We start from the raw sequence: 57671 nt of genomic DNA, 5'->3' as shown, positions 1-57671 counted from the left end.
AAAAGGAATTGGAAAGATTAAAAAATAAACCAGATCAGGTAAAGGGAATTGTGACGAAAAGTAAGTCAATGAAACAAATTTATGATTCAGCCACTCGTATTGCCAATATTGATGCTACTGTTTTAATTCTGGGTGAAACAGGAGTCGGAAAAGATGTACTTGCACATTATATTTATACAAACAGTAATCGTTCACAAAAAGGGGATTTTATCAAAATAAATTGCGGGGCTATTCCTCCTGATTTATTGGAATCTGAATTGTTTGGGTATGAAGGTGGAGCATTTACAGGGGCCAGTCGTGATGGTAAACCAGGAATGTTTGAATTAGCCCATAAAGGCATTTTATTTTTAGATGAGATTGGAGAACTTCCACTATCTCTCCAGGTCAAGCTCCTTCGAGTATTGCAGGAAGGAGAAATCCAGCGAGTTGGCGGAACCAAGCCTAAAAAAATTGATGTACGAATTTTTGCAGCAACGAATAAGGATTTGCAGAAGATGGTGGAAGACAGCGATTTTCGTGAGGACTTATATTATCGTTTAAATGTCATCCCACTTGAAATTCCACCTCTCCGAAACAGACGGGAAGATATCCTGCCGCTTATTCAGCAGTTTTTAGATGAAGTAAATAATAAATACCAGTTGAATAAGGAGTTTGATTATGATCTGCAGGACTTCTTTTTATCTTATGAATGGCCGGGTAATATTCGGGAACTTTTTAATTTAATCGAACGGCTTGCTGTAACTTCACGTGAGGATATCATTAACATTGATAGCCTGCCTGAGGAATATCTGACAACGAATAAACTGACAGCCAATGTTATTGTTCCCTTAAAAGAAGCTGTAGAAATGGCAGAAAAGAAGGTTATTGCACTGGCAGCAGAAAAGTATACGAATACATACGAATTGGCAAAAGCTCTAAATACAAGTCAGCCAACGATCGTCAGGAAATTAAAAAAATATAATATCCACTTAAAATGAAGGCCCGGAAAAGGGTCTTTTTTCTTTGATTCAAACATGAATTTTTGATTCAAACATGAATCCCCTGTCTTTGCTAATTTTCTTCTTCAATAATTCAAAAATGAATGATTATTTATCATCTTTAAAATAAAAAGGAAATACAAAGAATATCTTAAAATTTTTTGAATCCTTTTTAATCTTGATATAACAGCAGGGTTTAGCAAGAATGAACTTGCTCATCTCCTTGTTTTGATAATTATGGCACGATTTTTGCATCTAAATTAAGTGAACAAAACTTTATTTAGTCAGATAAGAAGCAGAGGAGTTGTGTATAAACCGTGAATACCTTTGAATTGTTTCAATTAAAAGGAAAAGTCGCATTAATTACAGGTGGTGGAAGAGGATTAGGGAAACAAATTGCAGAAGCACTTTCAGACGCAGGATGTTCGATTGCTGTCTGCTCCAGAAAGCGGGAAAACTGCGAAGAGACAGCAGATGAGTTACTAAAGAAAGGGGTTCAAGCTAAAGCTTACGAGTGTGATGTAACCAATGAAGAATCCGTCAATCAAACAGTTGCAGCGGTTGTAGAAGATTTTGGAGGCATTGATATCCTGGTCAATAATAGTGGAACTACATGGGGAGAAGATGTGGAAAACATGCCACTGGAAGCCTGGGAAAAAGTGATCAAGGTCAATGTTACAGGTACTTTTCTCATGTCAAAAGCTGCAGGTAAGCATATGATTGAACAAAAATCCGGCAAGATTATTAACATCGCTTCAGCTGCAGGTATAAAAGCGGAGCCACCTGAAGTACTGAATACTATTGGGTATAGTACAAGTAAAGCAGGAGTTATTCATTTTACAAAAGACTTAGCTAGAAAATGGGCAAGGCATAAAATTTATGTGAATGCGATTGCACCTGGCTTCTTCCCTACCAAAATGACAAAAGTTGTACTGGAAAGATATGGGGACCGTATAAAGGAACAGAATCCGCTTCAAATGATTGGTAATGATGACGCTATTAAAGGTGTGGCTCTATTACTTTCAACAGATGCAAGCAATTACATAACCGGTCAAGTTATAAGCGTTGATGGTGGCAGTACCTTGTAAAGGAGGGATGCATTTGAATAGGACAATAGCAGAGATACGTGAGAGCTTTCAGGATAGTCCCTTTATATCTCATATTGGTTTAGACATTGTCCATTTTGAAGAAGGCGATGTACTCCTGAAACTGCCCGTAGAAGAAAAGCTGTTAAATGTGAACAGAACGATGCATGGAGGGGTTCATGCAACCGTCCTGGATACGGTGTTGGGAATGACTATAAGATCGATAACCGGTACCAGATGTTTGACGGTCAGTTTAAATATTCATTATCTTTCCCCAAGTGATAGCGGTGAGATTTACGCTAAAGGAAAAGTTATTAAACAAGGTTATCGTACGGTCATTGCTGAAGGGGAAATGTTTGATTCTGAAGGAACGGTCCTTGCAAAAGCAATTGGAACGTTTAAATTGGTACGGGATAAATAAAAGGAGGTCATAAACAATGGATAGACCATGGTTAAAACATGTAGTAAAAGGAAATCCACAGGAAATAGAAATTCCTGAGATTTCTCTCCCTGAGCTATTGAATCAGTCTATCGAAAAGTATGCGCAACATACCGCCATGACGTTTTTCCATAGAACTTATACTTACGAACAATTGGGAGATTCGATTCAAACGATGGCAGCCGCCTTATATAACATGGGAATTAGTAAAGGTGATCGGGTTGCTCTCATGTTACCGAACTGCCCTCAGTACCCAATCAGTTATTATGCAGCTCTGACATGCGGAGCTATTATTGTGCAAATTAATCCTATGTATAAATCATCTGAGTTGTTACACGTACTTAACGATACTGAAACAGAAGTAATCATTGCTCTTGATCAAACAATCCCTTTAATCGAATCTATTAAGGACAAAACATCATTAAAAACAATTGTGGACGTTTCTTTTGAAAACGATTGCAAGTTTAATAGTCTTTTAGAAAATAAGGGGTTGCCAATTCCGGATATTCCGATTGATCCTAAGGAAGATATTGCTGTTCTCCAATATACAGGGGGAACAACAGGTCGTTCAAAGGGAGCTATGCTTACGCACTATAATGTAGTGGCTAACACATTACAAAGCGCTGCAACATCAGAAGTCAAAACGAATTTAGGTGAAGAACGTATTCTTACCATTTCCCCATTGTTTCATGTCTATGGAATGACCAGCGCGATGAATTTGAACTTTAAAATAGGCGGAAATTTAATTTTAGTCCCTAAATTTGATGTGGAACAGGTAGCAGAAGTCATTGAAAAAACCAAACCAACCATTTTCCCGGGTGTTCCTACAATGTATAATGCCCTGCTTAATTATTGTAAAGAACATCACTTTGACTTAAGTGTCTTAAAAACATGTATAAGTGGTTCTGCTCCGCTTCCAGTTGAAATGCTGAACAGCTTTAATGAACTAAGCGGAACAACTGTTGCGGAAGGGTACGGATTATCAGAGGCTTCACCTGTCACTCACCGAAATCCAATCGCCGGTTTACAAAAAGCAGGCAGTATCGGAATACCGATTCCAAATACAGATGCCAAAATAGTAGATTCAGCTACAGGGGAAGACACCTTACCTATTGGTGAGGTTGGTGAATTAGTGGTGAAAGGCCCTCAAATTATGAAAGGTTACTGGGGTATGCCGGAAGAAACCCAGCAAGTGTTAAAAGATGGCTGGCTATCGACAGGTGACTTAGCCAGGATGGATGAGGATGGTTTCTTCTACATTGTTGGACGGAAGAAGGAATTAATCATTGCCAGTGGCTATAACGTGTATCCAATTGAAGTAGAAGATGTTCTTTATAAACATCCAAATGTCCTTGAGGCTGCTGTAATTGGAGTCCCGGATAAATACAGAGGGGAAACAATCAAAGCCGTTGTCGTCTGCAAAGAAAACACCTCGCTGACAGAAGAAGAAGTGATCGACCATTGCAGAAAGGAACTTGCAGCTTATAAAGTCCCACGAATTGTCGAGTTTGCAGATGAGCTTCCGAAAACAGCAGTAGGAAAAATTCTGAAAAGAGCCTTAAAAGAAGAAGCAAACGCTTAGTCGCTTTTCATACTAACTAGTTAGTATTTAATTTCTAACCAACAATTACAAGGAGTGAATTTCATGGATTTACGATTATCAGAAGAGCAAAAGATGGTACAGGAAACGATTCGAAAATTTGTGGAAAAGGAATTAATCCCGCTCGAAAATGAAGTGCTTAAAAACGAGCTTGAAGGAAAGCCAAGTTTATCAAAGGAAAAGCAGAAAGAATTGCAATTAAAGGCGAAGGAAGCTGGATTCTGGGGAATTAATACACCCGCAGAATATGGCGGAGCTGATCTTGGACAAATGATGCAGGCAATCGTAACAATGGAAGTAGCAAAAACCTTTGTTCCATTCACCTTTGGGGGCTCTGCTGACAACATTCTTTACTATGGAAATAAAGAGCAAAAGGAAAAATATCTCATTCCAACGATTAACGGGGATAAAAAATCCTGCTTTGCTATGACAGAGCCTGATGCAGGTTCAGATACCAGAAACATTAAAATGACCGCTCATAAAGATGGAGATGAATGGGTTCTTAATGGTGAAAAAACCTTTATTACAGGCGGTAATGAAGCAGACTTCGTAATGGTCATCGCGATTACTGACAAAGAGAAACACGCAGCTACAGGGCGCGAAGGTGTCACTTGCTTCATTGTTGATAGGGAAATGGGCTGGAAATCTGAATATATTCACACAATGGGAGAGTGGGGACCTGCCAGTCTCATTTTCGATAATGTAAGAGTTCCTGAAGAAAATATATTAGGGGAATTACATGGTGGATATAAACTTGGATTAGAATGGATTGGATTTGCCAGATGGATTGTTGGAGCTCGTGCAGTAGGGACAGCTGAACGTTTACTCCAAATGGCCATTGACTATGCAAAAGAACGTAAAACCTTTGGAAGACCAATTGCTGACAGACAGGCGATTCAATGGAAAATTGCAGATTCTGCAGTTGAAATTGAGGCAGCAAAATGGATTGTCTTAAATGCTGCTTACACTTTGGATAATGGCGAAGATAATCGTCATTTAGCTTCAATGGCCAAACTTTACGGAGCAAATATGGGCAATCGAGTAGTAGACCGTGTTCTTCAGATCCATGGCGGCATGGGTTATACAAGAGAATTACCTATTGAACGCTGGTATCGTGAAGCGAGGTTATGGAGAATTTATGATGGTACAGATGAAATTCAACGCCTCATCATTTCCAGAAATCTATTAAAAGGGCATGTAAAAATTGGAGATTTCATATAGAATAATAGTAGTTTGAATTTTTCAAAAATAACTGGGAGGGTTTTGAATGAGTAATCAATTTGAAGGCAGAGTTGCATTTGTAACAGGCGGCAGTCGTGGAATTGGAAAAGGGGTTGCCAAAAGGTTTGCTGAAGATGGTGCCAAAGTTGCGATTATTGATGTGAATGAAGAAGCATTAAACGAAACACAGGCTGAATTTAAGGAACAAGGGTATGACATTTATGTGAAAAAGGCAAATGTTGTACATTCAGATGAAGTAGAGTCCGCTATGGAAGAGGTCGTTTCCCAATTTGGTTCTCTTGATATTTTAGTTAATAATGCAGGAGTTATTCGTGATAACATGCTTTTTAAAATGACGGATAGTGACTGGGAGCAGGTAATGGATGTACATTTAAAGGGATCGTTTAATGCCGCTCGGGCTGCTCAAAAATATATGGTTAAACAAAAGTATGGTCGTATTATTAATACATCTTCTACATCAGCGCTGGGCAATCGAGGTCAAGTCAACTACTCGACAGCAAAAGCAGGATTGCAAGGGTTCACAAAAACGTTGGCAATCGAACTTGGGAAATTTGGAATTACTGCAAATGCAGTTGCGCCTGGATTTATTGAAACAGATATGACGAAAGCAACAGCTGAAAGAATTGGGATTTCTTTTGAGGATTTGGTTCAGGCAAGTGTCAGTCAAATTCCAGTCGGCAGAAGTGGTAAACCAGAGGATATTGCGAATGCAGTTGCATTTTTTGCTGATGAAAAGTCTTCATTCGTTAACGGCCAGGTCATTTATGTTGCAGGAGGTCCAAAAGATTAAAAAAAGGGTGGGACTTAAGAGAATGCTGGAAGCTTATATTGGAACAACGTCCAAAAAAATTAAAAATATTGTCGAACGCGGATTGGTAAAGAGGTTCGCTGAGTCTATCGGTGATTTACATCCGATTTTTGTTGATGAAGAGTATGGCAGGAAGTCCAGATATGGGCAGAACATTGCACCTCCAACCTTTCCTCGTGTGTTTGAATACGGGGAAATTGAAGGACTCCCATTACCCAAAAAAGGACTCATTCATGGTGAGGAAACTTATCATTATGAGCGTCCTCTGTTTGTCGGAGAAAAAATCTATTGCTATTCGGAAGTTAAAGATTACTATGAAAAGCAAGGTAAGAATGGTCTAATGGGATTCTTTATTTTAAAACGATTCGGGGAAGATTCTAATGGAAAAGTGATTTTCACTGAAGAACAAACGGTCATAATTACAGAAACAGTAAGGAAGGCGATGACGGTATGAAAAGTATTGCAGAGCTGAACCCGAATGAAACCTTGGAAGAAGTCACCTTGGAACCAGTTTCAAGATTAGATTTAATTAAATATGCGGGAGCATCTGGTGATTTTAATCCTATTCATACAATTGATGAAGAAGCCAAAAAAGCAGGACTTCCCGGTATCATCGCACATGGAATGTGGACGATGGGGAATTTAGGTAAGCTATTTACACCTTATTTGGAGCAAGGATTTATTCAGGATTATCAGATTCGCTTTTCCGGTATGGTATTTTTAAATGATGTCATTACCTTAAAAGCCACTTTAGTCGATCAATCAAATGAACATATGGATTTTGCAGTAGCGGCTGTAAACCAGGACGATAAAGCCGTTATTAAAGGGAAAGTCCGTTTTGCAAAATATTAAGTATTGAAACGATCAGGCACATGACCTCTTATCCTTTTGGTTTCAGACGTCTAAATCGATAGGAGGTCGAGCCTGATTAAAATTAGTAGGAGTGTGGCTCATGAATTTTGAATATTCAGAAATAGTGAAAGAATATCAAGCAAAACTGAATCATTTTATGGAAGAGTATGTGTATCCAAACGAGCAGACATATAGTGAGCAGATAGATGAACAGAACCGTTTTGCAAAAGTTCCTCCTATTATGGAGGAATTAAAGCAAAAAGCGAAGGAACAGGGATTGTGGAATTTGTTTTTGCCAGAGAGTGAATACGGTGCAGGGCTTTCCAATCTTGAATACGCTCCTTTATGTGAAATCATGGGTAGGTCTGCCATCGCACCTGAAGTATTCAATTGTGCAGCGCCTGACACAGGAAATATGGAAGTGTTAGCACGATATGGATCTAAGGAGCACAGAGATGAGTGGTTAAATCCCCTTCTGGATGGTAAGATTCGTTCCTGTTTTTCGATGACTGAGCCGGATGTGGCCTCATCAGATGCAACGAACATTGAAGCAAGTATTATCCGTGATGGAGATGAGTATATCATCAATGGAACGAAATGGTGGTCATCAGGTGCGGGAGACCCACGTTGTAAAATTGCGATTGTTATGGGGAAAAACGATCCAGAAGCTCCAAAATATAAACAGCAATCTATGATTCTTGTACCACTTGATACACCTGGGGTAAATGTGAAGAGGACATTGCCTGTCTTTGGATATGATCATGCTCCACATGGTCATGCGGAAATCGAATACAACAACGTAAGAGTACCTGCATCAAATATGATTTTAGGTGAAGGTCGAGGGTTCGAAATTGCACAAGGAAGATTAGGACCTGGACGTATTCATCATTGTATGCGAACAATCGGTGCAGCAGAGAGAGCCTTAGAAATTTTATGTAAGCGGGTACAGAACCGGGAAGCATTTGGGAAAGAGCTTGCCCGACAAGGTGTCATTCAAGAATGGATAGCAGACGCAAGAATGGATATTGAGCAAGCGAGATTATTAACTCTTAAGGCAGCTTATATGATGGATACAGTCGGAAATAAAGAAGCGAAAGCAGAAATTGCCATGATTAAGGTGGTAGCGCCAAATATGGCCTTGAAGATTATTGATCGTGCTATCCAGGCATTAGGAGCAGCAGGTGTAAGTGAGGATTTCCCACTTGCAGCAAGCTGGGCCAATATTCGAACGTTACGCTTGGCAGATGGTCCTGATGAAGTCCATCGTCGTACCGTAGCCAGACAAGAACTGAAAAAATATCAATAAACGGAAAGGTACGTGCAAACATGAAGGATGGAAATTCTGTCAGGAATTTATCACGCATGAACTGGCCGTAATAACCCTACTTCAAGTCTTGAAGGTACCCCAACGAGACTAAGTAGAGGATAAACGGTCAGTAAATTCCTGATAAGTTCAACTAACCATCAGCGGGGGATGGAGAAAACCCCTACTGGGAAGTTTCACTTTATAGGAGGGAGAAATAAATGAAACGAGATGCAGTGATTGTATCAGCTGTCCGTACGCCAATCGCCAGACAAGGAGGTACATTAGCTTCTGTCCCGGCGCATGTATTTGGAGCGGAGGTGATAAAAGAAGCCATTAATCGAGCTAATGTGGAGCCGGAGAATATCGATGATGTCATTATGGGTAATGTGTTAAGCGGTGGTGGAAATATTGCCAGATTAACAGCTCTGCAAACAGGATTGTCATTAAATCTGCCAGGTTTAACCGTTGACCGCCAATGTGGGTCAGGGATAAATGCTGTTGTTCTCGCCGCTCAAGCCATCCAGGCTGGATCAGGAGATATTTATGTAGCTGGCGGAACAGAAAGTATGAGTCGAGCACCCTATTTGATGGATCGCCCTGAAAGACCTTATAGCCCTGTTCCGCCTCAGATACGAAAATCGCAGCTTTCGCCTAAGGATATTGGTGATCCGCCTATGGGGATAACAGCAGAAAATTTAGCTGAAAAATATGAGATTAGCCGTAAAGAACAAGATGAATTTGCACACCGCAGTCAGCAAAGAATGGCTCGTGCAATGGAAGAGGGCCGTTTTGATGATCAAATGATTCCCATTGAAGTTCCTCAAAGAAAGGGAAATCCTATTCAATTTGTAAAGGATGAGCATCCACGCCCAAATACTACCTTGGAAGGGCTGTCTAAATTAAAAGCTGTCTTTAAAAAGGATGGAACAGTAACAGCAGGCAGTAGTTCTGGTTTAAACGATGCAGCTTCAGCACTTGTCGTCATGTCAAGAGAAAAAGCTGATGAACTAGGTTTAAAGCCACTGGCTGTGATCCGTCAATCAGCGGTTGCTGGTGTCGATCCAAATATAATGGGAATTGGTCCAGTACCAGCTACCCACAAAGTGTTGGAACAGAGTGGATTCACGTTAGAGGATATGGACTTGATCGAACTAAATGAAGCATTTGCGGCACAGGTTCTTGCTGTTGACCGGGAACTGAATATGAACCCTGATAAGCTGAATGTCAATGGTGGGGCGATAGCCCACGGTCATCCACTTGGTGCAACAGGAGCTATTTTGATGACAAAGGCTGTATATGAATTACAAAGATCCGGTGGGAAGCTTGCACTCATAACAGCGTGTATTGGCGGAGGCCAAGGAATTTCAGCCATTATTGAACGGGAAACATAAGTTTAAAGGAGGAGAACCATGTCAGACACAATCCCCATTCGTAAGGGAGAAGAACTGGACGTAAAAGTTATTGAAACTTTTTTAAGAAAGCACATTCAGGACTTACCCAATGCTCCGTTAGAGATTAGACAATTTGGTGCAGGAAGATCTAACTTAACCTATGCTTTACAAATTGGGGAGTGGGAAGGTGTTCTCAGACGTCCACCACTCGGACCTGTAGCCCCCAAAGCTCATGATATGGAACGGGAATATACTATTTTAAAAGAAATCCATCCATATTTTTCACCCGCACCGAAACCATACGTATTAGCAGATCAGAATGTGATTGGCCGGCCATTTTTTGTTATGGAACGAAAACATGGGGTTGTTTTAGATTCACATTTCCCAGATGGAGTACAGGTTACAGAAGACCTCTGCAGGCAAATATCTGAACGGATGGTTGATACACTAGTCAACCTTCATAGTATTGATTACACAAAAACGAGTTTAAAAGATATAACAAAACCAGAAGGATTCCTCGAGAGGCAGGTACATGGCTGGATTAAACGATATGAACGTTCTAAAACGGATGAAATTGACGGAATTGATCAATTAACCAGCTGGATGGCAGATAATATCCCTCATTCTCCAGAACCAGCTATTATCCACTATGATTTTAAGTTGAACAATTCCATGTTTAATGATGACTTTAATGATGTGATAGGGCTGTTTGATTGGGAAATGACCACCGTAGGAGATCCATTGGCAGATTTAGGTGTCGCCATGAGCTATTGGATTGAAGCGAATGACTCCGATTTACTAAAAAGAGGATTGGGGGATGAGCCAATTACAGCCCGCTCCGGATTTATGACGAGAAAGGAATTTATGGAGTCTTATGCGAGAAAAAGCGGCCGTGATGTGACAAATATGAATTTTTATCTTACTTTTGCTTATTTCAAGTTGGCGGTTATTTGTCAGCAAATCTATTATCGTTACAAAAAAGGTCAAACGCAGGATGAGCGCTTTGCTCACTTAGACCTCTTTGTAAAAAATTTAATTCATTACGCGTCTGAGATGGCAAGTAAGCGAATTTAAATCTGAAATTTGAGGTGCTATAAATGGGGAAAATACATGTTTTATTGAAAAAAGAAGAATTAAATAAAGAAAAACTGCAAGGAGATAAACTTGTGGTTGTCTTTGATATTTTACTTGCCACCTCAACCATCACTACTGCACTTCAATATGGAGCCCGTACAGTCATACCCGTTTTGAATGGGGATGAAGCCAGACAGATTGTCCGTAATGAAAAGCGGGATTCCTATCTGCTGGTAGGCGAATATGAGGGATTACCTATAAAAGGTTTTCAATCTCCTAATCCTAAAGCTCTAAAGGGAAAAGTTTTTGATAAGAATGTGATTTTATCTACTACAAATGGTACGGTTGCGATCCGTAATTCTGTACATTCCAAGTTTGTATTCGTTGCTTCCCTGCTAAATGCTAAACGTGTAGCTGAACAATTGCTCAAACATTATCAAAATGAAACCATTATCTTAGTATGCTCAGGCTCATCAGGAATGTTTAATGTAGAAGATTTTTATGGGGCTGGTCATTTCATTCATGCCTTATTTGAACAATCACATGCTGACTGGTCATTATCCGATTCTGCATATGCTGCCTGCGAATTTTTTAAGAGTAAACAAAATAAAAGTGCAGAAGTCCTGCAATCGTCAAGTGTAGGTCAAATGTTAATGAAGTTTGGTTTTGATCAGGAACTGGAATTTGTCTCTCAAAAAGATGTGTTTCCAATCGTTCCGTATGTGAAAGATAAAAGGTTTGTGGTGGCGGAACAATATCAAAAGGAAAGGGGAAAGATTCATGGAACAAACTGAAACCAGGCATTTGCTAGTTAGTAAAAACAATGGGGTGATGCATCTTACGCTTAATCGGCCTGACAGCCTAAATGCCTTTAGTCCGGAAATGATGTCAGGTCTTAAAGAGTCGATCGAGGAAGCGAAAAGCGACGATTCTATACGTGTCGTTACATTGTCCGGAGCAGGCCGTGGTTTTAGTGCCGGTGGTGATGTCAAAACGATGGGTTCTGCTGATTCCTTGGCTACTTATCATCATATTGGAAATCTTAATGATCTGATTTTAGCAATGAGAGATTTGAATAAACCTATCATCGCAGCTGTTCATGGCTATGCCGCTGGTGCAGGATTTAATCTCGCTCTGGCCTGTGACATGATTTTAGCAGCGGAAGGGAGTAAATTTGTTTTAAGTTTTTCGAGAGTTGGGCTTAGTTCAGATGGGGGAGGTCTTTATTTTCTGCCCAGATTGATCGGTCCGTATTTAGCGAAAGAACTATTGTTTACAGCTGAACCTATTACAGCAGAAAAGGCTCACTCATTAGGTATTGTAAACCACACCTATCCTCTGGCGGAATTTAAAGATCAGGTTGAAAAATTTGCTGATAAAATTGCCAGTGGACCATCTGAAGCCTATCAATTTATTAAAAAGATTTCGAATCAGTCCTACAACTCTACATTGGATGAAATTCTTGAACTTGAAAGAATTTCACAGGCAACCATTGTAACAACAGAGAGTCATAAAGAAGGGGTTCAGGCTTTTAAAGAAAAGCGAGAGCCGAATTTTAAAGGGAAATAATCATTATCAGCAATCAAATGGAAGCGGTTTCAGTTATGGGTATGGTTAGAGTTTGAGACTCTGGCCATACACTTCCATAAGTGTCAATGAAAGGGGAGAGGGAATTTGGATGTACTCCTTCAACAGCTTTTTAACGGGCTAACTGTTGGAAGTGTTTATAGTTTGGTAGCTCTGGGTTTAACTCTTGTTTACGGTATTTTACACATTCCTAATTTTGCCCACGGCGCTTTGTATATGATTGGTGCCTATATTACCTATACCATGATGTCCTCCTTAGGATTCCACTATTTAATCTCACTTTTTATTTCCATTATAGTTGTTGGGTTTATAAGTGTTTTAATGGAAAGACTGGTATTTCATCCGTTAAAAGACTCAACACCCATTCAGCATAAAGTTGCCGCAATAGGTATGTTGTTATTTTTAGAATCATTGGCCCAATTGATTTGGGGAGCTGACTATCAGCAAATGGAAACGCCTTTTGCGCAGGTTATAGACTTATTTGGTGTAACGGTAACCATGCAAAGGCTGATTATAGTGATAACGGCTGTTGTAGCGATGATCTTACTTTATTTATTTCTAAAAAGAACCTATACAGGCGCAACAATTATTGCCATGGCACAAAATCGGGAAGGTGCACATTTGGTTGGGATTAATACCAATAAGGTTGCAATGCTAACGTTCTTTATTGCCGGTGTTTTAGCTGCACTTGGTGCTTCCCTGACCTCACCGATAAATCTGGTATTTCCAAGTATGGGGCACCTCGTCATCCTAAAAGCTTTCGTCATTATTATTATTGGTGGTATGGGAAGTATTCCTGGAGCTATACTTGGTGGCTATATTATTGGGTTTAGTGAAAGTATTGGGGCCACTTATCTATCTAGTAATTACAGTGATATTATTTCCTTTGCACTTTTGGTTATTATTCTAACCATTAAGCCTCAGGGGATTTTTTCAAAGGGGGAAGCCTAAATGACATCAATTTTTAAAAGTCGAAATATCGTCATCGGCCTAATTCTTTTAGCCATACTCTTCCCATTTATAACACAAAATGAATATTTTCTTCATGTCATGACGTTAGCCTTTATCTGGATGATCGCGGTTTATGGATTGAATTTACTAGCTGGATACACTGGATATTTATCGTTAGCACATGCAGGATTTTTTGCGATTGGGGCCTATGCTTTCGGTTTACTCACTGTAAAAGCAGGACTTGGCTTCTGGTCGGCATTTATTATAGCACCAATGATAACAACAGCCGTTGGTTTTTTAATTGGATTAATCGCCCTTCGAACAAAGGAACATTTTTTTGCAATCTACACGCTATGTGTAGGATATATTATCTACTTGCTTGTTGATAAATGGGAAGGACTTACAGGAGGTGTGCGGGGACTTATTGGTATTCCGGCTCCCTCGAATATTGGTCCTGTTAACCTGTCAACTCCATTGGCACAATACTATTTTGTTTTTGCCATTTTGTTACTCGTAATCCTTGTGATCTATCGACTGATTCATTCCTTAACCGGACGTACCTTCATTGCAATACGAAACAGTGAAGATCTGGCGCTATCTTTAGGCATATCTACAACAAAAAACAAATTATTATCCTTCGTTTTATCTACATTTTTTGCAGGGATTGCGGGGACTTTGTATGCGTGTTTCATTCGCTTTATTGGTCCTGATATAGGAAATATTAACATCACCTTTGACTTGCTGACTTACATGATTGTAGGCGGAATTGGTACTCTGTCGGGTCCAATTGTTGGAACGCTATTAATTGTGTGGCTTTCACAAAATCTGCAGTTTTTACAGGACTATCGCATGCTTATTTTTGGACCTCTATTAACTTTGATGGTTATTTTTTCACCTGGTGGGATTTCCGGACTCTTCTCCCAGTGGTATGCAAAAAGAAATCTTAAGAAAAGCGCAAAGTTTACAAAAGCGGAAGAACAGGTTTAGGAGGTGGACGGATGATACTGGAAACTAAACAATTAACGAAACAATTTGGCGGGTTATTTGCAGTTAAAGATGTGGATTTTACGATTGAAAAAGGTAAAATCAATGCCATTATAGGGCCTAATGGTGCAGGGAAATCGACATTTTTTAACTTAGTCAGTGGGCTATATCGTCCAACTGCAGGGCAAGTGATCTTTAAAGGCAGGGATATTTCCAGCTTAAGTGCTAATAAAGTAGCAAAATTAGGCGTGGCCAGAACCTTTCAAACGACTAATTTATTTGAGCAGGCAAGCGTTTTCGATAATGTGGTAGTAGGGCACCGTTTAAGAACAAAATCGACCCTTTTTGATTCGATATTCAGGACTAGACGATTAAAACGTGAAGAAGAGCAATGTAAAGAAAAGGCTATTCAGGTTTTGCAATTCGTGGGACTCAATCATGCCGTCGATCAACGGGTTGCCAATATTTCACAAGAAGAGAAAAAACGTGTCGCATTCGCACTTGCTCTGGCTACCGACCCGGAAATCGTCTTTCTTGATGAGCCAACCGCAGGCATTAATCCGGATGAAACAGCAGAACTATCCGAGTTAATTGAAAAAATGGCTGAAAAAGGCCTGACCATTTGTTTGATCGAGCACAAAATGCAAATGATTATGAATTTAGCAGAACAAATCATGGTATTAAACTATGGAGAAAAAATTGCTCAAGGGCCCCCTGATGAAATTAATCGTAATGAGGAAGTCATAAAGGCTTATTTAGGAGGGAGTACGAGTGCTTGATTTAGAAAATGTGTCTGTAAAATATGGAAATTTCACTCCTGTGGAGGACATAAATATTCGTGTGGATAAGGGTGAGATTGTAGTACTTTTAGGTGCAAATGGTGCAGGTAAAAGTACAACGTTTCGAACCATAAGTGGACTGAAAAAAACTTCAGCAGGAAGTGTAAAATTGGAGAATGAGCCTATTCATGACCAAACGCCAGATAGAATTGTAAATAAAGGGATTGTTCAATGTGCAGAGGATCGAAAGTTGTTTCCTGAAATGTCAGTACAGGAAAATTTAATGATGGGTGCCTATGTTCATCGAAAAAGAAAAGCGAAAATTAAACAGACACTTAGAGAAGTCTATGAGCTATTTCCAATTTTATATGAAAAAAGAAAAAATCCGGCAGGCTCCTTAAGTGGAGGTCAGCAGCAAATGCTGGCAATAGGAAGAGCATTAATGTCTAAGCCAAAACTTATGTTGTTAGACGAACCGTCAATTGGTTTAGCTCCACTAATTGTTGATCAAATGTTTGAAAGTATCCAGCAAATTAACAGGGAAGGAACTACTATTCTACTAGCCGAACAAAATGCTCATGCAGCTTTAGCAATTGCCAACAAAGGTTATGTTTATGAAAATGGAAAAATTGTTGTTGAGGGAAGTTCTGAAGAGTTATTTGCCAATGAAAAGGTGAGAAAAGCTTATATCGGGGCTTAGCAGGATCAGATATTTTTTGCGAATAAATATCTGAATATTATAAATAGGAGGCTGAATATGAAGAAAAAAGCATTTTTTAGTTTAATTAGTTTTGTCATTCTTGGTTTCATCTTGGCAGCTTGCTCCGGAGAAGAAGCGGGAGGAAATGGTGAGGCAGTTGTCAACATTGGGTATACCGGACCTTTAAGTGGTGCTGCTGCCTATTATGGAGAAAATACGTTAAATGGCTTGGAAATGGCTGTTGAGGAAATTAATGACGAAGGCTTTGAAGTGAATGGAACGACCTATACGATTAATCTTGAAACACTTGATGACCAGTATCTTCCTAATGAGGCAGCAGCAAATGCGAGACGTTTAGTTCAAGAACATAATACGCCCATTATCTTTACTCCACATAGCGGAGGAGTTAAAGCCCTGCAAGTATTTAATGAACAGGAAAATTTTATTATTGGCGCATATACAAGTGAGCCCGCCATTACAGAAACAGGGAATTCTTTAACGGTTCGAATACCTCCGAGCTATGCGGGTTATGTTGAACCTTTCACGAAGTACATGATGGATCGTTTCGGAAATAAACTGGCTGCACTACCACCTGTTACACAGTATGGAAAGGATTGGGCGGAGGGTTTGATTCCTCACTGGGAAGACCAGGGAGGGGAAGTCGTTCATAATGCCTCAATTGATTTTTCAAAAGACACGGATTTCTTCACTTTACTCACCAATGCTATAGAAAACGATCCTGATGTGATGCTAGTTGGCGGGCCATCTGAACCTACAGCAAAAGTGGTACAACAGGCACGTGATCTCGGTTATGAAGGTGGATTTATGATTATGGATCAGGCGAAATTGGATGAAATGAAAAAAGTTATTGGTGGATCCTACAAGCCATTAGAAGGTTCAATTGGTACAATGCCTCTCGTTAATGCGAATTATCCCGGAACTGAAGAATTTGTGAAAAAATATCATGAGAAATATGATGAGGACCCTGGTTCTGAAGCTGGATTTCATTATGTTTCTATGTATATTTTTGTTGAGGCGATGAAAGCAGCTGGTAATACAGAGGATGCAAAAACGATTTATGAAAATATTCAATCCGGATTAGACGGTTTACCAGAAGATAAAAAGGTATACGTTATTCCTGGTATTGATGAAAATGGCGGATTTGAAATCAATACTCGAGTGGCAGCTGTTGAGGACGGAGAGATTGTCCCGATAAAAGTGGAATAAAGGCTAAGAATCGGCTTATACAGCCGATTCTTTATAAAAATGCAGATAAAGAAATCATGAGAGGTATAAATGGTTTGATTCTGTTACAACGGGCATGAGTAGATTCATCGGACATGTTTTATAAGTTTCAGTTCATTGACAAACTCCTTCAGCTGAGGGTGAGGTTTTATTCCTTTATGAAAGGTTTTAATTACCTTACCCTTTTTAGAAATGACATCTCCGGTAAGGGGATCTATTTGAAGATCTACTTCAGAAAAAGCTTTTCCTTTTGAGTAGGCCTGGATAATCAATTTATTGTCTACAACTGTATTGGCGTATTTATGGTTGTGTCCGGCAAAAATGACATCAATTTCATCGTCAAGCTCTGGTGAGATTTCCGGTATTTTTCCTGAAGGCTTTGAGCCATCTTTTTTTGAGTTTGCTGAAGCATGCGCCAGCACAACGATGGTTTTTACACCTTTTTCTTTTAATTCTTCTACCGTTTGATTAAGGGAATCCGTAATACTTTTAAATTCGAGATTTCTGACATGTTCTTCGTCAACCCTTGATTTTGTGTCAGTTGTGACAACTCCAATGATTCCAATTGGAACACCCTGTACTTTTTTGATGATATAAGGGGGGAGGATGGGCTTACCTGTTTTTTTATCAATAACATTAGCCACTGTATACGGAAAATCTGCCCCCTGAAAATAGCCGGTTTTTTCATGGTGCCCTCCGTAAATCAGTCGTTTCAGTTCTGTTAAGCCTTCATCAAATTCATGATTACCTACTGTACCAGCATCAAAGCCAGTGCGATTTAAGAATTCAATGGTCGGCTCATCCTGTAAAAAGGCCGAAATGGGCGGGCTATTCCCAACCGCATCTCCTGCATGGACAAGCAGGGTATTTTCATCAGATTCCATTTGGTATTGATGTAAGTAGGATGCGAGGTACGGCGCACCCCCCAGCCTTTTATCTCCTTTTTCCATACTTTCCAATTGACCATGAAAATCGTTGACCCCGAGCAGTTTCACAGAAATCGTTTCTGATTGATCCTGTTTCGCTTCAGTTGCAAAGGGGAAGAGGGCAAGGCACAAAATCAATATGGAAATAAGAATAGGCTTTAAGAATCGAAACATATCATTCTGCCCTCCATTCATTACATTACACTTTTATTATGTCAGATGATTAGTCAGGTTATGAAAAGTTAATGGTTTTGACTGTAAAAACCGTTCAATTATTGATAAAGTAGTAATTGGAGGCTAATTAAAGAAAAATTATTTGACACATGATTCTGCTGTCAAATATAGAGGAAGGGGATTTGTTTTGAGTAATCAGAAACCAAGAGTTGTCGTCCTGGGTGCCGGATATGCAGGTATGATGACAACAAAAAAATTAACCAAGCTCCTACGTCCAGAACAAGCTGAAATTGTACTTGTCAATAAACATAATTATCACTATCAAACCACCTGGCTGCATCAGGTAGCAGCAGGAACGATTAATCAGAATCAGGTTCGTATGATGATCAGTGATGTCATTGATACGAAACACCGGGTTAACCTTATCCAGGATTCTGTTCTTGAGATTAAAAAGGATGAGAAAACAGTCGTACTTGAGAATGGCGAATTACAGTATGATATTCTTGTTGTAGGACTCGGGTTTGAGAGTGCTACTTTTGGCATATCAGGAATGAAAGAAAACGCATTTGCTATTCAGACAATTGACTCCAGTCGTTTAATTTACGACCATATTGAGTATCAATTCTCCCGTTATAAGAATGAAGAAGGAAATAAAGAGGAACTGCTGACAATTTTAGTAGGCGGTTCTGGGTTTACCGGAATTGAGTTTGTTGGTGAGCTTACTGAAAGCGTTAAAAAACTGTGCCGAAAATATGATATTCCTCGTTATAAGGCACGTATCATCAATGTGGAGGCTGCTCCAAGTATTCTGCCAGGCTTTGATGAAGAATTGGTCACCTATGCCAAGTCATCTTTGGAAGCACGTGGTGTAGAATTCAGAACGGGCACAATGATTAAAGAGTGCAAAGAGGATGGTTTTGTCGTAGGGGAAGGTGAAGAAATTAAAGCCGGAACCGTTGTATGGACTGGTGGTGTACAAGCGAATTCTATTCTTGGAGAATCAGGCTTTGAAATTACAAAAGGTAGAGTAACAGTTAATAATGATCTGCGTGCTCCAGGATACAGAGATATCTTTATTTTGGGTGATTGTGCCTGGGTAATGGATAAAGAAAATGATCGTCCTTATCCGCCAAATGCGCAGAATGCCATGCAGCAGGCAGATACAGCAGCACAGAACATTGCATCTTTAATTTACGGTGGACCTATGCAGGAATATAAGTTCGAAAACAAGGGTACAGTCGCATCCCTTGGTGGTTCTGAAGCCATTGGAACTGTATTTGATCGTCAGTTATTCGGAAAACCGGCAAAAACGATGAAAAATGTTGTCGATAACCGTTACTTATTCATGCTCGGTGGCCCGGGCCTTGTACTTAAAAAAGGTAAGCTTAGTCTCTTTTAATATGGGACAAAATAAGGGAGGGGTTCTTACATGAAACGTACGTTATGCGTAACACTGATTTCCCTTGTATCGACTATTTTTTATGTGTTGGTTTCAAGAGAAATCGAAAATAATAGAAACTTTCGGTAATTATAAAAGTCCACTCTATTTAAAGATTTGCATACCAGGATTTATTTCCTGGTATGCATTTTTTATTTGAAAAACAATATGTTTGCAACAATTCTCAGAAACATGAATAAAAGAACCACATTCTAAAAAACATAAAAAGGTAATTACGAAAGGAGGAATTCATTATCGCACAAAATCAACAACAGGCACAGCAGGCACAACAGGCGGTGCAGCAGGCTCAGCAGGCTGTACAGCAAGCTACTCAGCAAGCAAATCCACAAGTCATTCAGGCAGCACAGCAGCAGCTGCAGCAGGCCCAACAGCAAGTTCAGCAGGCACAGGCATCTGCACAGCCACAACAGCAGCAGCAATTCCAACAGGCTCAACAGCAATTACAGCAAGCTACTCAGCAGCTTCAGCAAGCACAGCAAAGTCAAAATAATCAGCAGCAGTAAAGGATACATAACAAGGATGGCTTATTTTAGTCATCCTTGTTTTGGTGAAAGGGTTAGCTATAAGTTTTTACATGAAATTTATGGTAAAATATTCTTTAGCTAGATCGTCTATTAAACTATTTAAATTTTAACAAAGGAGAGGATGAGCAGGAAATGGATATTAAGTTTGAGCCTATGACAGAAGATGTTTATTCTGATTATATTGAAAAGTCAATCAAACAATTTGCAGAAGAATCTGTTAGAGCAGGGAATTTAGACAAGAGTCAGGCACTGGAGAAAGCACAAGATCAATTCACTAAGCTGCTTCCAGATGGATTAAACACAGAAAACCATCAATTATTGTCTATTTTCCACGATAACAACCATATCGGGATGTTATGGTTACATATTAAATGGACCAATTTGGGTAAAGAAGCATTTATCTATGACTTTTTCATAGACGAACAATTTCGAGGGAACGGAATGGGAAAAATGAGTATGAGTGCGTTAGATACTTATGCACAAAAACTTGGATTAAAGAAGATTGGCCTGCATGTGTTTGCTCATAATCAACGAGCTGTATATCTATATCAAAAGATGGGCTATGAATTTACGAACCATCATATGGCCAGGTATTTTTAGGAACTTGTTTGATAGGAAAAGGAGATTAATTGATGCCATTTTTAAATCTGTTTAGAAAAAAAGAACAAGCGACGTCAAAAAAGAGTGATAAAAATCAAAAACGGATAAAGCAAAATAAAGACCAGAAAAGAATTGCATCCCGTAAAGGTGAATTAGGAGAATACAAGATTAATATTGAATTGGATCAACTTCCTAATGAGTATAAGTACCTGAGTGACATTATGATTAAAAATCCGCGTTCGAGGTCAGGGTATTCTCAAATCGATCATATTATTCTATCTCCATATGGAATCTTTGTTCTTGAAACCAAAAACTATCAAGGAACCATTTACGGAGGACGAAATCGTAAAACATGGTCTGTAAATGGGAACTTTAAAATGATGAATCCATTCCACCAAAATTACGGTCATATTAAGGCAATAAAGAATATTATTCACCCTGGATTCCATAATCACTTTATTTCTCTAGTTTCCTTTACAAAAAGATGTACATTTAAAATAGAGCCTGAATTACGAAAGATATCATCAGATGAACTGATTATTTATGACTTAGAATTGTCTGAGTTTATAAACCGCAAAGTAAGAAGTTTAAAACGTCTCCACAGTGAACCATTACTGTCAGAAAAGAATATAATAGAAATTTATGAAACCTTAAGCCAGGAAAATATCACGGATTCATCATTAAGAGAAATGCATGTACAGAGCCTGCAATCAAAAAAGACCTCTGATAAACAGTATAAATGTGTGATCTGTCAGAAGAGGGTTTCAGAAAAAGTGAAGAATTACTGTTTGACGAATGACCGTTTTAATGGAAAGGTTTATTGTTACGAACATCAAAAACAGATCAAAAATTAATGGAAAAAGTTAAAAACCTGCCTATTGCAAAATAGCCAGGTTTTTAACTTTATTTATCATCCGTCGGTATAGCACAGCTTCCGTCCGCACAAAACGCGTTATTAGTTCCTTCTCCTGATAAATCCTCAAATTGGGGTTTTGGATTTTCTTCCTCCCAGACCTTACCTAATGCACTTATAAAGGTTTCCAGTGGCTGTGCACCTGAAATGGCATATTTTTGATTCAGAATAAAGAAAGGGACACCAGATATTCCGTATTGATGGGCTATTCTTTCATCCATTCGCACATCATCCGCATAAGCATTGTCATCCTTAATGATGGTTAATGACTCCTCACGATCTAAGCCGGTATTTTCAGCTATATCTGCGAGCACATCATCGTCACTTAAATTTTTGGATTCGGTAAAATAGCCATATAGTAGTTTTTCTGTTATTTCTTTTTCTTTTCCGTGCTTCTTCGCAAATTTAGCCAGCCGATGAGCTTTAAATGTGTTGGTCGGTTTCATCGTATCGAAATGATAGGTTAAGCCAACACTTTCTGCCTGTTGTCGCAATCGCTCATTATTCTCATTTGCCTGTTCAATACTCATACCATACTTAGCGGCAATTAACTCAGCCATGCTTTTTCCATTATACTCCTCAGCGTTTGGATCTAATTCAAAGCTTTTGTATTCTAACTCTACATCATTAATATGAGGGGACTTTTGTAAGGCCTGTTCTAATCTGCGCTTACCTATATAACAAAATGGACATACAAAATCAGACCATACTTCAATTTTCATATAAACACCTCTTTTAAAAAGTTAGCTATATTTTACTATATCCTTTTCCCGGACTTAAAATCCTTTGCTTATTAGAATGAATGATTTTGACAGATCATACGAATCATGATATATTTATTTCGAATTAAAGATAAATAATTTAAAGATAATATTCATTGATTTAACAGGTTAACCTTTATGATGAATAAAACGTTGGATGGAGGCTTTAAGTATGAATGGAATAAAAGGGATGCACCACGTCACAGCCATAACCAGCAGTGCGGAGAAAAACTATGAATTTTTCACCTATATCCTGGGGATGCGTTTGGTTAAGAAAACTGTGAATCAGGATGATATTCAAACCTATCATTTATTCTTTGCAGATGATGAGGGCAATCCTGGTACAGATATGACCTTTTTTGATTTTCCCGGGATTCCCAAGGGAGTGCATGGTACGAATGAAATTTTTAAAACATCCTTCCGTGTACCGAGTGATGAAGCGTTGGAGTATTGGGAAAAAAGGTTTGATAGACTTAAAGTAAAGCATTCAGGAATTAAAGAACAATTCGGTGTTAACACCCTGTCTTTTGTTGATTTTGATGATCAGCAATATCAGTTGATCTCAGATGAGAATCTTGATGGGGTGAAGGCAGGGATTCCGTGGAAAACAGGACCTGTCCCATTAGAATTCGCTATAACAGGCCTAGGACCTATTCATGTTCGTGTGGACAACTTTGACTACTTTAAAAAAATGATGGAAACGGTACTTCAGTTCAAAGAAATTGATCAGGAAGGTTCCCTGCATCTGTTTGAAGTAGGAGAAGGTGGAAACGGTGCCCGGGTTATTGTAGAATATAACACAATCCTTCCTCAGGCAAGACAGGGGTTTGGTACCGTTCACCATGCAGCCTTTCGCGTAGAAGATCGTGATGTATTGGAAGAGTGGATTGAGCGGATGGCTAAGTTTGGCTTCCGGACATCTGGATACGTCAACCGTTTCTTCTTTGAATCATTGTATGCGAATGTGGCACCTCAAATTTTATTTGAATTTGCAACAGATGGCCCCGGCTTTATGGGCGATGAACCATATGAAACTTTAGGGGAAAAGTTATCTTTACCTCCATTTTTAGAAGCGAAACGGGAAGAAATTGAAGACATGGTACGACCGATTGATACAGTAAGAAGCACAAAAACATTTGAAAAGGAATATGAATAAGCTTTTTCAGGAAGGAGTCTATTTATGAAGTCTAAAGTTGTTACCCTGTTACTCGTATTTGGGGTAATGCTGACAGCTTGTTCTCCAGCGGCAGATGAGCCGGTTACCCTGCAGAATCATGCAGGAGAAGAGGTAAATATACCTGGAGAAAAACCTGTCCTGTTCTTTTTTATTACCACTTACACCTGAAGTATTTGTCAGCAGCAACTGGTTCAGTTGCATCAGAATTTAGACACGCTGGAGGACCTTAACCTGAACGTTGATACTTATATTATAAGTAAGGACACGGTTGAGGAACAAAAGATTTTATACGATGAAATTAAGCGAGTGTTTGGCGAAAGTCTCCCAATTCTTGCTGATCCTGAGTTAAAAGTGATTGATAAAATGGGCATGAAAAACGGTGATATTGCGTATCGCGGCTATGGAATGCTGGATTCGGACGGAAATGTTATTTTTCAAACGAAGAATGACCATTGGGGCGAGCAATTTGATCAGACATTAAATGAAATAGAAGAAGAATATCAAAACTTTATGAGTGAATAACATGATCATTACCCAGGTACATGCCTTGTATCTGGGTAATGATCGTCTGGGGAATGATTAAATTAAACCAAATACAGCCACGTCCAGCTGTCGATTTTGTGTTCCTTGCTAATTTCCAATCACGATTTAACCTCCTGGGTACATACACTATCAATGAGTGAGAGACTTATGACAGGAGGAGAGCGTATGTTTACAAACGATTTTTATGGGTATGGGCAAAACTTCTACTCGTTTCATCCATATACGTACAACCCACTTCCGAATTCACAGTTTCCAGCTGTGGATGCATATCGACAGCAAAGCATACAGGGTCAGGCAACCTGGACAACGGGGGGACAGGTTACCAAGTGTGGTATTCCATGGTCCACAAATGAATATATGACTGCATCTGTCAGTCTGAATGCCCCTTACCGTTGTGGTCAAATGTTAAAAATTACGAACCCCAATAATCAAAGGGAGATTATCGTAACTGTAGTGGATACTGTTCAAGGATATCCACCTAATCGTATTAATCTTCACAGGAGAGCATTTGAGGCTTTAGGAGTAAATCCTCAGATAGGTGTTCTGAACATTCAAATCACACCTTCACCTCAACTGGAACAGGAAAAATGGGGAAAGTATCTGTTAGAAGTAACGCAGACGGCCTATCCAAACTATAAAGTAACCGAATATCAATCCGTGGAAAAAACGTCGGTAACGAATAATCAAACGAGAGAAGTATATGATTATTTTTTACAGTCCCCACAGGAATCGATAACCGTTCGTGGTACAGTTGTCTATAACCCAAACACAGACCGGGTTGTGTCGTTTGATATAAAAGAAATTTAGTATAAGCAAAAGCTTGATTCATCCAAGAATCAAGCTTCACTACATATGTGCCTTCTTTTGATCTGTAAACTGTCTGTGGGGGAGCTTCCACCCATACTTTACTGTAAGCATTCGGAGTGTAACAACCGCGACAAATAAGAGGTATAACCCCCAAGTCTGGTTTACCAGATCTATACCGATCAGTAAGCCTGCAAGCATAGCCCATGCACCATAAATATCCTCTCTTAGTACAGATGGTTTTCTTCCAGCAAGTAAATCACGGATAATCCCGCCACCACTTCCTGTAAGTAATGCAGCCATAATAATTGCACTTAACGGATGATTCATCTCTGTTGCATGCATGGCTCCTAAAATCGCGAAAGTGGAAAGGCCTATGGCATCCGTGAATGTGCCCCACCTTCCCCAATGTTTCAGTGCCCCTGAAGGAAACAAAAATACAATCGTTATAATAAAAATAGCCATCATAAAAAGTGGCCCCTGATCCCAGATTTCCGATACCGGTACACCGATTAACAGGTTTCGGGTGGTTCCGCCTCCAAAAGCCGTAACCATGCCTAAGACATAAACTCCTAAAATATCATAATCCTCTTCTAATGCTACGATAGCTCCACTTATGGCAAAGGCTATGGTTCCAATCGCATTAAAAATCTCCCAAGTCATTACTTAAAACCCTCTTCCTTAACTGATAACCTATATCATCGTATCACAGGCCCATTTGTCTTTACACTAGTTTTCTTCTAAAAAATCAGTTTATTAAAAGCTGCTTGATTTTTCATATCCAATCGTTTAGTCTACAGAAATTTCCATAAACAAATATCTTGAAAGTCAAAGAAGGTCAAACTATAATAAAAGTGTAAGGTCAAAAAAGGTCAAAGAATAAAAATCTCAAAAGGAGGTTTTATGGATGCTTTGTGATATATGTCAGCAAAATGAGGCAAAAATTAATGTTTATACCCAAATGAATAATGAAAAGAAAAATATTAAAATGTGTACATCATGTTTTGAACAGGAAAAAGCGAAACACAATATTCCATCCGACTTTGGTGGAGGAATGGGATTCCCATTTGATGATCTATTCAAGGGAATAGGTCAGGAGAATGGGGCGGCCTTTGGTATGAAACAGCCAACCCATACACAAACACAGAGTACTGGTGGAAATGGCGTTCTTGATCAATTTGGCCGTAATGTGACCGATCAGGCCAGAAATGGGAACATTGATCCGGTAATTGGACGAGACAAAGAAGTCGAACGTGTGATTGAAATATTAAATAGACGTAACAAGAATAATCCTGTTCTTATCGGTGAAGCTGGTGTAGGTAAAACAGCGATTGCAGAAGGACTCGCCCTAAAAATGGCAGAAGGAGACGTACCTTCAAAATTATTGGATAAGGAAGTGTATGTTATGGACGTTTCCTCTCTGACTGCTGGTACAGGAGTTCGAGGCTCCTTTGAAGAACGAATGAAATCCATCATTCAGGAGCTGCAATCCCGGCAAAATGTCATTTTGTTTATTGATGAAGTACATCAGATTGTTGGTGCCGGTTCAGCTGAAGGATCCATGGATGCAGGTAACATCCTGAAACCTGCACTTGCCCGTGGAGAATTGCAAGTAATCGGAGCAACAACCCTGAAAGAATACAGGCAAATCGAAAAAGATCCAGCGCTTGAAAGACGATTCCAGCCAGTTATGGTAGAGGAACCGACTCCTGAGGCGACTATGGAAATATTAAATGGTCTCAAATCCCGTTATGAGGATTATCATCAGGTTAAATTTACCGATGAAGCGTTGAAAGCCAGTGTGAAGCTTTCTGATCGTTATATTCAGGATCGATTCCTCCCGGATAAAGCAATTGATTTGTTAGATGAGGCTGGATCTAAGGTGAATTTATTATCTGAAGGAACAGAAAAAACAGCTATTCAAAAGAGAATAAATGCTATCCGTAAACAAAAAGATCAGGCAACAAATGAAGAACGTTATGAAGATGCTGCAAAATTACGTGACCAGGAAGCAAAACTGGAAAGACAGCTTGAAGATGGAAAAGAAGAAGCTGGTGTTGTTGATCAGGCCTTTATCACGAGTCTGATTGAAGCCAAAACAGGTATCCCGGTAGGTAAGCTTCAGGAAAATGAGAAAGAAAAGATGAAGCATCTTGAAGAGAATTTACAGTCAAAAGTAATTGGTCAGGATGAGGCTGTACAAAAAGTGGCCAAAGCTATTCGCCGTAGTCGTGCAGGATTGAAATCCCAGTATCGTCCTATTGGTTCTTTCCTGTTTGTTGGTCCAACAGGGGTTGGTAAAACGGAACTTTCAAAATCTCTGGCTGAAGAAATCTTTGGATCTAAAGATTCAATGATTCGACTGGACATGAGTGAATATATGGAGAAACACTCGGTTTCAAAACTTATCGGTTCACCTCCTGGATATGTTGGCCATGATGAAGCCGGACAATTAACAGAGCAAGTTCGTCGCAACCCATATAGTATTATTCTGCTTGATGAAATTGAAAAGGCTCATCCAGATGTGCAGCATATGTTCCTGCAAATTATGGAGGACGGTCGTCTGACAGATAGTCAGGGAAGAACCGTAAACTTTAAGGATACTGTATTAATTATGACCAGTAATGCGGGTGTAACGGATAAAAAGGTTACCGTTGGCTTTAATACAGTAGGCGAAGATATGGAAAAGGAAAGTCATATTCTCGAATCTCTTGGTTCTTACTTTAAACCTGAATTCCTTAACCGTTTCGACTCAATCGTAGAGTTTAACCAATTAGAAAAGGATCATCTTTTAGATATTCTTGATTTAATGCTGACAGATGTGAGAAATCAGCTTGAGGAACAGCATATCAATATAGAGATTGATCAGGCGGCCAAAGAAAAACTAATTGAGCTTGGCTACCATCCAGCCTTTGGTGCCCGTCCATTACGCCGAGTCATTCAGGAACAATTAGAGGATAAAATAGCTGACGTGTTACTTGAAGAGGAAGAATCTGACCAGCTTACTGTCACAGTAATAGATCATGAAATTGTTGTGCAATAAAACAGAGACTGACCCGATTTACTTTCGGGTCAGTCTTTTGTTTGTGATGTATTATTAAACAACTTATAATTTACTAATAAGATAGGAGTGAAGAATTATGCCGGAAATTATACTTGATGATTTAAGAATACAGGCTGAATATTTACAGCATGAATGGATTCTTAAAGAAGATAAACGGCTTCGCAAAGTTATTTTTGATTTCAAAGTAACGAGTGATGATTATCATCAGGTAACAACTAAGCTTTATGAAAATGACTTTACGGTAAAAATCCCAGACGAAAATCTGCAATTTCAGGCTTCGATTTCCACGTACTCAACATCTATCACCAATTTATATCATGAAGGTGAGGTTGGGGATTATCACCTGGAATTAATAGAACAAACGAATTAGGTATGTAAAACAAAGTGGCCCTGCATGAGCAGAGCCCTTTGTTTTTACCATATTATCTTACTAAAACAAATATACTTTTTCAGGTAATTTCACCAAACGGAATCGATTAGGGTTCATCCTGTGTTGATTTCAGATGGTTATAATGATGCTGAATATATAAGAAAAACAGCAATGTAAAACTCTGAACAGCCAAATATACAGGAAAAGAATACGCTCCCTTCCACCCATGGTAATTAAATACACCAAAATACACATTAACCCTCTCGAAACCAATTGCGATTAGAGACCATACAAGGATATACAGCCCCGTCCAAATTCCTTTTACATTAAACTTATCAAATAAGTAGATATATAAGTAGGCAAAGGGAGCGTAAAAGGAATAGAGCACTAAATCAAACAACTCATAGTTGCCCTTATCCATAATGTCATATAAATCAAGGGAAGGCGAGGCCATCATATGGTCGAGAACACGTGCAAAGACAATGGCACATAGCATAACCAGCAAAATAACACTTAAGGGAAAACGCCTGGGCAATAAAAAGACCAGCAAATAAGACAGGATAACTCCTGTAAGTACAAACCATTCATTGTGATCGAAATGTTCTGGTAAAGTCATTTGATTCCTTCCTTTTGCAGTTTTGATTGAAACCATACATGCAGCAAGCGCACGACTATTAACAGGACGACAAACGTCACAATTGACTGCCAGAATTGCCAGTTTTTATACTGTATGACCTCCCAATAAGTCATTATCAATTGGACAATTCCCAGAATGCCTGTCATTAAAATCGTTAACACAATCCTCGATAGCCAGGTTTTACAAACTTCTACCAGGTTAAAGTACCATAAACATAATAACGGAATCATTATCAATTCATATAACCGCAAAATCAGAAACAATTGGGGATCATCAGCAACTGACCAGAGCTTTAAATTAATATAATAAACGGCTGTATATCCTGTCACAAAAAATACAAGGACTAAATACATAAAACTGTTTTCCAGTACATTTAATGTTTTCTTCGTACTTATCGACGCAATGAAAAGCAGGAGTGAAAAATTGATAGCAATAATTAGTTCCTTCATTATTCTTCCCTCATTAAGGTAATTTTTTTCATTTATTTTTTGTAGAATTCTTCTACTTATACTCCAAAAACAGAAAATATAAATTTCTTCTTGTAAAATATATGAATTCTGGTAATATATACACAATTTCAAAATTTTATAGGGGAGGGGATTACATGATTCGGGAACTGTCAAAAGCAGATCTTCATGCTTGTATGGAATTTATTAAAAAAAGCCCGGCAGAAAACCTGTTTCTGATTGGCGATTTGGAGGCCTATGGTGTTGAGGAAGATTTCCAGGACGTCTGGGGTGATTTTGACGAACAGGGATATTTTCGTGCTGTATTATTACGTTATCGCCAAAATTACATTATCTATGCTCCGGATTCTTTTGACAGACAAGGAATCGCGGCTATTATAGATCAGGATAAACGAGAGGAAAAGATGGTCTCAGGTATATCAACCATTGTTCACCAGGTTCTCTCCCACTTAACCCATAAACCTGAAAAAGTAAGAGAAACCTACTATGCAAAATGTGAGTCCTTAAATGATATACAAATTCCCGATGTTCAAGTGAAAAAGTCTGAAATCCCGGATATTCCACGTATTGTTGAGCTTCACCGGAATATTGCAGATTTTACGAATCGTGATCCTGAGGGGGAAAGTATTCGGAAAAATATGGAGGAAGGTGTATCACGTACCTTTTATATTGAAGATAGAGAAAAAATGGTATCTTCGGCAATGACCACCGCTGAAAACAGTCTTTCAGCAATGATTATAGGCGTCTGTACATTGGAGGAGTATAAAAAAAGAGGGTATGCCAGTGCGTGTATGACAGCATTATGCAAAGAGCTGTTGAGTGAAGGAAAACATCTGTGCCTCTTTTATGATAATCCTGAAGCAGGAAAGATCTATAAACGGTTAGGCTTTCATGATATAGGAAAATGGGTAATGAGTGAGTTTCGATAGTTCAGAATGGCTGGCATCTTTTGATAAGCCAGCCATTCATTTTATATCCTTTTTACATTAGTCATGAGGAAGCCGCTTTTAGGTAAAGTCGGCATCTCATCTAATGAATAATTGAAATCCTGAGCAGGAACATCATAGTCCATTTTATTTACTAAAAAGTCCACCGTTGCTTTCATCACTTCCACAGTAATTCCTTCTCCCGGACAACGGTGTCCCTTTCCAGGATCACTGCCTCCTTGAGGAATAAATGAGTAGTCATTCCTGTCCTGGTTTTTAAAGTTATTCGGGTCAAATTGATTAGGAGTTTCCCAAAACCTTTCATCATGATGCATCCCATAAATATCTAATAAAACTAGTGTACCTCTTTTAAAAGTATAATTATTCCAGGTAAAGTCCTCTTTCACCCTTGCGCCGAGAAAAGGGCCAAAAGGATAAAAGCGCCGGACTTCATTTACGAACATTTCAAGATTTCTGCTATTGTGTTCTTTTAGCGGCTCCTTAGTCTTTGGATGTTCATGCAGGGCTACAGCCGCAAATGTAATATAGGTTGAAATCGCAACGATGGGTCTAAGTACATTTATAAGTTCAATGGCTGCTTTTTTTGCAGGCAAATGCTGACCTTTCTCATCCTTAAGAAATGCCATTACATATAAAGCAGACGATTCATCTGCAGGTATGTTTCCGGAACGTACATCCTCGATGATATTTTCCATCCAGCCTTCTGTTCGATTTCTGGCCGTTCTTCCCTTCCAATGCTCAGGACCCACTCTGCCGAAAGCATAAACCATGGATATTAAATCATCAGCAAGGTCAGGGATATCTTCCTCTTTAACAGGAACACCCGCCCATTGACAGGCTACCCAGCATAGAACGTTCTTTATTTCCTTAAAGAAACGAACTTGTTCCTCTTTCTCCCATTGGGGAATGGAGTGTTTGAGTTCATTTGTAACCATTTCGGCTAACCGTTCTTGATTACGTTTATCCATAAGAGATAGAAACTGCTGCTTGCGTTGATGGTGGGCTTGTCCATCCATTCCCTGTATTGCCCCTACTCCGAACAGGGATTGTTGTATACGGTAAGGAGCTGCCCACTTACGCTGGAAACGGTCTAGATCATAAAAGATCTTTGCCGCTTCCGGACCAGTCATACAGACTACTTTTTTTCCAAGCACTCTCGTTTCAAATAGATCTGTTTTAAATTGGTCGGCACGATTCTTTATGAACAGATAGCCTTCCTGAAGTAAAGCAATACTGTGGTCCATCCCCTCCTCATGAGGAATTTCTTCGTTATATCGCATTCTTTATCGACTCCTTTTAGCGTAGTCCTTATTGGTTAAAGTTCCCCAAAATCTCTGTATTTTACGTTATAATTGAAAAAGAAATGAATTCGACAAATTCTTTCGTTTAATCATCTTTTGGGGAGGAGCATTTATGGAGAAGCTGACAATGGATTCACTATTAGATGTGTTTGGAGAGCTTTTTTCCGATGAAGTATCTATTGCGATATCCAATACAAGAGAATATATTTATTATCGTCCCAGTAAACGAATCGATTTAAAAATAAAGCCAGGGGACCCGATTAAACAGGGGACCATTGCAGATAAAGCTTTTCAATCGGGGCAAAAGGTTTCAGAGTTTATCGACCGGAATGTTTTTGGGATTCCCTATCACGGTATGGCTGTTCCATATTTCGACAATGACCAGATTGAAGGCTGTGTAACCGCCATCTATCCGGCACTGACAGAAGGAAAATCTGTCATTACCGTAAAAAGTCAGGATGGATGGAAGCCCATACCTTTCCATGATGTTATGTTCGTAGAGGTGCGAGACCGCAAAACTTATGTCTATTCAGACGAATTTGCCGGAACCCATAATAAAGCATTACAGGAATTCGAATACATTCTTCCGAGGGAAATTTTCATTCGCTGTCATCGTTCTTTTATAGTAAATGTCCATCATATTCGTGAGATTTTTCCCGACACGCACTCTACATTTGTGCTGGAAATGAAAAATGGTGCAACTATTCCCGTCAGTCAATCTTATTCCAGTTATTTCAGAAAGCTGCTGGGATTCTGATTATTCTGTTTTACATCATCTTTTCAGGTTTTCACACACGATTTTTCTGTTTGTCTTCATAATCTCCAGTTAAAGCCCTTTCATAAGTTAAAATATTCTTAAAGTTAAGATGAAGGGGGTTACATTGTGGGGAACAACTACGACCGCATTAAGGATGCACAGCTGAAAGAAAAAGTTGTTTCGGCAGAGGAAGCGGCTGCATGGATTCAGGATGGAATGACACTTGGTCTGAGCGGTTTTACTCGTGCCGGTGATGTGAAAGCGGTTCCGACTGCGCTGGTTAAACGTGCGGAAAACGAATCGTTTAAAGTGAATGTATTCACGGGTGCATCATTGGGTTCAGATATTGATAAAATGTTTGCAGAAGCCGGAATCATTCAAAAACGTCTCCCTTTCCAAGCTGATCCGACTATGCGGAAGAAAATTAATCAGGGAGAGCACTTTTTTGTCGACCACCATCTTTCACATACAGCTGAATTACTTAGGGGGAATGTAATAGAGGCTGTAGATTATGCTATTTTGGAAGCGATTTCGATAGAGGATGGAATGATTATACCTACAACATCGGTTGGGAATTCACAAATTTTTGCTGAAAAGGCGAGGAATATCATAATAGAAATTAACCTTGCACAATCCGAAAAATTAAAAGGGGTTCATGATATATATAGCTTAGAAAAGCAGGGAGAACGTGCACCTATTCCGCTAACTGATCCAAGCGATCGAATCGGTACAGCAGGAATTCCTATCGATGTTAAAAAGGTAAAGGGAATTGTCTTCACCAGTCAGACGGATTCGCCATCAACAATCGTTGAACCTGATGATCAAACCCAAATCATGGCAGATCATTTAATGACCTTTTTACGAAATGAGATTAAAGCTGGACGTCTTACAGAAAGCCTTGCTCCTTTACAATCGGGTATAGGCTCAGTGGCAAATGCTGTTCTGCACGGAATGGTTCAATCAGAATTTGAGAATTTAGAAGTCTATTCCGAGGTCCTTCAGGATGCTGTTTTTGATCTCATTGATGCAGGTAAAGTCAACATGGCATCATGCTGTTCCATTACGCTATCAGAAGAAAAAATGAAAAAAGTCTTTGATAACTTTGAGGACTACCGTGATAAGTTAATTATGCGACCGCAGGAAATATCGAACCATCCTGAGATCATCCGCCGACTCGGCCTTATATCTATTAATACCGCATTAGAGTTTGATATTTATGGGAATGTCAACTCTACACATGTTACAGGTACAAAAATGATGAACGGCATAGGGGGATCTGGTGATTTTGCCAGAAATGCCCGTTTAGCTATTTTCGTCACTAAGTCGATCGCAAAAGGTGGCGATATTTCAAGTGTAGTGCCATTTGTTTCTCATGTGGATCATACGGAACATGATGTCGATGTCTTAGTAACGGAGCAAGGGTACGCCGATTTACGTGGTTTAGCACCTAGAGAACGTGTTGAACTCATTATTGAAAATTGCGCCCATCCTATCTATCGCGATCAATTAAGAGAATATTATTATGAAGCTCTGTCTCGAGGTGGTCAGACACCGCATGTGCTGGAAAAAGCCTTATCATGGCATACGAATTTTAAGCAGAACGGGACGATGAGGGAGCTGGCTGAGGAAAAGATCTAACATAACTGCCTGGTTATTTAACCAGGCAGTTTTTATATCTAAAAGAGTTTTTAACAGGACTTTTGCTGTTTTTCGTGAAATATATATAGATATAACATTTCATGAAGGTGGGAAAATTTAAAATGCAGTCCTTTGATTATTTAGATTATCCTTATTCTTCGCAGCGGATGGTATCCATTGCGAATCGTGGTATGGTCGCAACATCCCAGCCTCTTGCCGCACAGGCTGGTCTTGATATGTTAAAACAAGGAGGAAATGCTGTTGATGCGGCCATTGCCACTGCAGCTGCGTTAACGGTAGTGGAACCAACCTCTAATGGCATTGGCAGTGATGCTTTTGCATTAGTATGGACAAAAGGGAAGCTGTATGGTTTAAATGGAAGTGGCCCATCACCAGACTCCATTTCCATAGAGAAAGTGAGGGCCAAAGGGTATGATGATATTCCTGTTCATGGATGGATTCCAGTCACAGTACCGGGAGCTCCAGGCGCATGGGCGGAATTATCAGATCAATTTGGAAAGCTGCCATTTAAAGAGCTGTTAAAGCCTGCGATAGATTATGCGGAAAATGGCTATCCCGTATCTCCAACACTTGGTCGTTTCTGGACAAAAGCGTATCAAAAATATAAGGAAGAACTCGATGGTGATGAATTCAAACATTGGTTCCATACATTTGCACCTCATGGACGGCCACCGCAAATAGGGGAAGTATGGAAATCAACAGATCATGCAGATACGTTGAGATCTATTGCTGAAACAAAGGCAAAGTCCTTTTATGAAGGGGAGATTGCTGAGAAAATTTCCCGTTTTTCGACTCAATATGATGGATTTTTAACGAAAAAAGATTTGGAGACTTATCGGCCGGAATGGGTAGAACCCATATCAGTAAATTATCGCGGTTATGATGTCTGGGAAATCCCGCCTAACGGTCAGGGGCTCGTTGCACTCATGACATTAAATATGCTAAAGGGATTTTCTTTTTCAGAAAAGGAATCTGCAGATACATATCATAAACAAATGGAAGCGATGAAACTGGCATTTACAGATGGCCAAACCTATATTACAGATAAGAAGGACATGAGACATTCAACAGAGCAGCTCCTCTCTGATACCTATGCGCAAAAAAGACGAAACTGCATACATGATACAGCCTTAACACCAAAGCCAGGTCAACCACCAAAAGGGGGAACGGTCTATTTAGCAACCGCAGATCAATACGGAAATATGATATCCTTTATCCAAAGTAACTATATGGGATTTGGTTCTGGGCTGGTCGTACCTGGTACGGGAATTGCTCTGCAAAATCGGGGACATAATTTTTCTCTTAATCCTTCCCATGACAATGCCTTAAAGGGAGGAAAACGCACGTACCATACCATTATACCAGGCTTTTTAACGAAAAATAATATACCTATAGGTCCATTTGGAGTCATGGGTGGTTTTATGCAGCCCCAAGGTCATGTCCAGGTCTTAGTGAATATGATTGATTTTAAGCTTAACCCACAGGCGGCCCTTGATGCGCCCAGGTGGCAGTGGCGGAAAGGTAAGGAAATTGCTGTAGAATCAACATTCCCTTCTTACATTGCTGAGGGCTTGGTTAGAAAAGGGCATGATATACAAACTGAATTAGAAAAAGGTGAGTTCGGGCGAGGACAAATCATTTGGCGGGATCACGAGACAGGTACGTTATATGGAGGAACAGAATCAAGAACAGATGGCGCAATATCTTCTTACTAATATAATATATTTGGACAGACAAGTTCCCTGCGGAGGTTATAGATATGACACATTGGCACCTTTTCTTAGCCTTTTTCCGAGTAGGAATTTTCGGCTACGGGGGAGGCCCATCCTCGATCCCTCTTGTACAAAAAGAGGTGGTTGAAAAGTATAAGTGGCTGGACGATGAAGAATTTGGTAATATTCTTGCATTGGGAAATTCACTTCCTGGACCAATTGCAACTAAAATGGCCGGTTATATTGGTCACAGAGTATCCGGAATTCCTGGGATGATTAATGCGGTATTGGCTACCATCATCCCGACTATAGTACTAATCATTATTTTATTAACCTTCTTAAGTTCGTTTAGTAATTTAGGTTGGGTAAATGGCATGACAGAGGCTGTTGTTCCTGTGGTCGGAGTAATGCTTGCTCTATTAACGTATGGTTTTGTAAAAAAATCTCACAAAGCGAATGGCTGGCTGATTACGATTGTTTTGTTAGCTGCATCCTTACTTTTAATCGAATGGTTCAGTGTACATCCGGCTGTATTAATTGCTGCAATCCTGCTTTATGCACTGATTAAGCCTGTTCCTGATGATCAGTCAGGTAAAGAGGAACATGTGGTTAAAAACACCACTGCTGAAAATGGTACACGAGAGAAAGGAAAATCATAGATGATTTATTGGGAAATATTTATTGCCTTTTTCATTCCGGGTATCCTCGGTTATGGAGGTGGTCCAGCCTCCATACCTCTGGTGGAAAATGAAGTGGTCGATCGGTTTGGCTGGATGACAGTCAATGATTTCAGTGAGATGCTGGCCATGGCGAATGCATTGCCTGGTCCTATAGCCACAAAAATGGCCGGATTCATTGGGTTTGAACAGGGAGGAATTTTAGGAGCACTTGTTGGGGTATTCGCCATCGTTGCCCCATCTCTTATTTTAATGATTACCTTACTAAAGGTTTTATTAAAATTTAAGGATTCCCCGCGTGTTAAAAGACTGACAGCCTTGATTTTACCGACGATTGCCATTCTTCTTGGGGTTATGGCCTTTGATTTTTTTCAAACAGCTTATGAAGGTTCCGGCGTCTGGCATACACTTTTTTTAGCCATTGTCAGTCTGGTTTTACTGGAAAAAGTTAAGGTTCATCCTGCTTTTGTGATTTTAGGAGCGTTGGTTTACGGCGCTTTATATTTATAAAAGTACGATAGAGGAAGGTTAAACATACCACCAATGATACATACTGATAGGGAGTATCGACATTGGTGGTGATTTTTTGTCTGTACGTATCTTTTTGCTGACAGCTGTCTTTCTATTTTTTAATTCAGCACCTGTTCTTGCTGTTGAGCAAACAGCCCTTAAGGATATGAAGGCCGCTTTTATTCGTGATGGAGACTTATGGATATATGAGAACCAGGAAGAAATACAAATAACGAAAGAAGGGGATGTGTTTGCACCACAATGGTCTCATGATGGTCAATGGCTGCTCTATCAGAAAAACGTAGAAGTTGAACCAGGAGATTATAAAAAGGCACAAACGGAAATATGGGTCTATCATGTTCAAACAGGGGAGAAGAAAAAAATCTTCTATAATGGACGTAATCCAAAATGGTCTCCGGAAAAAAATCTCGTGGCCTTTCAAAGCGATGAAGTTCTAAACATATCTGATTTGGATAGATTCTATAATGTTGAGCTTGGTGTAAACAGCTATCAGTGGGTGCCTGATGGGAGTGGCTTTCTTTTGTCCTCTCAGGCTGATTTGCTACCTGATGGGTGGACAAGTCCAATTCTTTATAGAAAAACCATAACCGCGCCTTTAAGTGATGTCAAACTGCATAAGAATGTCCAGCGACTTCTTAAGATTCCGAAAGAAGTCGAAAAAGGGGAGACCTCTATTTTATCCATTGGTGCTGGTCACTTTTCTTTTTCCCCGAGTGGAAAATGGACTTCCTTTATCATTTCACCAACCGCCTCCTGGTCCATGGACAGCAATATGGTGAGCGTCATGACAAATGATGGCTCTACTTTTAAGGTGCTTGATGAGGTCATTCTGGGTGTCGGAAAACCGAAGTGGGCTCCCGATAAAGACCGACTTGCCTATATTGCAGGTGGAGGCAGAATTGTATTAGGATTTAAGGATAAAGACTTGAAGGTTAAAGAAATGCCTGTGAACCAAACATTTACTCCGGACGATTATGCCGAACTCGATTTCTCCTGGATCGATAACGAATCGCTGGTGACATCCCGAGTGGAGGAGAGGGAATGGTCAAATGAACCCGGCAGACACCCATTGCCAAAGCTGCATCGCATAAATATAACAAACAAACAACAGGAAACAATCACAGAGCCACCAGAGAATTTGGGAGATTATAAACCAATGTACTTGGATTCCAAACAAATGTTTGTTTGGTTCAGAGGAAAGTCCCTGACTGATACAGATAAAAATGTATGGGTAGCAGATCGTGATGGTACGAACCATAAAAAGTGGTTGGAAAATGTTGAAAATCTAACATTATATACCGAATGATTTCATCTTCTTTACCGGCTTTCATAACCATGGAATTTCAGGTCTAAAATAGTGTAAGCAGTCCGTTTTATAAATTTTTAATGGGCTGCTTTTTTATTTTCTTAAAAGATTACATTATTGAAGACGAACCGGGATAAAAAATAAACGATAACGGCAAAATCTTACACAACAAAATTAGCATCTGACTCCAATATAATCACATGTTATGTTCTTTAAAACCATTATTTTGGGAATGTTCCTACAATGAAGTTAATCCGTTTTAAAAGGTGGTGCTTTAAATGTTATCTGTTCAGGAGGTTTCAAAGCAATATAAAAATTCCAGGGCATTAAACAGTGTTAGTTTAACTTTTGACAAGGGGAAGTGTTTCGGTATCGTTGGTCCTAATGGGGCTGGGAAATCTACCTTAATGAAAATTATTGCCAATGTTATCCAAGAGTATGATGGGGAAATCATCTCCTCTGACCGCACCGGTAACCATTCACTGAGAAAAAGTATTACAGGCTACGTGCCTCAGGAAATCTGTCTTGAAGAAAAATTGCCTGCTCTGGTAAATTTGCAATTCTATGGTCAACTATATGGGTTAAAAGGACGGGAACTTCATGAACGAGCTCAGGAAGTATTAAGAGACATTGGGTTAACGGACTATGGAAAAGAAAAAGTATCGATTTTTTCCGGTGGGATGAAAAGACGCTTAAATATAGGTTGTGCGCGTATGCATAACCCCCATATTGTGATCATGGACGAACCAACTGTAGGAATTGATCCTCAATCCAGACACCATATTTTCAACCCGATCGATCAACTAAAAAAAACAAGGACGTACCATCATTTATACCAGCCACAATATGGATGAAGTCGAGCGACTTTGTGATGATATTGCATTGATCGATAAAGGGACCATTATCGAAAAAGGAAGCTTATCTCAACTTTTACAAAAATATTCTAAAACCTCTGTTTATGTAAAAGGAAATATCACGAAGAATACACTGGATTCATTTGGAAGCGTACAAACAAAAAATGATGGGTTTATCGTATTGACGAGTGATCCATTAACAACCTTAAAAAGATTGATTGATTATTTCTGCGATCATTCTATTTTTCCCGATCAGCTTGAACTGGCAAGGCCTAAATTAGAAGAGTATGGTTGGAATCGGCTTTGCAGGTATTTATACCTTTGTTGCGCTTACCTTTTTAATGATATTTAATGTTCCTGCAAGTGTGTCTGTAATTTGGGTGAACATGCTGGGAAGTATATTTATTGGTATTTATTTTGGATTAGCATCTCGTATTTTTGAAATACAAAAGTGGAGTCCTTTAAAGAAAACCATTATTCATCTTACACTTTCTATTATTACCTATTATTCTGTTGGCTTAGCAATTGGATGGGTGCCATTAGAGCTCCTGCCTTTAATACTTAGTTTCATAACTTTCATTTGTGTATATGCGATTTTCTGGTTTAGCTATACACTATATTATAAAAGGTTAGAAACGTCAATGAATGACTATTTAAATCACCATAAAGATAGAGAATAATCAAATTTGTAAGGGGTTGACTTAGTCGACCCCTTAAACTATATTTTAACCCTATTATTTTTTGAACAATTCTGATAATTATTTGACCAATCGCTTCCCTCTGGTGTAAAATGTGAAATAAATGAAACCGTTTTCTAAAGGGGTGGGGGTATGAGTTTTGGTAATGAAGTACAAGCAATGGTCTACCAGGGGGTTGAAAAGAATATAATCCCTCCATCATTTGAAAAGCTGGAGCAAAAAGCGAAGGAACATTTAGATGCAAAGCCCTATGATTATGTGGCAGCGTCTGCAGGAGCAGAGATGACAAAGAGGAAAAATAAACAGGCATTTGAAAAGTGGAACATCATCCCAAGAATGCTCCGTGATACATCAAATAGAGATCTGAGTACTGAATTATTTGGAAGAAAACTATCATTTCCCATTTTGTGTGCTCCAGTGGGTGTTCAATCGATTATACATCCAGAAGGTGAACTGGCCAGCGCCCGTGCTGCAGCAGCTATGAATGTTCCGTTTGTTGCAAGTACAGCTTCTACATATAATCTGGAAAAAACATCTGAGGTTATGGAGGATAAGGAACGTTGGTTTCAACTCTATTGGAGCAGTGATCGTGAAATTGCCGCCAGTATGGTTAAGCGTGCGGAAAAAGCGGGATACAGTGCCATTGTGATTACCCTGGATACGCCTATGATGGGCTGGAGAGAGAAGGACATTGATCACGCTTACTTACCATTTCTTCAGGCAGAGGGAATCGGTAATTATTTAAATGATCCCGTCTTTTTATCACGTTTAGATCAATCTCCGGAAGAGGATATGACATCAGCTATTCTGTTATGGTCACAAATTTTCGGTAACCCTTCTTTGACCTGGGGAGATTTGGACTTTATCAAAGCCCAGACTTCACTTCCAATTGTGTTAAAAGGGATTTTACACCCTGAAGATGCAAGGCTTGCTGTCCAGCATGGGGTAGACGGAATTATTGTAAGCAATCATGGAGGAAGACAGGTAGATGGAGCCGTGCCCGCTATTGATGCATTACCGGAAATTGTCGATGCTGTTGAACATCGTATCCCTGTACTTATGGATAGTGGAATACGAAGAGGCTCAGATATTATAAAGGCTTTAGCCATCGGCGCAAGAGCTGTTTTAATCGGAAGGCCCTATATGTATGGGTTGGCTTTGGCAGGAGAGGACGGTGTTAAACAGGTCCTCAGGAATCTAATTGCCGACTTTGATCTGAGTATGGCTTTATCAGGCAAAACTTCCGTTGCTGAATTAAACAGAGAAATTCTTAGAAAGGAATCATAGCTTTGCTTAACATATAGATTCCAGTTATGGATATGGCCCAAAAAATTATTTCCTAATAACATCCCCCACATAATGCGGGGGATGTTATTAATATCTTATTAATATCTATAAGCACTTTCGCATGTATTAGCTACTGGTTCATAATAACAATGTTGTTTATACTGTCCTGTATGCGGTTGGCCGTACCATGAAGGAGGACATTCACCATACGGATTAAAATACCAAAGAGCAAACTTAGAAGGATGCTGTCTCCAATATTTCACAACTTGACGAGCTAATCTTCTTTCTAATTCTCTGGCAGGTCTATAAAACAAATTCCCTTTTTGTACCGCTTCAAAAGCAAAATTTCCGCCTTGAACCTGAAAAATTACCTCTCGTATGGACCTTACATCTTCAAAATCCAAACAATCAGCTTTCGCTCGATTTACAATGACATTCCCAACCATAAGCATTCCCAGACGTCCTTCACCCTCGGCTTCCGCTCTCACCATCCTTGCTATTAAATCAATATCTTTTTGGTTATATGCTACTCTTGCCACTACCATCACCTCTACAAAATTGTATGAAATAATCTATAAAAAATGTAAGCTTTTCAGAATTTTTGTCTGATTGGCATGTACCAAATGTACCAAGCATTTAAAGATCATGAGGAACAACTTGTCGAAATGGCAGTAATTTGGAATAATTGTTATGAAGAAAGGGAGCAAGTCCCGATTCACTGGGATGATGAAATTCAGTGGTTTATGATTTCAACTCTCAAATTTTACAGAATGAATAAACCGAATGACACGAATGCATTCATAAACGCAGGATATTCATCGAATGAATTTATGGAAGTAAATTCTTAAGGAGATGGCCATTCCTGCATATCTTATTTACAGCACTTTTGCTAAAATAAATGATAAGGAGCACAAAAGGACCAGAAAATACATAAGTAAACTACAAAAACATACACTGCCTTTTTATAATCATCCGGAAAATTGGTTCAATATGTCTACAGTCCATTAAGAGGATGATGTAATGTAAAGTTCGTGTTTTCATTATGGAGGGAAGAACATGACAAACAAAAGAAGAGTTGGAATTATTTTTGGCGGAAAGTCCGCTGAGCATGAGGTATCCTTACAATCTGCCAAAAACATTGTGGATGCCATTGATCCGGAAAAATATGAGGTGACCCTTCTCGGCATTGACAAAGAGGGAAAATGGCATATTAATGACCAATCTCACTATTTACTTAATAAAGAAAATCCAAAGCTCATTCAATTAAATAAATCCAATGACCATGTGGCGATTATTCCAGGTGAGACAGATCATCAACTGATTAATGCAAACGGTAATGTGGAGCTGGATCAACTGGATGTTATTTTCCCGATTGTACATGGTACTTTAGGAGAGGATGGAAGTCTGCAGGGAATGCTGCGTTTAGCTAATATTCCTTATGTAGGTACAAATGTATTGGGGTCTGCGGTCTGTATGGATAAGGATATTGCGAAACGTTTGATGAAGGATGCAGGGATAAGCGTAGCAGAGTCCATTACTGTAAAGAGAAGAGAAAAAGACCGTATTCATTTTGATCAAGTTAAAGAAAAGCTGGGGATCCCGTTTTTCATTAAACCGGCGAATCAGGGTTCTTCAGTTGGTGTAAGCAAAGTAAATACAGAGGAAGAATTTAAAGAAGGAATTCGGGAAGCATTTGCGTATGATCATAAAGTACTTTTAGAGGAAAATATCGAGGGCAGAGAGCTTGAATGCTCTGTACTCGGCAATGATGATCCCATTGCATCCACCCCGGGAGAAATTTTGCCACAAGGAGAATTCTACTCCTATGAAACGAAATATATTGATGAAAGCGGGGCTCTGCTGGAAGCACCGGCGAACTTAAATGAAGAAGAAATGGAATGTATGAAAAAAACAGCTGTTCATGCCTTTAAGGCCCTTGAATGCGAGGGAATGGCACGCGTTGATTTCTTTATGAAGAAAGACGGTACTTTAGTCTTAAATGAAATTAATACATTACCTGGCTTCACAAAAATCAGTATGTATCCAAAGCTTTGGGAGATTAGCGGAATTCCTTATTCCGAGTTGATCGACCGGTTAATTGAACTTGCGATTGACCGATATGAGCAGGATGCACAATTGAAAAGTTCAATTGACTAATGAATCTGAAAGCGTGCTTCTAATTGGAGGCGTGCTTTTTTACTAAAATTTAAAATTGCAATAATTGCATAAATCTGACAAAATATAGAGAAATAACTATTTGGAGAGAGGGTATAAAACGGTGGGAAGGAATAGAAAGTCGATGGAACTTAAAACGAAGCTGAAAAACATCTATTGTCACATGAATTAACGGTAGCTAATTTCAGAATCAAGACAAATGTAACAAACTTCTATAAAACACTTTATTTCAGTCTATTTCATAAGCAAACTGGAAAACAAACGAGACTAACTATAGAAAACGCCTAAAACCCTTCATAATCAGATGTATGGGATTTAATAACAAACGATACCGCCATCGTTTCTATCCCGGCTATAGAATAGATTTTAGATTTAAAAAAGAGGAAAGAGGAAAATATGGGTATCAACGACATCATTGTTATTATTGTAGTTTGTTTTCTTATATTAGGTGCAATTGATCATATGCTCGGAAATAAATATGGATATGGCGAGCCGTTTACGGAAGGGTTTATGGCCATGGGGAGACTAACCTTAGCCATGGTTGGAATTATCTCGCTCGCACCTGTTCTGGCTAATGTACTAACACCTGTCATTAAGCCTGTTTACTCCTTCATTGGTGCTGACCCTGCTTCCTTTGTAAACTCCCTTCTTGCCCTGGATATGGGTGGATACGCATTAGCCCGGGAAATGTCACTGTCTCCTGATGCCGAGCTGTTTTCCTGGGTGTTTTTAGGTACTATGCTGGGACCGACGATTGTCTTTACCATCCCTGTTGCACTGGGAATCATCAGAAAAGAGGATCATCCCGTATTTGCTAAAGGAATTCTGATTGGTATGATCACGATCCCTGTAGGATGCTTTGTCGGGGGAGCTGTTGGTGGATTTAATCTGGTGATGATTCTTAAAAACCTGTTTCCTGCAGTGATTCTATCCATGTTTATTGCCGTGGGATTATGGAAAATCCCCAATCAAATGATAAAGGGTTTTAAAATCTTTGGGGAAGTTATCAAAATAATTGCGATTACCGGCTTAACAGCGATTGCTATAGAAACGATGACAGGTTTTATTGTGATTCCCAACATGACACCTGTAACTGAGGGGTTCCAAATTGTCGGAACCATTGCACTGTTTCTGGCCGGAGCTTTTCCAATGGTCACTTTTTTACAGAGAGTTTTAAAGAAACCATTAGGAAAACTTGGTCATTTCCTTAGGGTTAATGAAACATCCATAGCAGGACTAATTTCATCATTTGCTCATCATATCCCGATGTTTATGATCTTTAAAAATATGGATGAGCGGGGAAAAGTGGTAAATGTGGCCTTCGCGGTGAGTGGTGCCTTCGTTTTTGGCGGGCATCTTGGTTTTGTTGCCGGTATCGAGAAAGAAATGGTGTTTGCAATGATCATTGGCAAGTTAACAGGAGGTTTTACAGCCATTCTATTGACATTCTTTTTCATGGGAAATCAAAACAGACAGGGTCAATCCGTTAAGAAAGGGGAGATAACGTAAATATGCTGGGAATAGCTATTTATATTCTATCTTTGTTTATCCTATATGCAGTTGTATCAGCAGCCGTACGTAATGGTATTGACGGTTCCAGATTAGTCAGCTCCTGGAAAAACAGGAAGAAGGCATGAAGACACCGATCATGATTTAGATGATTAACAGATAGGAGATGGAAATATGCATATCAGAACTATTCGTTATAATGACGCAGAACCATTGATGAATTTAATCAGAGAAGTGGAGGCAGAATCTCCTTATATGCTGTATGGAGCTGGGGAAAGAAAGCCAAATCTGAAAAAGCAGAAGGAAATGATTGATCGTATATTAAAAACTGACAATTCTACAGTTTTAGTAGCAGAATTAAACAGTTCATTAGCAGGTTATGCCATGGCTATAGGAGGCAGTTCACCCAGAAATCAGCATTCTGTCCATTTGGTAATAGGCATGTTATCCATACATCAGGGAAAGGGATTAGGTACTCAATTACTTGAAGAACTGGAGAAGTGGGCGGTTGAAAATAAACTTCACCGGCTGGAATTAACTGTCGTAAGTAAAAATTATTCAGCCATTGCGTTATATGAAAAAATGGGATTTATAAGAGAAGGAACGAAGCAGGATTCACTTTATATTGATGGACAACTTTTTGATGAATATTATATGGCAAAGATACTGGCGTAGTTTAAACCATAAATGTGTTCATACATTGCAAAAATTACTTCACTCAGAAAAAGGGGGGATTTACTTTATGTATTTATCTCCTGGAGAAAATATAAAGGACACAAAAGACCACCCAGGAATAAACAGCCAAAAAGCTTAGAAGAGGTAAAAGCAGAAGAAAAGACAAAATCTCAGATTAAAATGAGCTTCTTTTCATCTGGTGATTAGTGTTAATCGAGGTGCATAATAAAATGGATAACTCAATGAATAAAGATCTCAAACAGCAACTGAAAGCGTTAGAAGAAAAACATATAAATTTGGAAGTCCGAAAAAACAGGGACCAATTAGACCGAATACTTTCGGATGATTTTTTTGAAATCGGCAGTTCAGGCAGGATTTTTGGTAAAAAAGAATGTCTTGAGAGTGGTGTTGCTCTAACAGAAATGACGATACATAACTATGAAATCTATCCACTGGCTGCCGGTGCAGTATTATCCATTTATTATATTAGGGATAATACCAGGAAACGAAATACTTTAAGAAGTTCTATTTGGAAACAAATTAATGGCAGATGGCAGCTTTATTTTCATCAGGGAACGAATACAGACCTGAAAATTGGTGATATAACAAACTCAAATAGAGAAGGTGTGTAAAAATATGCCCTATATAAAAACGGATAGACTTACCTTAGTTACGTTTACCGTTGAAATGATGAAAGCCTCATTAGTCAGCAATCGTGAATTAGAAAAGCTCACAAATTTTCATGTTCCTTCAGAGTATCCAATGGAGGTTTATAAAACATTACTCCCTTATAAAATTGATCGATTTAGCCAGTATCCAGAAGAAAATGAGTGGGAAGGTATTCTTCTTCATACCGAAGACCATGTCATTATTGGAGATATGGGATTTAAGGGTGGACCAGATGAAAATGGAGAGATGGATTTAGGCTATAGCATTCTTCCAAGTTATCAAGGGAATGGCTATGCAACCGAAATGGCAATGGCAATTGTTCAGTGGGGTTTTCAACAGCCAAAAGTTAAGAAAATTACAGCTAGCTGTTCAGATCAGAACCATCCTTCTTTGCGAGTGTTAGAAAAGGCAGGTTTTAAACCAACTAGAAAAAAGAACAATGAAATCTATTGGGTTATTGATGATCTGTGATAAATAAAACTTCAAGGAGGATTCATATGGACATATTATTCCTTCTAGCAGCAATTTTTGTGTTATTGTTCGCTTTGAAGAGATTGTCAATGATTACTTTTGCCGAGGATGATACTGTTTTAAAAGCGGTGAAACATAAAGCTCTCTCACTGTTTTGGGTTGTTTTGATCATATCGGCGTTTATTTATATTCCCTATAAGGTCTGGGTATTAACGGGTCGTTCTCATTATTGGGACGGAGCATACATCATAGGTGGAACGGCACTATTAACGATCATCATTAGTTTTGTTTTTTATTATAAAATATCTTCCATAAGAATTTTTCGCTAGTAAAGAATAGCAAAGGACTTAACATATCCCTAAAATATGTTAAGTCCTTTATTTTATCACGCATTAACTGGCTGTAATCCCCCCACTTCAGGTCTAGAGGGTAACCCAACAAGACGTGGGGATAAACGGCCAGTAAATTCCTGATAAGTTCAGATAAGTTCAACTAACCATCAGTGGGGGATGGAGAAAACCCCCACTGATGGAAGTTTCACTTTATGGATTGAAGAAAATGTAAAGAAACAAATTCTTTATTATGTTTCATTATGAAAACCCAATGAAAGCTTTATATAATAACTATTTAACAGGTTGACCATAAAATAGTATTATATGGTATAATACATATTGAAGAGATTCGTTCATGAATTTATTGGTAATCAAAGATTCTATAATGGGAAAAAAACATTATATTTGTAAAACTATGGCAGCAACTTAAAGGCCATTCTCGCAAAATGAGATGGGGAACAGGTCGTCAGATTTCGATTCATTTCCACAGAGAGCTTACATAAAATGGGGGTGAGAATGTGAATAAAAAACCTTATGCAGAACACGTTTATTTAACAGATGGAGAATATATGTATTTAGTCAACAAGTACGGCGAATATGAATTAAATAGAAAGATTGAAAAATTAAATCAATCCAAAAAACGGAATCCTAAAAGAAAAGAAAATATTAAATCTGATTTCCATGCCATCATAAGTAAGGGAATGCAGACAGTGGAGCCTATTCGGGACCGGCTGTTAATTGAAGAAATGAAACAGGAGTTAAGAAAAACTTCAGAGCGAAACTACTTTTTATTCGTTATGGGAATCAATACCGGACTGCGTATCAGTGACCTGTTGCCACTTCAGGTGAAGGACGTCAGAAACCAAACTCATATTACGCTTAAAGAAACGAAAACGAGAAAAAATAAGCGTTTTTTATTAAATGCTGAATTGCGGGGCATTATTGCTGATTATATACGTGACAAGGAAGATGACGACTATCTCTTTCCTTCCCATAAAACCGACTTACCTCTGCAACGGGTTCAGGCCTATAAAGTATTAAATCAAGCAGCGAAAACAGTGGGGATCCAAAATTTTGGAACCCACAGCCTGCGTAAAACGTTTGGTTTTTGGCATTACACCATGAACAGGAATGTTGCCTTGCTGCAGGATATTTTTAATCATTCCTCTCCTGAGATTACCCTTCGTTATATTGGGATTAATCAGGATATTGTTGACCAAAGTCTGGAGCATTTTAGTCTGTAATTTTTTAAATGATGTTGACAATTTGGTAAACCATGGTTACGATAATACAAAATGAATAGTTTTACGGACCACTAGGGGAGCCTTCAAAAGGCTGAGATTAAAGTCCGGACTTTAAGACCCTTGGAACCTGATCCAGTTTATACTGGCGTAGGAAAGTGGAGTGCTGTATATATCCATAAGTGTATACAACAACCACTTTCTTTACGCGAGGTAAGGGAAGTGGTTTTTTATTGGTTAAAAAATTTATTGGAGAGGAGAGTTTTTGTATGAAGTTTTCCGAGGAGTTAAGACAGGAAGCAGATCGTTATTGGGAGGCAAGCTTTGAACATGCATTCGTAAAAGGAATTGGGGATGGAAGTCTGCCTCTGGAAAGGTTTCGTTATTATGTCATGCAGGATTCGTATTATCTATCGCACTTTGCCAAGGTTCAATCACTGGGAGCCGCGAAGGCCGCTGATTTATTTACCACGAATCGTATGGCCAATCATGCCAGTGGAACTTATGAAGCTGAGATGGAATTGCATCGTACATTCAGTGAATTATTAAATATTACAGAAGAGGACCAGAAGCAATTTATTCCTTCCCCAACCGCTTACGCCTATACATCCCATCTTTATCGAGCTGCCTATAGTGGGCACCTGGGCGATGTGATTGCTGTCATTCTTCCATGCTACTGGCTTTACTATGAAGTGGGAGAAAAGCTAAAAGATCATACCCCTGACGAGCCAGTTTATCAGAAATGGATTGAGGCGTATGGCGGTGAATGGTTTAAGGGATTAGTGGATGAACAAATTGATCGTCTGAATACCATTGCTGACCAATGCACAAAGGAAGAACGTGAACGAATGAAACAGCATTTTGTGATCAGCAGTGCTTATGAATATTCGTTTTGGGAAATGGCTTACAATCAGGAGCAATGGCCACTACAGGCAAGTGTGTCTTCTAATCTATAAGGAAAATCATAAAATATGGTAACCAGGATGGGGATAGAGTGATGGGTACACGAAATGAAATACATGCGATTTCAACTGGAAAACAGTCTATTGAAAAACTTACAGCCATCGCAGCAACGATTCATCCATTTGTAGATGCGATACATATTCGTGAAAAGTCCAGGTCAGCAATTGAAATCTATCATATTGTGGAGAAATTAGCAGATAAAGAGGTTCCTTTATCTAAAATCATCATCAACGACCGTGCGGATGTGGCCTCAGCGTGCAAAGTAAATGGTGTGCACCTTGCCCATCACTCACTTCCGATTCGACCTGTAAAAAAACAGTTTCCCGGCTTAAGGGCGGGATATTCCTGTCATTCACCGGACGAAGCATTAACAGCGGAACAGGAGGGAGCCGATTACCTTTTCTATGGTCATGTGTTTCCGACAAAATCAAAGCCGGGCCTGCCACCTAAAGGACTGGACCAGCTAAGGGAGGTCTGCAGACTTGTTCAAATTCCGGTTATAGCCATAGGGGGAGTGAATGTGGAAAATCTCCAGGATATTAAACTGGCAGGTGCCAGAGGTATTGCCGTTATGTCGGGGTTTTTTGAGGCTGCAGATCCATATCAGGCAGCTAAACAGATGTTTCAAGTAATGAATAGAACAGGGGGGATATGGTGAAGAAATATGATGCCATTGTGATTGGTGGAGGAGTGATGGGAGGATCCACAGCTTTTCAACTGTCGAAAAAGGGGTACAGGACTTTAGTTTTGGAAAAAGATCAATTGGGAGGGAAAGCCTCCTCAGCAGCAGCCGGAATGATTGGAGCTCAAGTTGAACTTGACTCTGATAGTCCCATGTTTCAATTGGCACGGGAAAGTCGTAAACAATTTCCTGAATTGGCTGAGGAAATTAAAGATTTAGCCGGAATTGATATCGGTTTTCGGAAAAATGGGATGCTGAAAATGGCTTTTACAAATGAAGAGAGAGAAAAATTTCTGAAAATCATTGAAACTCAACAGCAATTAGGTGAACAGGTTGATTGGCTTACACCTGAAGAAGTCATAAATAAGGAACCGCTGCTATCAAGTAGTTTGAAAGGAGCCATGTACATTGAAGGAGATGGACAGGTATCTGCTCCTGATTTCACGATGGGATTGCTTAAATCCGCTGCTGCTTTAGGGACAGATTTAAAAGAATATTGTGAAGTTAAGGGCTTCCTGAGAGAAGGAAATCGGGTTATAGGAGTTTCAACCAATGAAGGAAACTTTTACAGTCATTCGGTAGTTGTTACAGCCGGGGCCTGGACGACACAGCTCATCCAGGAGTCAGGATTGGATTTAAAAGGCTATCCAGTTAAAGGCGAAAGCTTTTCTGTTATTACGCATAAACCACTGCTTACACATACGATTTTCAGTTCTTCCTGTTATATCGTTCCGAAAACAGGTGGCCGGCTGATCATTGGTGCTACTGTAAAACCACATTCATTCAGCAGGTCGGTATCTGTAGAAGGGATTGCTCAATTAATGGAAGAAGCAAAATTCATTTTACCTTCCATTAAAGAAACAGAATGGAAGAAAGCATGGGCAGGTACACGCCCTCAATCATTGGATGGACTCCCATATTTAGGAGAGCATCCTGAGTGGTCACATTTATTCATTGCCAATGGACATTTCCGAAATGGCATTTTACTTTCTCCTATTACAGGAATGATTATCACAGATTTAATTGAGAGAAAGAAAACGATTACGGATGTGGAGCCATTTCGAATTGACAGATTATTTCAGCAGGTTAAGTAAGGAGGGCTTAACTATGCAATTACTTATCAATGGTGATTATATGGAAATTCCGTCTGAGATTGATTCAGTTTCAAGCCTGTTAAGTTATCTTAAGCTTGATGACAAGGTAGTTGTTGTAGAACTGAACGGAAAAATTCTGGAAAAAGAAAATCAGAGTCAGTCCTTGTCTGATGGGGATAAACTGGAACTCGTACACTTTGTCGGAGGTGGTTAATATGCTAAAAATTGGTCCTTATGAATTTTCATCGAGATTGCTATTAGGAACGGGTAAATATCCCGATTTTGAAACCCAAAAAGAAGCCGTAAATGTGTCGGAAACAGAGATCCTTACATTTTCAGTCAGAAGAATGAATATCTTTAAGCCTGATCAGCCGAACTTTCTGGAAAAAATTGATGTGGAAAAGTACAGTCTTCTGCCAAATACAGCGGGGGCAAAAACAGCAGACGAGGCTGTACGTACTGCGAAATTGGCCAAAGCAAGCGGATTGTGTGATATGATTAAGGTAGAAGTGATTGGGGATGAAAAGACTCTGTTACCGGACCCCGTTGAAACATTAAAAGCATCTGAAGAGCTCCTGAATGAAGGATTTATCGTCCTGCCTTACACCTCGGATGATGTCATGTTAGCCAGCCGGTTGGAAGAACTGGGCTGTCATGCCATTATGCCTGGAGCATCTCCAATAGGTTCTGGCCAGGGAATTATCAATCCTTTGAATTTAAGCTTTATCATTGAAAAAGCAAATGTGCCTGTCATTGTCGATGCAGGGATTGGAAGTCCTAAAGATGCAGCTATGGCTATGGAGTTAGGTGCTGATGGGGTTCTGCTAAATACAGCCGTTTCAGGAGCTGAACATCCTGTGAAAATGGCCAGGGCGATGAAGCTTGCAATAGAAGCGGGCCGTTTGGGATATGAAGCAGGACGAATCCCCAGGAAACGTTATGCAACAGCAAGCAGTCCAACAGAAGGGATGAGTATTGGGTGACAGAAAGATATTCACGACATGAAATATTTGCACCAATCGGAAAAGACGGTCAAGAAAAAATACGACAAAAGCATGTTCTTGTCATTGGTGCTGGAGCCCTTGGTACCGCCAGCGCCGAAGCATTAGTACGTGCAGGTGTAGGAAAACTGACCATTGTTGACCGGGATTATGTGGAATGGAGTAATTTACAGAGGCAGCAGCTTTATGACGAGAGTGATGCTGAAGATCGATTGCCTAAAGCTGTTGCAGCTAAAAGACGATTGAGTAAAATTAATTCGGATGTTGATATAGAAGCGCATATCATGGATGCTTCTCCAGAAGAATTAGAGCAGTTAGTCGAACAGGATATCCATCTGATTATGGATGCCACGGATAATTTTGATATACGACTGATGATTAATGATATTTCTCAAAAAGCACAAATTCCGTGGATATACGGAGCCTGCGTGGGGAGCTATGGGATTACTTATACCATATTGCCAGGAGAAACCCCTTGTCTCCACTGTTTGCTTGAAAATGTCCCCATGGGTGGGATGACATGTGACACTGTAGGGATTATAAGCTCGGCTGTGCATATGGTTGTTTCCTATCAGGTTACGGAAGCTTTAAAAATACTGGTGGAAGATTATGAGTCATTAAGGAAGAAGCTGGTCTCCTTTGACCTATGGCATAATCAGCATACAGCAATCAAGGTAGATAAATTAAAAAAGGATGATTGTCTCTCCTGTGGTAAAAAGCAAACCTATCCGAACCTTTCCTATGAAAATCAGACAAAAACGGCTGTTTTGTGCGGACGGGATACTGTTCAAATTCGACCTTCCAGTCCGGGTGATCGCAACCTGGATGATTTATCAAATATCCTGGGGGAACAGGGGGAAATCCAAACCCAGAATCCTTTTCTATTATCCGTTTTGATTGATCAGCACCGAATGGTTATTTTTAAGGATGGGCGAGTGTTAATTCATGGTACGAAGGATATAAACGAAGCAAAAAGTGTATATCATCGGTATTTAGGGTGATTAGTCGAATTCAATCAAACGTTTGTTTGAATTTTGTCGAATATATAAGGATGTTTGTAAGGAACTAGCCTGGATTCGTGCAGGTCAGTTCCTTATTTATCGCCGTAACCCCCTCACTGATAGAAGTTTCACTTTATATTTATACACCGTAGTAAGTAAATATATTATTTCGAATTTTGCACCTAGTAAAACATTTCACCAAGTTGTTTACTTTTACAATTTTAAATCGTAAACTTCTAAATGGAATATAAAAAGGGGGAGAACTATATGAAAAAACTATTTATGCTACTTATTTTTGTACTAGTCTTATCTGTTGCGACAGCATGCGGCAGTAATGGGGAGGATTCATCAACAGAAGATACAAATGCCTCCGGGGAAACAAAAGCTGCTGAAGACTCTGAGTCAACAGAGAATGCAGATGACACTGGAGCACTACTGAAAAATCATGTTGGGATTGCCAACACAATCCGTGCTGAGTATACAGCGGTAAATGACTATATTTCAGCCCTGGACAGTGAAGACATAGATGCTGAGACACTAAAAGAAGACGCAATTACAGCAGCTGATGAAGCCATCAGTAAATTAGACTCCTACGAGCTGGTTGAAGCTGATCAACTTACAGATCAAACAGTTGATACATTTAAGTCAGCAGTAAAAGATGTAAAAGCCGCTTTTGAAGCCTATAAATCTGCCATTGAGTCCGGAAATAATGATTTTAAGGAAGCAGAGGATAAAATTGCTGTTTATACCGAAAAATTAGCGCCAGTCTTTGAAGCAGCAGGACTAAGCAGTAGTGCTGATCTGGCAACGGAACTTCAATAGTTAGCATAAAAAAACAAGCCTGAAACGGGCTTGTTTTTTTATGCAATTAAGAAAAGGCCTATGAATTTTTTTGATCATATTCCGCATGTTTAATAAACGTTTGTTCATCTTCAATCAAACCGCACACACCACATTGTACCTTATAGTCCGGGCCATTATAAGAGACATGCATAACCCCTGTATTTTCATTGCTGAACTCCTCAAGAACATCACCAGTTTGCGGGTCCAGCTTCATCGGAGTTGCAACCTGTTCAATAAGATTGAAACGGGACTTATTCGTTTTGCAATTGGGACATAAATACGGACCTGGCATGTTTACCACCTCCATGGTATAGAATTCCCAAAGGTTTCATTTTAATGTGTTACAATTAGTAAGTACCGTTTTGGATGCACCTGATTTACTAAAGAAGGTGTGCTTTTGTATAATAAAAGTTGACTACCTTCATAAGAATGGAGGGATATAGATGTCAGATGAAGAAATTTTTAAACTAACTTCAATGACAACTAAAGGTGGCTGAGGATGTAAAATTGGTCCAGAAGACCTGTCGCAGGTTCTGCGGCATTTACCTGAAAACGAGCCCAATCCGAATTTACTGGTAGGATTAGATACAGCTGATGACGCAGGGGTATATAAAATAAATGATGATACAGCCCTTGTTCAGACTCTTGATTACTTTACACCTATTGTGGATGATCCATATATGTTTGGACAGATCGCTGCAGCAAATGCTCTTAGTGATGTATATGCTATGGGCGGAAAACCAATTACGGCCATGAATATTGTAGGTTTTCCGGTTAATACATTAGATAAAAGTATTTTAGCTGATATTTTGGCCGGTTCTTCAGATAAAGTCAGAGAAGCTGGCGCAGCACTGGTCGGAGGACATTCGATCGATGATCAGGAGCCGAAGTTCGGCCTTTCCGTAACTGGTACTGTCCATCCGGATAAAATACGTACTAACGTAGGAGCAAAGCCGGGTGATCAAATTATCCTGACAAAGCCAATTGGTGTAGGAATCTTAACCACAGCAATCAAAAGAGATCTGCTTGGTACAGATGATGTTGATCAAGTGATGAATGTAATGGCTACTTTAAACAAAGAAGCGGCAGAAATTATGGAGGACTATGAGGTGCATGCCTGTACAGATGTAACCGGCTTCGGTTTATTAGGACATACCAGCGAAATGGCTGAAGGTAGTCAGACAGGAATAACCTTAAAGATGGATCAAATTCCTGTTTTACCTAAAACCCGTGAGTTAGCTAAACAGGATGTCGTGCCAGGTGGCTCTAAGAAAAATCACAAATGGTTAAGTGATCGAGTGGAATATGATTCTTCCATTAGTGAAATTGATCAGATTATACTTTGTGATGCCATAACTTCTGGAGGACTGTTAATAGCTGTTCCGGAAAAGGATGCAAAAGAAATACAGTCCAAGCTTGAGAAAAAGGATGTTCAATCAGCAATTATCGGGGAAGTAACCGAATCTAATCCAGGAAAAATCCAAGTGATTTAACTTAAACAGGCTCAATAGAATTGTTAGTGAAAAAGCATACCAAGTCGCTAAGCGTTTTGGTGTGCTTTTTCCTTTTAATATAGAGTCGTTGAAGAACAATACCATTTATAAACACAGGTTAAATGGTTTTTACAGCCATTTATTAATTTATCTATCATTATCTCATCAATAATGAAATGCTTTCAGATTAAGGGATGATTGACAGCCATTTCTATTTATGATATTTAATTATTGTTAGCATTTTAAGTCAGTGAGTGCTAAAGGAATAATAAACAAATTAATAAGATTGATGATAGAAGAAGGGAGAGATAATCATGGAAAAACGAGAATTTCAGGCTGAATCCAAGCGCCTGCTGGAAATGATGATTAACTCGATTTACTCTAAAAAGGAAGTCTTTTTACGTGAGTTAATTTCAAACGCCAGCGATGCGATTGATAAAATCTATTACAGAGCCCTTTCGGATGATTCCTTGACCTTTGAGAAAGATCAATACTACATCAAAGTGGAAGCTGATAAGGACCAGCGTACATTGACGATTAGAGACACGGGAATCGGAATGACCAAAGAAGAACTGGAAAATAATTTGGGAACCATTGCTGAAAGTGGCACCCTTAACTTTAAGAATGAAACTGAGATTGAAGATGGCCATGATATCATCGGTCAGTTTGGTGTAGGATTCTATGCTGCGTTTATGGTTGCAGACGTTGTAACTGTGTATACCAAGTCTCTCGAGAGTGACAAAGCCTGGAAATGGCAATCTGAAGGGACAGAAGGTTACACGATTGAAGAATATACGAAAGAAGGTCCTGGAACTGTCATCGTGCTAAACATTAAGGAAAATACAGAAGATGAAACGTACGATGAGTTTCTCGAACAACATCGTCTTCAGGACATTATAAAAAAATACTCTGATTTCATCCGTTATCCAATTAAAATGGATATAACTGAAGAGCGCCCTAAAGAAGACAATGAGGAAGAGCTGGAGAAGGTTACAGAAGAACAAGTGGTTAATAGTATGGTCCCTATTTGGAAAAAGAACAAAAACGAATTAGCCAAAGAAGACTATGAGAATTTTTATAATGAAAAACGGTATGGTTTCGACAAACCACTTAAACATATGCACATTCAGGTAGACGGAACCATTCGTTTTGACTCTATTCTCTATATCCCAGAAAGTATACCGTTTGATTATTATACACAGGACTATGAAAAAGGACTTGAGCTTTATTCAAATGGTGTCCTCATTATGCATAAATGTGCTGATTTATTGCCGGATTACTTCAGTTTTGTGAAAGGCCTGGTTGACTCTGAAGATCTGTCACTGAATATCTCCCGTGAAATGCTGCAGCAGGATCGCCAGGTCAGACTCATCCAGAAAAATCTAAACAAAAAGATTAAAAATGAATTGAAGAAAATGCTGAAGAATGACCGGGAAAACTATGAAAAATTCTTTGAAACCTTTGGCAGACAGCTTAAATTCGGTGTTTATAATAATTTTGGACAAGACAAAGAAACACTACAGGACTTGCTGTTGTTCTACTCTTCAAAGGAGAAAAAGCCAGTCAGTCTGGATGAGTATATTTCCAGAATGCCGGAAGACCAGAAGTACATTTATTATGCAACAGGAGATTCCATTGACCGCATTGAAAAACTGCCGCAAACGGAGCTTGTGCTTGACAAAGGATATGAAATTTTATATTTCACCGAAGAAGTAGATGAATTCGCGATTAAAATGATAAACATGTATAACGACAAAGAATTCAGATCTGTCTCCAGTGGTGATTTAGGCATAGAAGATGAAGAATCTAAAGAGGAAACCGAAAATGAGGAGAAGGAAAATAAGGAACTCTTTGACAAAATGAAGGAAGTTCTATCTGGAAAAGTAAAAGATGTGAAAGTTTCGAAGCGATTGAAATCACATCCTGTATGTCTGACCGCGGATGGAGAAATTTCCATTGAAATGGAAAAAGTCATCAGTCAAATGCCGGATAATCAGAACATTAAAGCGGACAAAATTCTCGAGATTAACGCCAACCATGACGTGTTCCGCTCCTTACAAACAGCATTTGCTAACAATGATGAAGAAACATTACACCTTTACACCAATCTCTTATACAACCAGGCATTACTCATCGAAGGGTTACCTATTCAGGACCCTGTTGAGTTCACCAATGATATTTGCAAGGTAATGGCTTAAAATTAGAAACAAAAAGACTCTCCAGAATGATCAAGATGGAGAGTCTTTTTTAGTGAAAAGGCTCTAAAATATATGTTGGGGTACAGAAAAAATTCAGACAAATAAAAACACGCAATCTCCTAATTTTGTTAGACTTTGTTTAGACCAATAAACAAA

65 protein-coding genes and 1 riboswitch (1 of these 66 running past the window's edge) are annotated in these 57671 nt (G+C 39.2%); of the genes, 57 read left to right on the top strand and 8 right to left on the bottom strand.

Going from position 1 to position 57671, the window contains the following annotated elements; all coding sequences use genetic code 11:
* The 18 genes from ABD006_RS00325 to ABD006_RS00240 all read left to right on the top strand — a co-directional run.
* Nucleotides 1-977: the 3' portion of a sigma-54 interaction domain-containing protein gene (locus tag ABD006_RS00325; RefSeq protein WP_343836288.1), read on the top strand. Its footprint begins 430 nt before the window's first position; only the last 977 of its 1407 coding nucleotides appear in the window; its start codon lies off the left edge, out of view; the stop codon is at nt 975-977.
* A 317-nt stretch (nt 978-1294) separates the two neighbouring features.
* Nucleotides 1295-2065, top strand: a complete 771-nt coding sequence (locus ABD006_RS00320; protein WP_343836286.1) for an SDR family oxidoreductase — start codon at nt 1295-1297, stop codon at nt 2063-2065.
* Between the two features lie 13 nt (nt 2066-2078).
* Nucleotides 2079-2483 (top strand): PaaI family thioesterase, encoded by a 405-nt coding sequence (locus ABD006_RS00315; protein ID WP_343836284.1) that lies wholly within the window; start codon nt 2079-2081, stop codon nt 2481-2483.
* A 16-nt stretch (nt 2484-2499) separates the two neighbouring features.
* Nucleotides 2500-4083, top strand: a complete 1584-nt coding sequence (locus tag ABD006_RS00310) for a long-chain-fatty-acid--CoA ligase (protein ID WP_343836282.1) — start codon at nt 2500-2502, stop codon at nt 4081-4083.
* Between the two features lie 63 nt (nt 4084-4146).
* Nucleotides 4147-5322 (top strand): acyl-CoA dehydrogenase family protein, encoded by a 1176-nt coding sequence (locus ABD006_RS00305; RefSeq protein ID WP_343836280.1) that lies wholly within the window; start codon nt 4147-4149, stop codon nt 5320-5322.
* A gap of 46 nt (nt 5323-5368) precedes the next feature.
* Nucleotides 5369-6133, top strand: coding sequence for a beta-ketoacyl-ACP reductase (locus ABD006_RS00300; protein WP_343836278.1), 765 nt, complete (start codon nt 5369-5371; stop codon nt 6131-6133).
* Between the two features lie 22 nt (nt 6134-6155).
* On the top strand, nt 6156-6605 hold the full coding sequence (locus ABD006_RS00295) for a MaoC family dehydratase N-terminal domain-containing protein (protein WP_343837709.1): 450 nt from the start codon (nt 6156-6158) through the stop codon (nt 6603-6605).
* Nucleotides 6602-7003, top strand: a complete 402-nt coding sequence (locus ABD006_RS00290) for a MaoC/PaaZ C-terminal domain-containing protein (RefSeq protein ID WP_343836276.1) — start codon at nt 6602-6604, stop codon at nt 7001-7003. The genes ABD006_RS00295 and ABD006_RS00290 overlap by 4 nt, the downstream gene beginning before the upstream one ends.
* 100 nt (nt 7004-7103) lie before the next feature.
* Nucleotides 7104-8309, top strand: coding sequence for an acyl-CoA dehydrogenase (locus tag ABD006_RS00285; protein WP_343836274.1), 1206 nt, complete (start codon nt 7104-7106; stop codon nt 8307-8309).
* Nucleotides 8310-8527: 218 nt separating this feature from the next.
* A complete protein-coding gene (locus ABD006_RS00280) occupies nt 8528-9700 on the top strand; it encodes a thiolase family protein (RefSeq protein ID WP_343836272.1) in 1173 nt (390 codons plus the stop codon).
* 18 nt (nt 9701-9718) lie between these two features.
* Entirely contained in the window at nt 9719-10774 is a 1056-nt protein-coding gene (locus ABD006_RS00275; RefSeq protein WP_343836270.1) for a phosphotransferase family protein, read from the top strand.
* Between the two features lie 23 nt (nt 10775-10797).
* Complete coding sequence (locus tag ABD006_RS00270; protein ID WP_343836267.1) at nt 10798-11568, top strand: 2-phosphosulfolactate phosphatase; 771 nt, start codon at nt 10798-10800, stop codon at nt 11566-11568.
* Nucleotides 11555-12343 carry an enoyl-CoA hydratase/isomerase family protein gene (locus ABD006_RS00265; RefSeq protein WP_343836265.1) on the top strand — a complete coding sequence of 263 codons (789 nt, stop codon included), beginning with the start codon at nt 11555-11557 and terminating at the stop codon, nt 12341-12343. Before ABD006_RS00270 ends, ABD006_RS00265 begins: the two co-directional genes overlap by 14 nt.
* A 105-nt stretch (nt 12344-12448) precedes the next feature.
* Nucleotides 12449-13312, top strand: a complete 864-nt coding sequence (locus tag ABD006_RS00260; RefSeq protein ID WP_343836263.1) for a branched-chain amino acid ABC transporter permease — start codon at nt 12449-12451, stop codon at nt 13310-13312.
* Nucleotides 13313-14299, top strand: coding sequence for a branched-chain amino acid ABC transporter permease (locus ABD006_RS00255; protein WP_343836261.1), 987 nt, complete (start codon nt 13313-13315; stop codon nt 14297-14299). It abuts the gene before it with no gap.
* Nucleotides 14300-14310: 11 nt separating this feature from the next.
* Nucleotides 14311-15075 carry an ABC transporter ATP-binding protein gene (locus ABD006_RS00250; RefSeq protein ID WP_343836259.1) on the top strand — a complete coding sequence of 255 codons (765 nt, stop codon included), beginning with the start codon at nt 14311-14313 and terminating at the stop codon, nt 15073-15075.
* Nucleotides 15068-15775 (top strand): ABC transporter ATP-binding protein, encoded by a 708-nt coding sequence (locus ABD006_RS00245; RefSeq protein WP_343836257.1) that lies wholly within the window; start codon nt 15068-15070, stop codon nt 15773-15775. The genes ABD006_RS00250 and ABD006_RS00245 overlap by 8 nt, the downstream gene beginning before the upstream one ends.
* Nucleotides 15776-15832: 57 nt before the next feature.
* Nucleotides 15833-17002 (top strand): ABC transporter substrate-binding protein, encoded by a 1170-nt coding sequence (locus tag ABD006_RS00240; RefSeq protein WP_343836255.1) that lies wholly within the window; start codon nt 15833-15835, stop codon nt 17000-17002.
* Between the two features lie 104 nt (nt 17003-17106).
* Here the strand turns inward: ABD006_RS00240 and ABD006_RS00235 are convergent, their stop codons facing one another.
* Entirely contained in the window at nt 17107-18120 is a 1014-nt protein-coding gene (locus ABD006_RS00235) for a metallophosphoesterase (protein WP_343836253.1), read from the bottom strand.
* Between the two features lie 187 nt (nt 18121-18307).
* Here ABD006_RS00235 and ABD006_RS00230 point away from each other — a divergent pair, with 187 nt between their 5' ends.
* The 4 genes from ABD006_RS00230 to ABD006_RS00215 all read left to right on the top strand — a co-directional run bounded on the left by ABD006_RS00230 (nt 18308) and on the right by ABD006_RS00215 (nt 21557).
* A complete protein-coding gene (locus tag ABD006_RS00230; RefSeq protein WP_343836251.1) occupies nt 18308-19519 on the top strand; it encodes an NAD(P)/FAD-dependent oxidoreductase in 1212 nt (403 codons plus the stop codon).
* A 335-nt stretch (nt 19520-19854) separates the two neighbouring features.
* Nucleotides 19855-20082, top strand: coding sequence for a hypothetical protein (locus ABD006_RS00225; protein WP_343836249.1), 228 nt, complete (start codon nt 19855-19857; stop codon nt 20080-20082).
* A gap of 153 nt (nt 20083-20235) precedes the next feature.
* Nucleotides 20236-20703, top strand: a complete 468-nt coding sequence (locus ABD006_RS00220) for a GNAT family N-acetyltransferase (protein ID WP_343836247.1) — start codon at nt 20236-20238, stop codon at nt 20701-20703.
* A gap of 32 nt (nt 20704-20735) precedes the next feature.
* Nucleotides 20736-21557: a nuclease-related domain-containing protein gene (locus ABD006_RS00215; RefSeq protein WP_343836244.1), complete on the top strand. Its 822-nt coding sequence runs from the start codon at nt 20736-20738 to the stop codon at nt 21555-21557.
* Nucleotides 21558-21606: 49 nt separating this feature from the next.
* Here the strand turns inward: ABD006_RS00215 and ABD006_RS00210 are convergent, their stop codons facing one another.
* Nucleotides 21607-22338: a DsbA family oxidoreductase gene (locus tag ABD006_RS00210; RefSeq protein ID WP_343836241.1), complete on the bottom strand. Its 732-nt coding sequence runs from the start codon at nt 22336-22338 to the stop codon at nt 21607-21609.
* Nucleotides 22339-22549: 211 nt separating this feature from the next.
* On the opposite strand from ABD006_RS00210, the gene ABD006_RS00205 reads away from it, so the two are divergent.
* The 4 genes from ABD006_RS00205 (at nt 22550) to ABD006_RS00190 (ending at nt 24904) form a co-directional block, all read left to right on the top strand.
* Entirely contained in the window at nt 22550-23533 is a 984-nt protein-coding gene (locus ABD006_RS00205; RefSeq protein ID WP_425542159.1) for a ring-cleaving dioxygenase, read from the top strand.
* Between the two features lie 24 nt (nt 23534-23557).
* On the top strand, nt 23558-23722 hold the full coding sequence (locus ABD006_RS00200) for a hypothetical protein (RefSeq protein ID WP_343836237.1): 165 nt from the start codon (nt 23558-23560) through the stop codon (nt 23720-23722).
* Nucleotides 23723-23725: 3 nt separating this feature from the next.
* Nucleotides 23726-24076 carry a redoxin domain-containing protein gene (locus ABD006_RS00195; RefSeq protein WP_343837707.1) on the top strand — a complete coding sequence of 117 codons (351 nt, stop codon included), beginning with the start codon at nt 23726-23728 and terminating at the stop codon, nt 24074-24076.
* Between the two features lie 186 nt (nt 24077-24262).
* On the top strand, nt 24263-24904 hold the full coding sequence (locus tag ABD006_RS00190) for a DUF3889 domain-containing protein (RefSeq protein WP_343836235.1): 642 nt from the start codon (nt 24263-24265) through the stop codon (nt 24902-24904).
* Nucleotides 24905-24943: 39 nt separating this feature from the next.
* Here the strand turns inward: ABD006_RS00190 and ABD006_RS00185 are convergent, their stop codons facing one another.
* On the bottom strand, nt 24944-25564 hold the full coding sequence (locus tag ABD006_RS00185; RefSeq protein ID WP_343836233.1) for a trimeric intracellular cation channel family protein: 621 nt from the start codon (nt 25562-25564) through the stop codon (nt 24944-24946).
* A 244-nt stretch (nt 25565-25808) separates the two neighbouring features.
* Between ABD006_RS00185 and ABD006_RS00180 the strand changes: the two genes are divergently transcribed.
* Together ABD006_RS00180 and ABD006_RS00175 are read left to right on the top strand one after the other, a co-directional pair.
* Nucleotides 25809-27944, top strand: coding sequence for an ATP-dependent Clp protease ATP-binding subunit (locus ABD006_RS00180; protein WP_343836230.1), 2136 nt, complete (start codon nt 25809-25811; stop codon nt 27942-27944).
* 97 nt (nt 27945-28041) lie between these two features.
* A complete protein-coding gene (locus ABD006_RS00175; RefSeq protein WP_343836229.1) occupies nt 28042-28335 on the top strand; it encodes a DUF3219 family protein in 294 nt (97 codons plus the stop codon).
* A 106-nt stretch (nt 28336-28441) separates the two neighbouring features.
* Here the strand turns inward: ABD006_RS00175 and ABD006_RS00170 are convergent, their stop codons facing one another.
* Nucleotides 28442-28951 carry a hypothetical protein gene (locus tag ABD006_RS00170; protein WP_343836228.1) on the bottom strand — a complete coding sequence of 170 codons (510 nt, stop codon included), beginning with the start codon at nt 28949-28951 and terminating at the stop codon, nt 28442-28444.
* The gene (locus tag ABD006_RS00165) at nt 28948-29421 is read right to left on the bottom strand and encodes a hypothetical protein (RefSeq protein WP_343836227.1); all 474 of its coding nucleotides are present in this window, start codon (nt 29419-29421) and stop codon (nt 28948-28950) included. The genes ABD006_RS00170 and ABD006_RS00165 overlap by 4 nt, the downstream gene beginning before the upstream one ends.
* A 155-nt stretch (nt 29422-29576) precedes the next feature.
* On the opposite strand from ABD006_RS00165, the gene ABD006_RS00160 reads away from it, so the two are divergent.
* Nucleotides 29577-30368, top strand: a complete 792-nt coding sequence (locus ABD006_RS00160) for a GNAT family N-acetyltransferase (protein WP_343836225.1) — start codon at nt 29577-29579, stop codon at nt 30366-30368.
* A 41-nt stretch (nt 30369-30409) separates the two neighbouring features.
* On the opposite strand, the gene cypC is transcribed toward ABD006_RS00160, so the two are convergent.
* Nucleotides 30410-31666: a CYP152 family fatty-acid peroxygenase CypC gene (gene cypC / locus ABD006_RS00155; protein ID WP_343836223.1), complete on the bottom strand. Its 1257-nt coding sequence runs from the start codon at nt 31664-31666 to the stop codon at nt 30410-30412.
* A gap of 133 nt (nt 31667-31799) precedes the next feature.
* On the opposite strand from cypC, the gene ABD006_RS00150 reads away from it, so the two are divergent.
* From ABD006_RS00150 to ABD006_RS00105, 10 genes are all read left to right on the top strand, one after another.
* Nucleotides 31800-32444: a LytTR family DNA-binding domain-containing protein gene (locus ABD006_RS00150; RefSeq protein ID WP_343836220.1), complete on the top strand. Its 645-nt coding sequence runs from the start codon at nt 31800-31802 to the stop codon at nt 32442-32444.
* Between the two features lie 126 nt (nt 32445-32570).
* The gene (gene scpC, locus ABD006_RS00145) at nt 32571-34082 is read left to right on the top strand and encodes a succinyl-CoA:acetate CoA-transferase ScpC (RefSeq protein WP_343836218.1); all 1512 of its coding nucleotides are present in this window, start codon (nt 32571-32573) and stop codon (nt 34080-34082) included.
* A 122-nt stretch (nt 34083-34204) separates the two neighbouring features.
* Entirely contained in the window at nt 34205-35818 is a 1614-nt protein-coding gene (locus tag ABD006_RS00140; RefSeq protein ID WP_343836215.1) for a gamma-glutamyltransferase family protein, read from the top strand.
* Nucleotides 35819-35862: 44 nt separating this feature from the next.
* The gene (locus ABD006_RS00135) at nt 35863-36474 is read left to right on the top strand and encodes a chromate transporter (RefSeq protein ID WP_343836213.1); all 612 of its coding nucleotides are present in this window, start codon (nt 35863-35865) and stop codon (nt 36472-36474) included.
* Complete coding sequence (locus ABD006_RS00130) at nt 36475-37002, top strand: chromate transporter (RefSeq protein WP_343836210.1); 528 nt, start codon at nt 36475-36477, stop codon at nt 37000-37002.
* Between the two features lie 76 nt (nt 37003-37078).
* Complete coding sequence (locus ABD006_RS00125; RefSeq protein WP_343836208.1) at nt 37079-38329, top strand: hypothetical protein; 1251 nt, start codon at nt 37079-37081, stop codon at nt 38327-38329.
* Between the two features lie 278 nt (nt 38330-38607).
* The gene (locus ABD006_RS00120) at nt 38608-39183 is read left to right on the top strand and encodes an ABC transporter ATP-binding protein (RefSeq protein ID WP_343836204.1); all 576 of its coding nucleotides are present in this window, start codon (nt 38608-38610) and stop codon (nt 39181-39183) included.
* The gene (locus tag ABD006_RS00115) at nt 39176-39535 is read left to right on the top strand and encodes an ATP-binding cassette domain-containing protein (RefSeq protein ID WP_343836202.1); all 360 of its coding nucleotides are present in this window, start codon (nt 39176-39178) and stop codon (nt 39533-39535) included. The genes ABD006_RS00120 and ABD006_RS00115 overlap by 8 nt, the downstream gene beginning before the upstream one ends.
* On the top strand, nt 39471-39863 hold the full coding sequence (locus ABD006_RS00110) for a DUF3021 domain-containing protein (RefSeq protein ID WP_343836200.1): 393 nt from the start codon (nt 39471-39473) through the stop codon (nt 39861-39863). The genes ABD006_RS00115 and ABD006_RS00110 overlap by 65 nt, the downstream gene beginning before the upstream one ends.
* Before the next feature lie 150 nt (nt 39864-40013).
* Nucleotides 40014-41168 carry a lactate 2-monooxygenase gene (locus ABD006_RS00105; protein ID WP_343836198.1) on the top strand — a complete coding sequence of 385 codons (1155 nt, stop codon included), beginning with the start codon at nt 40014-40016 and terminating at the stop codon, nt 41166-41168.
* A 98-nt stretch (nt 41169-41266) separates the two neighbouring features.
* On the opposite strand, the gene ABD006_RS00100 is transcribed toward ABD006_RS00105, so the two are convergent.
* A complete protein-coding gene (locus tag ABD006_RS00100) occupies nt 41267-41707 on the bottom strand; it encodes a cell wall hydrolase (RefSeq protein ID WP_425542158.1) in 441 nt (146 codons plus the stop codon).
* Nucleotides 41708-41782: 75 nt separating this feature from the next.
* On the opposite strand from ABD006_RS00100, the gene ABD006_RS00095 reads away from it, so the two are divergent.
* The 16 genes from ABD006_RS00095 (at nt 41783) to ABD006_RS00020 (ending at nt 53803) form a co-directional block, all read left to right on the top strand.
* Nucleotides 41783-42016, top strand: coding sequence for a hypothetical protein (locus ABD006_RS00095; RefSeq protein WP_343836194.1), 234 nt, complete (start codon nt 41783-41785; stop codon nt 42014-42016).
* A 208-nt stretch (nt 42017-42224) separates the two neighbouring features.
* Entirely contained in the window at nt 42225-43325 is a 1101-nt protein-coding gene (gene ddlA / locus ABD006_RS00090; RefSeq protein WP_343836192.1) for a D-alanine--D-alanine ligase, read from the top strand.
* A gap of 414 nt (nt 43326-43739) precedes the next feature.
* Complete coding sequence (gene eutH / locus ABD006_RS00085) at nt 43740-44852, top strand: ethanolamine utilization protein EutH (protein WP_343836190.1); 1113 nt, start codon at nt 43740-43742, stop codon at nt 44850-44852.
* Nucleotides 44853-44854: 2 nt separating this feature from the next.
* Nucleotides 44855-44980 carry a hypothetical protein gene (locus ABD006_RS00080; protein WP_343836188.1) on the top strand — a complete coding sequence of 42 codons (126 nt, stop codon included), beginning with the start codon at nt 44855-44857 and terminating at the stop codon, nt 44978-44980.
* A 46-nt stretch (nt 44981-45026) separates the two neighbouring features.
* Nucleotides 45027-45527 carry a GNAT family N-acetyltransferase gene (locus tag ABD006_RS00075; RefSeq protein ID WP_343836186.1) on the top strand — a complete coding sequence of 167 codons (501 nt, stop codon included), beginning with the start codon at nt 45027-45029 and terminating at the stop codon, nt 45525-45527.
* Nucleotides 45528-45757: 230 nt separating this feature from the next.
* On the top strand, nt 45758-46159 hold the full coding sequence (locus tag ABD006_RS00070) for a nuclear transport factor 2 family protein (RefSeq protein ID WP_343836185.1): 402 nt from the start codon (nt 45758-45760) through the stop codon (nt 46157-46159).
* A 4-nt stretch (nt 46160-46163) separates the two neighbouring features.
* Nucleotides 46164-46667 (top strand): GNAT family N-acetyltransferase, encoded by a 504-nt coding sequence (locus ABD006_RS00065; RefSeq protein WP_343836183.1) that lies wholly within the window; start codon nt 46164-46166, stop codon nt 46665-46667.
* 26 nt (nt 46668-46693) lie between these two features.
* The gene (locus ABD006_RS00060; protein WP_343836181.1) at nt 46694-46996 is read left to right on the top strand and encodes a hypothetical protein; all 303 of its coding nucleotides are present in this window, start codon (nt 46694-46696) and stop codon (nt 46994-46996) included.
* Between the two features lie 704 nt (nt 46997-47700).
* Nucleotides 47701-48243 carry a site-specific integrase gene (locus ABD006_RS00055; protein WP_343837704.1) on the top strand — a complete coding sequence of 181 codons (543 nt, stop codon included), beginning with the start codon at nt 47701-47703 and terminating at the stop codon, nt 48241-48243.
* Nucleotides 48244-48306: 63 nt separating this feature from the next.
* A riboswitch (TPP riboswitch) is annotated at nt 48307-48414 on the top strand.
* Nucleotides 48415-48509: 95 nt separating this feature from the next.
* Nucleotides 48510-49196 carry a thiaminase II gene (gene tenA / locus ABD006_RS00050; protein ID WP_343836179.1) on the top strand — a complete coding sequence of 229 codons (687 nt, stop codon included), beginning with the start codon at nt 48510-48512 and terminating at the stop codon, nt 49194-49196.
* Between the two features lie 41 nt (nt 49197-49237).
* The gene (gene tenI, locus ABD006_RS00045) at nt 49238-49861 is read left to right on the top strand and encodes a thiazole tautomerase TenI (RefSeq protein WP_343836177.1); all 624 of its coding nucleotides are present in this window, start codon (nt 49238-49240) and stop codon (nt 49859-49861) included.
* Nucleotides 49855-50979 (top strand): glycine oxidase ThiO, encoded by a 1125-nt coding sequence (gene thiO, locus ABD006_RS00040; protein WP_343836175.1) that lies wholly within the window; start codon nt 49855-49857, stop codon nt 50977-50979. Before tenI ends, thiO begins: the two co-directional genes overlap by 7 nt.
* A gap of 13 nt (nt 50980-50992) precedes the next feature.
* On the top strand, nt 50993-51193 hold the full coding sequence (gene thiS / locus ABD006_RS00035) for a sulfur carrier protein ThiS (RefSeq protein ID WP_343836172.1): 201 nt from the start codon (nt 50993-50995) through the stop codon (nt 51191-51193).
* Nucleotide 51194: 1 nt separating this feature from the next.
* A complete protein-coding gene (locus ABD006_RS00030) occupies nt 51195-51962 on the top strand; it encodes a thiazole synthase (protein ID WP_343836169.1) in 768 nt (255 codons plus the stop codon).
* The gene (locus tag ABD006_RS00025; protein ID WP_343836167.1) at nt 51959-52981 is read left to right on the top strand and encodes a thiazole biosynthesis adenylyltransferase ThiF; all 1023 of its coding nucleotides are present in this window, start codon (nt 51959-51961) and stop codon (nt 52979-52981) included. Before ABD006_RS00030 ends, ABD006_RS00025 begins: the two co-directional genes overlap by 4 nt.
* Before the next feature lie 267 nt (nt 52982-53248).
* Nucleotides 53249-53803 (top strand): hypothetical protein, encoded by a 555-nt coding sequence (locus tag ABD006_RS00020; protein WP_343836165.1) that lies wholly within the window; start codon nt 53249-53251, stop codon nt 53801-53803.
* Between the two features lie 58 nt (nt 53804-53861).
* Here the strand turns inward: ABD006_RS00020 and ABD006_RS00015 are convergent, their stop codons facing one another.
* Nucleotides 53862-54116 carry a DNA alkylation repair protein gene (locus ABD006_RS00015; RefSeq protein ID WP_343836163.1) on the bottom strand — a complete coding sequence of 85 codons (255 nt, stop codon included), beginning with the start codon at nt 54114-54116 and terminating at the stop codon, nt 53862-53864.
* Between the two features lie 151 nt (nt 54117-54267).
* Between ABD006_RS00015 and selD the strand changes: the two genes are divergently transcribed.
* Nucleotides 54268-55317, top strand: coding sequence for a selenide, water dikinase SelD (gene selD, locus ABD006_RS00010; protein ID WP_343836160.1), 1050 nt, complete (start codon nt 54268-54270; stop codon nt 55315-55317).
* Nucleotides 55318-55631: 314 nt separating this feature from the next.
* A complete protein-coding gene (gene htpG / locus ABD006_RS00005) occupies nt 55632-57515 on the top strand; it encodes a molecular chaperone HtpG (RefSeq protein WP_343836157.1) in 1884 nt (627 codons plus the stop codon).
* Nucleotides 57516-57671 lie beyond the last annotated feature (156 nt).

Origin of the sequence: Salinibacillus aidingensis (assembly GCF_039522525.1) — a bacterium.
GTDB lineage: Bacteria > Bacillota > Bacilli > Bacillales > Alkalibacillaceae > Salinibacillus > Salinibacillus aidingensis.
This window is presented reverse-complemented; position numbering and strand designations above follow the sequence as displayed.

Bases quoted from the DNA above. Each gene is read 5' to 3' on its own strand.
- ABD006_RS00235 (WP_343836253.1), bottom strand. From the start codon at position 18,120: ATGTTTCGATTCTTAAAGCCTATTCTTATTTCCATATTGATTTTGTGC.
- ABD006_RS00060 (WP_343836181.1), top strand. From the start codon at position 46,694: ATGGACATATTATTCCTTCTAGCAGCAATTTTTGTGTTATTGTTCGCT.
- ABD006_RS00110 (WP_343836200.1), top strand. From the start codon at position 39,471: ATGGTTGGAATCGGCTTTGCAGGTATTTATACCTTTGTTGCGCTTACC.
- ABD006_RS00065 (WP_343836183.1), top strand. From the start codon at position 46,164: ATGCCCTATATAAAAACGGATAGACTTACCTTAGTTACGTTTACCGTT.
- ABD006_RS00290 (WP_343836276.1), top strand. From the start codon at position 6,602: ATGAAAAGTATTGCAGAGCTGAACCCGAATGAAACCTTGGAAGAAGTC.
- ABD006_RS00240 (WP_343836255.1), top strand. From the start codon at position 15,833: ATGAAGAAAAAAGCATTTTTTAGTTTAATTAGTTTTGTCATTCTTGGT.
- ABD006_RS00300 (WP_343836278.1), top strand. From the start codon at position 5,369: ATGAGTAATCAATTTGAAGGCAGAGTTGCATTTGTAACAGGCGGCAGT.
- thiS (WP_343836172.1), top strand. From the start codon at position 50,993: ATGCAATTACTTATCAATGGTGATTATATGGAAATTCCGTCTGAGATT.
- ABD006_RS00115 (WP_343836202.1), top strand. From the start codon at position 39,176: ATGGATGAAGTCGAGCGACTTTGTGATGATATTGCATTGATCGATAAA.
- ABD006_RS00255 (WP_343836261.1), top strand. From the start codon at position 13,313: ATGACATCAATTTTTAAAAGTCGAAATATCGTCATCGGCCTAATTCTT.
- htpG (WP_343836157.1), top strand. From the start codon at position 55,632: ATGGAAAAACGAGAATTTCAGGCTGAATCCAAGCGCCTGCTGGAAATG.
- ABD006_RS00175 (WP_343836229.1), top strand. From the start codon at position 28,042: ATGCCGGAAATTATACTTGATGATTTAAGAATACAGGCTGAATATTTA.
- cypC (WP_343836223.1), bottom strand. From the start codon at position 31,666: ATGCGATATAACGAAGAAATTCCTCATGAGGAGGGGATGGACCACAGT.
- ABD006_RS00105 (WP_343836198.1), top strand. From the start codon at position 40,014: ATGAGTTTTGGTAATGAAGTACAAGCAATGGTCTACCAGGGGGTTGAA.
- ABD006_RS00295 (WP_343837709.1), top strand. From the start codon at position 6,156: ATGCTGGAAGCTTATATTGGAACAACGTCCAAAAAAATTAAAAATATT.
- ABD006_RS00130 (WP_343836210.1), top strand. From the start codon at position 36,475: ATGATTTATTGGGAAATATTTATTGCCTTTTTCATTCCGGGTATCCTC.
- tenA (WP_343836179.1), top strand. From the start codon at position 48,510: ATGAAGTTTTCCGAGGAGTTAAGACAGGAAGCAGATCGTTATTGGGAG.
- ABD006_RS00180 (WP_343836230.1), top strand. From the start codon at position 25,809: ATGCTTTGTGATATATGTCAGCAAAATGAGGCAAAAATTAATGTTTAT.
- ABD006_RS00210 (WP_343836241.1), bottom strand. From the start codon at position 22,338: ATGAAAATTGAAGTATGGTCTGATTTTGTATGTCCATTTTGTTATATA.
- ABD006_RS00215 (WP_343836244.1), top strand. From the start codon at position 20,736: ATGCCATTTTTAAATCTGTTTAGAAAAAAAGAACAAGCGACGTCAAAA.
- ABD006_RS00150 (WP_343836220.1), top strand. From the start codon at position 31,800: ATGGAGAAGCTGACAATGGATTCACTATTAGATGTGTTTGGAGAGCTT.
- ABD006_RS00305 (WP_343836280.1), top strand. From the start codon at position 4,147: ATGGATTTACGATTATCAGAAGAGCAAAAGATGGTACAGGAAACGATT.
- ABD006_RS00205 (WP_425542159.1), top strand. From the start codon at position 22,550: ATGAATGGAATAAAAGGGATGCACCACGTCACAGCCATAACCAGCAGT.
- ABD006_RS00280 (WP_343836272.1), top strand. From the start codon at position 8,528: ATGAAACGAGATGCAGTGATTGTATCAGCTGTCCGTACGCCAATCGCC.
- ABD006_RS00020 (WP_343836165.1), top strand. From the start codon at position 53,249: ATGAAAAAACTATTTATGCTACTTATTTTTGTACTAGTCTTATCTGTT.
- ABD006_RS00200 (WP_343836237.1), top strand. From the start codon at position 23,558: ATGAAGTCTAAAGTTGTTACCCTGTTACTCGTATTTGGGGTAATGCTG.
- ABD006_RS00285 (WP_343836274.1), top strand. From the start codon at position 7,104: ATGAATTTTGAATATTCAGAAATAGTGAAAGAATATCAAGCAAAACTG.
- eutH (WP_343836190.1), top strand. From the start codon at position 43,740: ATGGGTATCAACGACATCATTGTTATTATTGTAGTTTGTTTTCTTATA.
- ABD006_RS00030 (WP_343836169.1), top strand. From the start codon at position 51,195: ATGCTAAAAATTGGTCCTTATGAATTTTCATCGAGATTGCTATTAGGA.
- ABD006_RS00265 (WP_343836265.1), top strand. From the start codon at position 11,555: ATGGAACAAACTGAAACCAGGCATTTGCTAGTTAGTAAAAACAATGGG.
- ABD006_RS00095 (WP_343836194.1), top strand. From the start codon at position 41,783: ATGTACCAAATGTACCAAGCATTTAAAGATCATGAGGAACAACTTGTC.
- ABD006_RS00165 (WP_343836227.1), bottom strand. From the start codon at position 29,421: ATGAAGGAACTAATTATTGCTATCAATTTTTCACTCCTGCTTTTCATT.
- ABD006_RS00140 (WP_343836215.1), top strand. From the start codon at position 34,205: ATGCAGTCCTTTGATTATTTAGATTATCCTTATTCTTCGCAGCGGATG.
- ABD006_RS00135 (WP_343836213.1), top strand. From the start codon at position 35,863: ATGACACATTGGCACCTTTTCTTAGCCTTTTTCCGAGTAGGAATTTTC.
- ABD006_RS00070 (WP_343836185.1), top strand. From the start codon at position 45,758: ATGGATAACTCAATGAATAAAGATCTCAAACAGCAACTGAAAGCGTTA.
- ABD006_RS00075 (WP_343836186.1), top strand. From the start codon at position 45,027: ATGCATATCAGAACTATTCGTTATAATGACGCAGAACCATTGATGAAT.
- ABD006_RS00170 (WP_343836228.1), bottom strand. From the start codon at position 28,951: ATGACTTTACCAGAACATTTCGATCACAATGAATGGTTTGTACTTACA.
- ABD006_RS00310 (WP_343836282.1), top strand. From the start codon at position 2,500: ATGGATAGACCATGGTTAAAACATGTAGTAAAAGGAAATCCACAGGAA.
- thiO (WP_343836175.1), top strand. From the start codon at position 49,855: ATGGTGAAGAAATATGATGCCATTGTGATTGGTGGAGGAGTGATGGGA.
- ABD006_RS00190 (WP_343836235.1), top strand. From the start codon at position 24,263: ATGTTTACAAACGATTTTTATGGGTATGGGCAAAACTTCTACTCGTTT.
- ABD006_RS00120 (WP_343836204.1), top strand. From the start codon at position 38,608: ATGTTATCTGTTCAGGAGGTTTCAAAGCAATATAAAAATTCCAGGGCA.
- ABD006_RS00250 (WP_343836259.1), top strand. From the start codon at position 14,311: ATGATACTGGAAACTAAACAATTAACGAAACAATTTGGCGGGTTATTT.
- ABD006_RS00270 (WP_343836267.1), top strand. From the start codon at position 10,798: ATGGGGAAAATACATGTTTTATTGAAAAAAGAAGAATTAAATAAAGAA.
- ABD006_RS00160 (WP_343836225.1), top strand. From the start codon at position 29,577: ATGATTCGGGAACTGTCAAAAGCAGATCTTCATGCTTGTATGGAATTT.
- ddlA (WP_343836192.1), top strand. From the start codon at position 42,225: ATGACAAACAAAAGAAGAGTTGGAATTATTTTTGGCGGAAAGTCCGCT.
- ABD006_RS00185 (WP_343836233.1), bottom strand. From the start codon at position 25,564: ATGACTTGGGAGATTTTTAATGCGATTGGAACCATAGCCTTTGCCATA.
- tenI (WP_343836177.1), top strand. From the start codon at position 49,238: ATGGGTACACGAAATGAAATACATGCGATTTCAACTGGAAAACAGTCT.
- ABD006_RS00080 (WP_343836188.1), top strand. From the start codon at position 44,855: ATGCTGGGAATAGCTATTTATATTCTATCTTTGTTTATCCTATATGCA.
- ABD006_RS00055 (WP_343837704.1), top strand. From the start codon at position 47,701: ATGCAGACAGTGGAGCCTATTCGGGACCGGCTGTTAATTGAAGAAATG.
- ABD006_RS00275 (WP_343836270.1), top strand. From the start codon at position 9,719: ATGTCAGACACAATCCCCATTCGTAAGGGAGAAGAACTGGACGTAAAA.
- ABD006_RS00015 (WP_343836163.1), bottom strand. From the start codon at position 54,116: ATGCCAGGTCCGTATTTATGTCCCAATTGCAAAACGAATAAGTCCCGT.
- ABD006_RS00220 (WP_343836247.1), top strand. From the start codon at position 20,236: ATGGATATTAAGTTTGAGCCTATGACAGAAGATGTTTATTCTGATTAT.